Origin of the sequence: Sphingomonas yunnanensis, assembly GCF_019898765.1 — a bacterium.
Taxonomy (GTDB): Bacteria; Pseudomonadota; Alphaproteobacteria; order Sphingomonadales; family Sphingomonadaceae; genus Sphingomonas; species Sphingomonas yunnanensis.
In genome coordinates this window covers 457,514-515,184 of the sequence record NZ_JAIOKB010000003.1, presented here as the reverse complement: position 1 = coordinate 515,184, position 57,671 = coordinate 457,514, and the positions used below count along the sequence as shown (strand labels likewise).

The 57,671-nt window shown below is 67.8% G+C and carries 45 protein-coding genes (2 of these 45 running past the window's edge); 30 read left to right on the top strand and 15 right to left on the bottom strand.

Annotation, left to right across the window (positions count from 1 at the left end):
- Positions 1-105 carry the end of an RMD1 family protein gene (locus K7957_RS11870; protein ID WP_223012186.1) on the top strand. It extends 741 nt beyond the left edge of the window, so the window shows 105 of its 846 coding nt (coding positions 742-846); its start codon lies beyond the left edge, outside the window; it ends in the stop codon at positions 103-105.
- A gap of 98 nt (positions 106-203) precedes the next feature.
- On the opposite strand, the gene K7957_RS11865 is transcribed toward K7957_RS11870, so the two are convergent.
- Positions 204-602: a VOC family protein gene (locus K7957_RS11865; RefSeq protein WP_343228389.1), complete on the bottom strand. Its 399-nt coding sequence runs from the start codon at positions 600-602 to the stop codon at positions 204-206.
- A 987-nt stretch (positions 603-1,589) separates the two neighbouring features.
- Here K7957_RS11865 and K7957_RS11860 point away from each other — a divergent pair.
- The 3 genes from K7957_RS11860 to K7957_RS11855 all read left to right on the top strand — a co-directional run bounded on the left by K7957_RS11860 (position 1,590) and on the right by K7957_RS11855 (position 3,273).
- Positions 1,590-2,114, top strand: a complete 525-nt coding sequence (locus tag K7957_RS11860) for a DUF937 domain-containing protein (protein ID WP_223012185.1) — start codon at positions 1,590-1,592, stop codon at positions 2,112-2,114.
- 339 nt (positions 2,115-2,453) lie between these two features.
- A complete protein-coding gene (locus K7957_RS20790; protein ID WP_425517202.1) occupies positions 2,454-2,825 on the top strand; it encodes an aromatic-ring hydroxylase C-terminal domain-containing protein in 372 nt (123 codons plus the stop codon).
- 100 nt (positions 2,826-2,925) lie between these two features.
- Entirely contained in the window at positions 2,926-3,273 is a 348-nt protein-coding gene (locus K7957_RS11855; protein ID WP_223012184.1) for a lysozyme inhibitor LprI family protein, read from the top strand.
- Between the two features lie 79 nt (positions 3,274-3,352).
- Here K7957_RS11855 and K7957_RS11850 read toward each other — a convergent pair whose 3' ends face one another.
- Positions 3,353-4,159 (bottom strand): N-formylglutamate amidohydrolase, encoded by an 807-nt coding sequence (locus K7957_RS11850; protein WP_223012183.1) that lies wholly within the window; start codon positions 4,157-4,159, stop codon positions 3,353-3,355.
- On the opposite strand from K7957_RS11850, the gene K7957_RS11845 reads away from it, so the two are divergent.
- From K7957_RS11845 to K7957_RS11810, 8 genes are all read left to right on the top strand, one after another.
- Positions 4,153-5,082 (top strand): transglutaminase family protein, encoded by a 930-nt coding sequence (locus K7957_RS11845; protein ID WP_223012182.1) that lies wholly within the window; start codon positions 4,153-4,155, stop codon positions 5,080-5,082. The two genes, K7957_RS11850 and K7957_RS11845, sit on opposite strands and share 7 nt — an antisense overlap.
- A 3-nt stretch (positions 5,083-5,085) precedes the next feature.
- Entirely contained in the window at positions 5,086-5,904 is an 819-nt protein-coding gene (locus K7957_RS11840; RefSeq protein ID WP_223012181.1) for a transglutaminase-like domain-containing protein, read from the top strand.
- A 435-nt stretch (positions 5,905-6,339) separates the two neighbouring features.
- Positions 6,340-6,747 (top strand): hypothetical protein, encoded by a 408-nt coding sequence (locus tag K7957_RS11835; protein ID WP_223012180.1) that lies wholly within the window; start codon positions 6,340-6,342, stop codon positions 6,745-6,747.
- 12 nt (positions 6,748-6,759) lie between these two features.
- A complete protein-coding gene (locus tag K7957_RS11830; protein WP_223012179.1) occupies positions 6,760-7,803 on the top strand; it encodes an extracellular catalytic domain type 1 short-chain-length polyhydroxyalkanoate depolymerase in 1,044 nt (347 codons plus the stop codon).
- Between the two features lie 110 nt (positions 7,804-7,913).
- On the top strand, positions 7,914-8,600 hold the full coding sequence (locus tag K7957_RS11825; RefSeq protein ID WP_223012178.1) for an ABC transporter ATP-binding protein: 687 nt from the start codon (positions 7,914-7,916) through the stop codon (positions 8,598-8,600).
- Positions 8,590-11,118, top strand: a complete 2,529-nt coding sequence (locus K7957_RS11820) for an FtsX-like permease family protein (protein WP_223012177.1) — start codon at positions 8,590-8,592, stop codon at positions 11,116-11,118. The genes K7957_RS11825 and K7957_RS11820 overlap by 11 nt, the downstream gene beginning before the upstream one ends.
- Complete coding sequence (locus tag K7957_RS11815; RefSeq protein ID WP_343228388.1) at positions 11,115-12,179, top strand: lipocalin-like domain-containing protein; 1,065 nt, start codon at positions 11,115-11,117, stop codon at positions 12,177-12,179. Before K7957_RS11820 ends, K7957_RS11815 begins: the two co-directional genes overlap by 4 nt.
- Positions 12,180-12,184: 5 nt before the next feature.
- Positions 12,185-12,805, top strand: a complete 621-nt coding sequence (locus tag K7957_RS11810; protein WP_223012176.1) for a methyltransferase domain-containing protein — start codon at positions 12,185-12,187, stop codon at positions 12,803-12,805.
- A 214-nt stretch (positions 12,806-13,019) separates the two neighbouring features.
- Here the strand turns inward: K7957_RS11810 and K7957_RS11805 are convergent, their stop codons facing one another.
- A complete protein-coding gene (locus K7957_RS11805; protein ID WP_223012175.1) occupies positions 13,020-15,050 on the bottom strand; it encodes a GGDEF domain-containing protein in 2,031 nt (676 codons plus the stop codon).
- A gap of 335 nt (positions 15,051-15,385) precedes the next feature.
- Entirely contained in the window at positions 15,386-17,959 is a 2,574-nt protein-coding gene (locus tag K7957_RS11800) for a sensor domain-containing phosphodiesterase (protein WP_223012174.1), read from the bottom strand.
- A 395-nt stretch (positions 17,960-18,354) separates the two neighbouring features.
- Here K7957_RS11800 and K7957_RS11795 point away from each other — a divergent pair, with 395 nt between their 5' ends.
- The 9 genes from K7957_RS11795 to K7957_RS11755 all read left to right on the top strand — a co-directional run bounded on the left by K7957_RS11795 (position 18,355) and on the right by K7957_RS11755 (position 30,502).
- Positions 18,355-19,731: a peptide MFS transporter gene (locus tag K7957_RS11795; RefSeq protein ID WP_223012173.1), complete on the top strand. Its 1,377-nt coding sequence runs from the start codon at positions 18,355-18,357 to the stop codon at positions 19,729-19,731.
- A 189-nt stretch (positions 19,732-19,920) separates the two neighbouring features.
- Positions 19,921-21,540: a M28 family peptidase gene (locus tag K7957_RS11790; RefSeq protein ID WP_223012172.1), complete on the top strand. Its 1,620-nt coding sequence runs from the start codon at positions 19,921-19,923 to the stop codon at positions 21,538-21,540.
- A gap of 567 nt (positions 21,541-22,107) precedes the next feature.
- Positions 22,108-24,423 carry a TonB-dependent receptor plug domain-containing protein gene (locus K7957_RS11785; protein ID WP_246616983.1) on the top strand — a complete coding sequence of 772 codons (2,316 nt, stop codon included), beginning with the start codon at positions 22,108-22,110 and terminating at the stop codon, positions 24,421-24,423.
- A 506-nt stretch (positions 24,424-24,929) separates the two neighbouring features.
- The gene (locus K7957_RS11780) at positions 24,930-26,075 is read left to right on the top strand and encodes a helix-turn-helix transcriptional regulator (RefSeq protein ID WP_223012170.1); all 1,146 of its coding nucleotides are present in this window, start codon (positions 24,930-24,932) and stop codon (positions 26,073-26,075) included.
- Positions 26,076-26,268: 193 nt separating this feature from the next.
- The gene (locus K7957_RS11775; protein WP_223012169.1) at positions 26,269-27,339 is read left to right on the top strand and encodes a hypothetical protein; all 1,071 of its coding nucleotides are present in this window, start codon (positions 26,269-26,271) and stop codon (positions 27,337-27,339) included.
- A 64-nt stretch (positions 27,340-27,403) separates the two neighbouring features.
- On the top strand, positions 27,404-27,763 hold the full coding sequence (locus K7957_RS11770) for a hypothetical protein (protein ID WP_223012168.1): 360 nt from the start codon (positions 27,404-27,406) through the stop codon (positions 27,761-27,763).
- Entirely contained in the window at positions 27,760-28,488 is a 729-nt protein-coding gene (locus K7957_RS11765) for a C39 family peptidase (protein WP_223012167.1), read from the top strand. Before K7957_RS11770 ends, K7957_RS11765 begins: the two co-directional genes overlap by 4 nt.
- A complete protein-coding gene (locus tag K7957_RS11760) occupies positions 28,485-29,165 on the top strand; it encodes a hypothetical protein (protein WP_223012166.1) in 681 nt (226 codons plus the stop codon). Before K7957_RS11765 ends, K7957_RS11760 begins: the two co-directional genes overlap by 4 nt.
- Positions 29,165-30,502, top strand: coding sequence for a transporter (locus tag K7957_RS11755; protein WP_223012165.1), 1,338 nt, complete (start codon positions 29,165-29,167; stop codon positions 30,500-30,502). Before K7957_RS11760 ends, K7957_RS11755 begins: the two co-directional genes overlap by 1 nt.
- A gap of 465 nt (positions 30,503-30,967) precedes the next feature.
- On the opposite strand, the gene K7957_RS11750 is transcribed toward K7957_RS11755, so the two are convergent.
- The 3 genes from K7957_RS11750 to K7957_RS11740 are packed head-to-tail and all read right to left on the bottom strand — an operon-like array spanning position 30,968 to position 35,350.
- Positions 30,968-32,752, bottom strand: a complete 1,785-nt coding sequence (locus tag K7957_RS11750) for a methyl-accepting chemotaxis protein (protein ID WP_223012164.1) — start codon at positions 32,750-32,752, stop codon at positions 30,968-30,970.
- 28 nt (positions 32,753-32,780) lie between these two features.
- On the bottom strand, positions 32,781-34,829 hold the full coding sequence (locus tag K7957_RS11745) for a TonB-dependent receptor plug domain-containing protein (protein WP_223012163.1): 2,049 nt from the start codon (positions 34,827-34,829) through the stop codon (positions 32,781-32,783).
- Between the two features lie 2 nt (positions 34,830-34,831).
- Positions 34,832-35,350 carry a YfiR/HmsC family protein gene (locus tag K7957_RS11740; RefSeq protein WP_223012162.1) on the bottom strand — a complete coding sequence of 173 codons (519 nt, stop codon included), beginning with the start codon at positions 35,348-35,350 and terminating at the stop codon, positions 34,832-34,834.
- A 377-nt stretch (positions 35,351-35,727) separates the two neighbouring features.
- On the opposite strand from K7957_RS11740, the gene K7957_RS11735 reads away from it, so the two are divergent.
- The 4 genes from K7957_RS11735 (at position 35,728) to K7957_RS11720 (ending at position 39,403) form a co-directional block, all read left to right on the top strand.
- A complete protein-coding gene (locus tag K7957_RS11735; RefSeq protein ID WP_223012161.1) occupies positions 35,728-36,177 on the top strand; it encodes a hypothetical protein in 450 nt (149 codons plus the stop codon).
- 133 nt (positions 36,178-36,310) lie between these two features.
- A complete protein-coding gene (locus tag K7957_RS11730) occupies positions 36,311-36,517 on the top strand; it encodes a TOBE domain-containing protein (RefSeq protein ID WP_223012160.1) in 207 nt (68 codons plus the stop codon).
- Between the two features lies 1 nt (position 36,518).
- A complete protein-coding gene (locus tag K7957_RS11725) occupies positions 36,519-36,890 on the top strand; it encodes a winged helix-turn-helix domain-containing protein (RefSeq protein WP_223012159.1) in 372 nt (123 codons plus the stop codon).
- 110 nt (positions 36,891-37,000) lie between these two features.
- Positions 37,001-39,403: a TonB-dependent receptor gene (locus tag K7957_RS11720; RefSeq protein WP_223012158.1), complete on the top strand. Its 2,403-nt coding sequence runs from the start codon at positions 37,001-37,003 to the stop codon at positions 39,401-39,403.
- A gap of 45 nt (positions 39,404-39,448) precedes the next feature.
- On the opposite strand, the gene K7957_RS11715 is transcribed toward K7957_RS11720, so the two are convergent.
- Together K7957_RS11715 and K7957_RS11710 are read right to left on the bottom strand one after the other, a co-directional pair.
- Positions 39,449-41,227 (bottom strand): arylsulfatase, encoded by a 1,779-nt coding sequence (locus tag K7957_RS11715; protein WP_223012157.1) that lies wholly within the window; start codon positions 41,225-41,227, stop codon positions 39,449-39,451.
- Positions 41,228-41,328: 101 nt separating this feature from the next.
- On the bottom strand, positions 41,329-44,100 hold the full coding sequence (locus K7957_RS11710; RefSeq protein ID WP_223012156.1) for a TonB-dependent receptor: 2,772 nt from the start codon (positions 44,098-44,100) through the stop codon (positions 41,329-41,331).
- A gap of 239 nt (positions 44,101-44,339) precedes the next feature.
- On the opposite strand from K7957_RS11710, the gene K7957_RS11705 reads away from it, so the two are divergent.
- Positions 44,340-45,938: a sulfatase family protein gene (locus tag K7957_RS11705; protein WP_246616982.1), complete on the top strand. Its 1,599-nt coding sequence runs from the start codon at positions 44,340-44,342 to the stop codon at positions 45,936-45,938.
- 17 nt (positions 45,939-45,955) lie between these two features.
- On the top strand, positions 45,956-46,822 hold the full coding sequence (locus K7957_RS11700; RefSeq protein WP_223012154.1) for a formylglycine-generating enzyme family protein: 867 nt from the start codon (positions 45,956-45,958) through the stop codon (positions 46,820-46,822).
- A gap of 229 nt (positions 46,823-47,051) precedes the next feature.
- Here the strand turns inward: K7957_RS11700 and K7957_RS11695 are convergent, their stop codons facing one another.
- From K7957_RS11695 to K7957_RS11675, 5 genes are all read right to left on the bottom strand, one after another.
- Positions 47,052-48,290: a dicarboxylate/amino acid:cation symporter gene (locus tag K7957_RS11695; protein ID WP_343228387.1), complete on the bottom strand. Its 1,239-nt coding sequence runs from the start codon at positions 48,288-48,290 to the stop codon at positions 47,052-47,054.
- A 39-nt stretch (positions 48,291-48,329) separates the two neighbouring features.
- Positions 48,330-48,914 (bottom strand): FMN-binding negative transcriptional regulator, encoded by a 585-nt coding sequence (locus tag K7957_RS11690; RefSeq protein WP_223012153.1) that lies wholly within the window; start codon positions 48,912-48,914, stop codon positions 48,330-48,332.
- Positions 48,911-49,882, bottom strand: a complete 972-nt coding sequence (locus K7957_RS11685) for an alpha/beta hydrolase (protein ID WP_223012152.1) — start codon at positions 49,880-49,882, stop codon at positions 48,911-48,913. The genes K7957_RS11690 and K7957_RS11685 overlap by 4 nt, the downstream gene beginning before the upstream one ends.
- A gap of 127 nt (positions 49,883-50,009) precedes the next feature.
- On the bottom strand, positions 50,010-50,729 hold the full coding sequence (locus K7957_RS11680; protein ID WP_343228386.1) for an AraC family transcriptional regulator: 720 nt from the start codon (positions 50,727-50,729) through the stop codon (positions 50,010-50,012).
- Between the two features lie 128 nt (positions 50,730-50,857).
- Entirely contained in the window at positions 50,858-53,086 is a 2,229-nt protein-coding gene (locus K7957_RS11675) for a TonB-dependent receptor (protein ID WP_223012151.1), read from the bottom strand.
- 185 nt (positions 53,087-53,271) lie between these two features.
- On the opposite strand from K7957_RS11675, the gene K7957_RS11670 reads away from it, so the two are divergent.
- The 3 genes from K7957_RS11670 (at position 53,272) to K7957_RS11660 (ending at position 57,390) form a co-directional block, all read left to right on the top strand.
- Complete coding sequence (locus K7957_RS11670; RefSeq protein WP_223012150.1) at positions 53,272-55,443, top strand: prolyl oligopeptidase family serine peptidase; 2,172 nt, start codon at positions 53,272-53,274, stop codon at positions 55,441-55,443.
- The gene (locus K7957_RS11665) at positions 55,440-56,459 is read left to right on the top strand and encodes a histone deacetylase family protein (protein ID WP_223012149.1); all 1,020 of its coding nucleotides are present in this window, start codon (positions 55,440-55,442) and stop codon (positions 56,457-56,459) included. The genes K7957_RS11670 and K7957_RS11665 overlap by 4 nt, the downstream gene beginning before the upstream one ends.
- 352 nt (positions 56,460-56,811) lie before the next feature.
- The gene (locus tag K7957_RS11660; RefSeq protein WP_223012148.1) at positions 56,812-57,390 is read left to right on the top strand and encodes a PEPxxWA-CTERM sorting domain-containing protein; all 579 of its coding nucleotides are present in this window, start codon (positions 56,812-56,814) and stop codon (positions 57,388-57,390) included.
- A 73-nt stretch (positions 57,391-57,463) separates the two neighbouring features.
- On the opposite strand, the gene pcaF is transcribed toward K7957_RS11660, so the two are convergent.
- Positions 57,464-57,671 carry the 3' portion of a 3-oxoadipyl-CoA thiolase gene (gene pcaF, locus K7957_RS11655; protein WP_223012147.1) on the bottom strand. Its footprint extends 995 nt past the window's final position, so only the last 208 of its 1,203 coding nucleotides appear in the window; its start codon lies off the right edge, out of view; the stop codon is at positions 57,464-57,466.

Here is a 57,671-nt window from a genome sequence, read left to right as displayed (position 1 = left end):
GTCCAGGACAAAAGGTCGCTGCGTCTCGAGCTCTCGGTCGTCGCGCTCATCGCTTTCGAGGTCGCCATCGGGCTGTACGAGATCGCGGCCCGCTGGCCGCACTAGGCGTCCTAAGCCGAACGCCCGTTATCGCGACGCTCGGCGCTCGAACCTTCATGGGATTGGCCCGCGGCGTGAACCTGGCAGCGGCCCCCTTCCTGCGATCATCCAGGAAAATGGATGCCACAGAGCTTATTGCCGTCGGGATCGCGGAAGTAGGCTAGCTCGACCGTGCCCATCGATGCCGTGTGGCGCGGACCGGGAGGCGCTTCGATCGACGTTCCGCCGGAAGCGACTGCGACGTCGTGTAGCCGCTTGACCTGCTCGGGCGAGTCGCACTGGAAGGCGACTGTGCCTCCGTTCGCGATCGTCGCCGGCTCATCGTTGATCGGCTGGGTGACGATGAAGACCGTCCCGCCCTCGCCGCGGTAGATGAGACGGGTGTGCCCGCTATCAGCGATATTCAACGCGGCTTCCCCGACCCCCAGCGTGGCCAGGACGGTGTCATAGAAGCGCTTCGATCGAACGATGTCGTTAGAACCGACCATGGTGTGGAATAGCACGCATCTTCTCCTCAGCGGGCACGAGGCTACTGGCCCCGCGTCCTAGGGCACCTAGGCTCGCGGCAGCGACCCGTCCCTCGGTCGCTGTCATAGCGAGTAGGCCGGCGAGAGCCATTGATATCGGTCTGCGCTGTGCACCGACGATCGGCGGCATCAGCACGATCTTCGTCCAATCGCCGGCGCAGGCGACGTCGATGTATAGCAGGCCCGGCGGCTATGACGCGGGAAGCCACGGCTTGTCTCCGCGGGCGTGTGTTGCACGGGGCCCCATCGGCTTCTCGGACGCGTGGCCCTCGGTAGCATGCTATCGAACGCTCTTATTCCTGACGAGAAGAAGACCCGGGTCCGATCGAACCGGCCGACCGCTTCGCTCTCTCTGACAGGAAGATACCGGTATGACACAGCAGACCGACCAAGACGGCGCCGACAGCGGGGGCACGTACATCCCGGCGATAACGGCGAAGATCGGGATATCGTCGGCAAGAGGCAGGCCGACCTCGCCGCAGAGAATCTCGATAGAGAAGCACCCGCGGAGGATGGCAGCTCCGACCTTCCCGCTGCGGAGACCTAGTACCTCGGCGACTTCGCCTAGATCTCGGCGCTGTCATTGAGAGGCGGCTCGTCGTGCATGCGCTGCATGGGTGGCGCATGCCGCCCATCGCGTCGGCTGCGGTGAAGTATCTAGCTGCGAGCACACCCGCGAATTGTGCACAGCCCTGCCGCTCGAACTGCCGGCAATCTAGCTTACGAAGCCGCCGCAGGCTGCGATTGACCAACTGGCGACTGCGACCAGCACGAGATAGACCATACCGGCGAGCCTGTTGACTCGGCTGGAGGGGAAGGAGGATCGCAGTCTCATCGGCTCTCCGTGTCGCCCAACACAGGTGAAGCATGAGCAAGAAGGCGGTGCGTTCGATCCGTCGAGCCGCCCATGCAGGAGCCAAACCAGTCGACGGCCGTTGAGGTCCCGGCGATAAGGAACCTGCGATGAACCTCAACGATCTGCTGCCGAACGGCGGCATCGAAGCGATCGCCGGCCAGCTCGGGATCCCGCCCGAGCAAGCCCGGCGTGGCGCCGAAGCGCTGCTGCCGTCGGTGCTGGGTGGGATGGGAGACAGTGCGGCCGAGTTGGACACGCACGTCGATGCGCTCGGCGGTGCGGGCCTCGCACACAACGTCCTGGGCGGCGAACCCACGGAGGTCTCTCGAGGCAACCAGCTCCTCGAGAGTATCTTCGGGTCGAAGGATGTCAGTCGGCAGGTGGCGGGGCATGCGGCGCAGAGCAGCGGGCTGGATGCGGCGCTCCTCAAGCAGATGCTGCCGATCCTCGCGATGCTGGTCGCCGGTCACATGGCGGGCCGCTCCGGCGGGCAACAGGGTGGCCTTGGCAGCATTCTGGGGACGGTTCTTGGCGGGCTTGGCGGTGCTGCAGCCGGTGGCGGCGCGTCCAGCGGCGGCGGACTGGGCGGTCTCGGCGGTATGCTGACTTCGATCCTCGGCGGTCGACGATAGGATTGACCGTGCGCGCTATGCCGTTCGTGCTGCGATCCTCCCTAGAGCGACGGCCTTGACGGAAGCGTCGCGATGGGTCGCACGGCCGCTGCGCCCAGCTTTGGATCGATTGAGCGTTGGCCGCCGAGTTTGAAAACCGTCGTGGACATCTGCTCGCATCACCAAGCATGATGAGCCTCGTTCGGGGTGCCTCCTTCCGCAGGTCCTGACGGCGCGCTCTACGTCACCGGCCCGCGTATCCAGGATAGGAGCTGGTTCAAGCCTGACGACGACCCCCGCCTTCCGACGCGATTATGGCGGATCGAAGGGTCAACATGCGGCGGCCACCTGTCGGCCGAGATGATCTCAGCGGTGGGGCGGTTCTCTGCCGCGCGAACCCTCCCGGGCGGCGGCAGGTTGAACGAGGCGCTTCGCGGCGGTTACGCTCTCGTCATCCACCTGGATCGCGCCGCGCCGATTGATGGGGTGGCCGACGCCTCTGACGGGCTCCCCTGTTGTGCGGCTGACCCGATGCGCGATCCTGATGTCACCACCCTTCTCGTCCGCCCGGATGGCGTCATCGCCTGGGCAGGTCCCGAGAGTGACGGCGACGGCTTGGCACGGAGTATCGCGGGCTTCGCCGGTCTCCAGCTTAGGCGTTCGAGCGGTATCTACCCGGCAGGGACGGTGGTGAAGGTCGGGGTCGAAGGCGCCCGACCCGATCGACGTTGAACCTATACCCTGCCGCGGAAGGGTCCGAGAACGGGCCGGAAACGCTACGGCTCGTCTCGCATTTAGGTCGGACCGCTCACCGCTTATGGAGTAGAAGGGAATGTTGTTGTTCGCTGTGATGCTGGCTGGATCCACGCCGCTCGACCGCTGCCTCAACAGCGGTGAGGCCGCTGCGGGGGTGACATCCGCGATGTCGGCCTGCTTCGTCGCCGACTATAAGCGCGCCGACGCGCAGCTCAACCTGGCCTATCGCGCGACGATGAGGAGGCTATCGCGCTCGCGCCAGGCCGCGCTTCGCACGTCGCAGCGTGCCTGGATCGCGGAACGCGATCGCGCCTGCCCCATCGACGATGCACCGGGCGCGGGAACGGTAGAGACGCTCAATCATCCCGGCTGCCTCACGGAGGAGAGCGAGCGGCGAACCGCTTGGCTTCGAGGATACCGCTGACGTGAGCCGCAGGTCGGCGAGCACGCGCGGCAGCGCGCCCGGCACGGCCACTTGACGGACTGAAGCGTGCAGCGCTTCCTTAGCGTTCGGCTGTCGACGTGATGTCATAAGCTGCCTGCAACGAGTTCAGTACGATCTCCACCCAGCTTTGCAGCGCCTGTTTATGCCGCAGCAGATCCTGCCGAAACTCGAGTTCGACGTACGGTCGGTGAGCGGCGTAAGCGTGCCGCGGAACAGTATAGTCGACCAGATCCATGCGGTACGGCTCGTTGTCGCCGACGACCAGCGTTGGCTCCCGGCGCAAGGCGGCTAGGAAGGCCATCGCGAAGGAGGGGTCTCCTCCGTCATGCAATACGCCTACGTGCCACGGCCGTGGAGAACCACCTGTCAGAGCTGGAGTAAAGCTGTGAAGTGACACGAGCACGCTGGGCTGCCCGCATGCGTCCCGCCGGAGAAGCTCTAGATTGATCGAGCGGTGATAAGGTTCGTGGATGGTCTCGGTGCGTGACGCTCTCTCTTCCGCGGTCAATGCGGCGTTGCCTGCAACCACCGTCCCGTCGCTGACCGGCGGCATCGCGTCGGGGGCGCTCGGGTCGCGGTTACAATCGACTATCAGGCGCGAGTAGGTCTGCCTGATGAAGACGGCGTCGCATGCCTCTGCCAGCGCATCGCCAAGTTCACGCACACCGATGTCCCACGCGATATGGCGATGCAATTCGCTTTGCGGCAGCCCCAGGTTGCCCAGCCGGCGCGGCATCGAATTTCCCGCGTGATCGCCGATAAGGAGGAACGGGGAACGACCGGTTGGGTTGACAATCGTTACCGGTGAGGGATCATCGTCCACCAGCAACGAGGGCACGACGCCGCTATGACCGTTCGATGCCATTCCTGAACCTCTCTCACGTAACCACCTACACCTACAAGCAGCCGGTGTCGTTCGGCGAGCACCGGATCATGGTGCGGCCCCGCGAAAGCTTCGACCAGCATCTGCTGGATGCGACGCTGACGATCGATCCGGAGCCGAGCGAGGTGCGATGGCTTCAGGACGTGTTCGGTAACGCGGTCGCGATCGCGACCTTCCATCGCCGGGCAAGCCGATTGGTCTTCGACAGCAAGGTGCGGCTCCAACATGAGCCCGGCGACGTCCAGCACGTTCACATCGAGGAATATGCGCGCACCTACCCCTTCACCTACGCCTCCGAAGAGATGCCCGACCTGCTGCGTTCCATCGAGCGTCAGCACCTCGATCCGCAACGCGAGGTCGACACCTGGGTGCGCCGCTTTCTGAGCCGCGATGGCGCGACCGATACGCTGGCGATGCTGACCGCGATGACGACGGCGATACGACGCGAGTTCACCTATGTTTCTCGCGCCGAGAAAGGCACGCAGACACCGATTGAGACGCTGCGCCGTCGCAAGGGAACGTGCCGCGACTATGCGGTCCTGATGATCGAGGCGGCACGCGCGTTGGGCTTCGCCGCCCGGTTCGTGTCGGGGTACGTCTACAGCCCGGGCGGTGGCCGCGAGACGCGCCTCGGAGGCGGAAACACACACGCCTGGGTGCGGGTCTACCTTCCCGGGTCGGGCTGGGTCGAGTTCGATCCGACGAACGGGATCATCGGGAGCGCAGGACTGATCCGCGTCGCGATAGCACGCGACATCTACCAGGCGGTACCGATCTCGGGCACCTTCGATGGCTTCCCGGGCAGCTTCGACGACATGACCGTGAGCGTCGACGTGACGGTCGACCCCTTGCCGCCCCTCCTTCTGCGCCAGAGCTCGGAGCTCTCGAGAGAACAGGATGCTTGACCCATGCTGATCCAAGCCGGTTACCGTATCTCCTTCGAAGCCGAGATCGCCACACCGATGATGGCGATGCTCAGCGTACACCCGTCGCGCTACAAGGACCTTCGCACGCCCCATCGCATCAGGTCAGATCCGGATGTTCCGATGTATGACTATGTCGATGCGTTCGGGAATGTCTGCACCCGCGTGACGATCCCCGCGGGTGGCCTGACGCTTAGCTGCGATTTCGCCGTCGAGGATGGCGGTCTGCCGGACCTGCAATCTCCCGCCGCGGTACAGCACCGTATCGAGGACCTGCCCGACGACGTCCTCGTCTACCTTCTTGGCAGCCGCTATTGTGAGACCGATCGCCTGTCAGAGACGGCATGGTCGCTCTTCGGTCACACCACGCCCGGATGGGACCGGGTTCAGGCGATCGTCGACTTCACACACGATCACGTCGAATTCGGCTATCATCATGCACGATCGACCAAGACCGCATGGGACGCGCACCAGGAGCAGCAGGGTGTGTGCCGCGACTTCGCGCATCTGGCGATCACCCTTTGCCGCTGCATGAACATCCCCGCGCGCTACTGCACCGGCTACTTAGGTGACATCGGCGTGCCTGCGGTGGATGCACCGATGGACTTCTCCGCCTGGTTCGACGTCTATCTCAATGGTTCATGGCATACGTTCGACGCTCGCCACAATCACCCACGCGTCGGTCGGATCCTGATGGCGCGCGGGCGTGATGCGACTGACACGGCACTGACCACCGTTTTCGGCAGAGCTGAGCTCAGCCGCTTCGAGGTACATACTGAGGAGAACCGCACGAGCGCCTCCTGAAATGACGCTCGTCGGTGCCTTAAAAAACTAGATAGCCGGTATCGAGCAAGGCGTTGATCAAGGGCCAGCGGGCGGCGAGCGGGGACGAAGAACCGTCAGCTGCGGCGGAAAACGACGAAGACGCTACAGTGGCGCGACGGCGGCAATCAGCGAGACGCTCGGTGACAGACGCTCGATCCGCGCCGGGCGCAATCCTCCGAGATGTGCGCTCAACATGACTAGACCGCGCTCGACGAGCGTGCCGTCGACCTGCACGTAACAGGCGTGATGGCCGCAACAATCGTAGTTGGCGGCGTACGCCTGACGTGACACGGCTGCGACCCGCCGCCCCTATCCCGCTCGGCGGGTGCCAGTCGGCATTCGCCGCGGCTCTGGACCTTGCCATCCCGCCCACACGCCTCAATCTGCCATCCAAGTGGATGGTGGAACGAGACGATGCCCCAGCAAGTGAGCAAGGCGCCGGAGAGCGAGAAGATCACGATCAATCTCGGCTATGTCGATCTCGGCAGCGTCGACCTCCTCGTCCGCGAAGGCTTCTACAGCAATCGAACCGACTTCATCCGCACCGCGATCCGCCAACAGCTGGAGCGGCACGGCGAGGCGGCGCGCGAATCGACGAAGCGCCGACAGCTTCAGCTAGGGCTATGCCACTTCTCGCGCCACGATCTCGAGGCAGCACGCGCGGCCGGCGAGATGCTGGACATCCGGGTGCTCGGCCTCGCCACCATCGCGCCGGACGTCACCCCGGAACTCGCGCGCGCGGCGATCGGCTCGCTCACCGTGCTGGGCGCGCTTCACGCCGATCCCGCGGTCAAGGCCGCTATAGCCGATCGCATCGGCTGAGGAGTAGAACTCATGACCTTCCGCGCTACGATGGCGGAGGCGCTCCGCCGCACTCAGCTCGGCGATCTCAGAAGCGCGACCGCGCTGATCCGCGCCACACTGGATGGCGGCACGAGCTCAGGGCCGACCGTCTCCGCGGCCACGATCGCGATCGGACCCGAGTATGCGGAGGCTGGGCTTGGACGCGGAGAGGCAGCGGCGGAGGATTGTCGCTTCGAGGCGCGACGCCACGTCGCGCCGACGGGCCAACTCGACTACATGCTCTACCGGCCCAGAGTCACCCTGCCTGGCATGCCGCTGGTGGTGATGCTGCACGGTTGCACGCAATCCCCGGAGGACTTCGCGCTCGGCACGGGCATGAACCGGTTGGCAGACGAACGCGGCATTCTCGTCGCCTATCCACGCCAAGCGCAAGTGTCCAATCAAGCGCGGTGCTGGAACTGGTTTCGCCCGGGAGATCAGGAGCGCGGACGCGGCGAGCCCGCGCTGATCGCGGGCGTAACGCGTGACGTGATCGAGGTAGAGGGTGTCGACACCACGCGCGTGTACGTCGCGGGTCTGTCCGCTGGCGGTGCGACGGCAGCCATCATGGCCGACGCCTATCCCGACCTGTTCGCGGCCGTGGGGGTTCACTCGGGCCTCGCCTGCGGCGCCGCGCGGAATTTATCGGGGGCCTTGTCGGCGATGAAGCGAGGGTCGGCCTACGCCGGCAAGCGCCGGCTGGATGACCGCTTCGTACCGCTCGTCACCTTCCACGGCGACCGCGACGGTACGGTGCATGAGGCGAATGCGCGCGGGCTGGTCGCGGCGGCAACGGCGGCGGTCGGCGCTCCGGTAGGCGTCGAGGTCGAGACGGGCGCAGTAGGCGGTCGACGCTATGCCCGGGCGCTAAGCCGCGACAAGCATGGCAAAGTACTGATCGAGCAATGGACCGTCAGCGGCGCGGGACACGCCTGGTCCGGGGGCGACCCGGCGGGATCGCACACCGATGCCGCCGGCCCGAACGCCTCGCGCGAGATGCTCCGGTTCTTCCTGGAGCAGCGACTCGCAGACTGATGCCACTCGACTCCCCGGAACGTCGTACGGGTAAGCGATCGCACGATGGTGTAGACGCCATAGGAGCCGCAGCCATTGCCACTGTCCCTCACCTGCACCACGTGTAGCCGGTGAGCGCGACATCCATCCTCCTCGATGTTCATGGGCTCGCCAAGACGGTACCGGGGCCGCGACGATTGTTTCATTCGCTCGACCTCCAGGTGGCCGCCGGCGAGCTCGTCGCGATCATCGGCGAGTCCGGGGTCGGCAAGTCGACGCTCCTCAACATTCTCGCCGGGCTGGACGACGCCGACGCGGGATCCGTCTCGATCGGCGGTACGGTGCTGGGGAGCCTCGACGAGACGGCACGAACCCGGCTGCGGCGAGAGCGTGTCGGATTCGTGTTCCAGGCCTTTCACATCCTTCCCTATCTCACGCTGCTCCAGAATGTCGCGCTGCCGCTCGCGCTGACGTCCCCTGACGGCGCGGCGGCGAAGGCGTGCGCCGCCGAGATGCTCTCCGCGGTAGGCTTGGCCGACCGCGGAGAGGGCTACGCCCGCGACCTGTCGGGTGGCGAACTCCAGCGTGTCGCGATCGCTCGAGCGCTGGTTCACCGACCCGCCCTGATCCTGGCGGACGAGCCGACCGGCAACCTCGATCCCGATACGGCCACCCGCGTGCTCGCCCTGTTCGCGGGCGCGGTGCGGGAACATGGCGCAGCCGGCGTGATGGTCACGCACTCGGACGCGAGCGCCGCGGTCGCCGATCGGGTGCTGACGCTTCGCGCGGACGGGTTGGTGGAGCGGCGTGTCCGCTGAGCCTGGCCTCCTGTCGGCACGACTGGCGCTCGGCTGGCTGATCGGTGGGGAGTGGCGCTTCCAACCCGCCCGCTTTCTCACGACCGCGATCGCGATCGCCGTTGGCGTCGCACTCGGCTTCGCCGTCCATCTCGTCAACGGCTCGGCGCTGGCGTCGTTCGACGGGGCCGTGCGCGGCGTGAGCGGCGCCGCCGAACTGTCCGTCCGCGCGACGAGCCCGCTCGGCGTCGACGAGCGGCTCTACCCGCGCGTGGCCGGCGCCGCCGGCGTGCTCGACGCCAGCCCCATGGTGCGGCTGGACGCCAGGATCGGCGGGGCCAAGCTGACGCTGCTGGGCCTGGACGTGCTGCGCGCGGGCTCGGTGACGCCGTCGCTCGTCGGCATCACCCCGCGAGGCCCGGACACGGGCAACGACACCGTCTTCGATGAGGCCTCGCTGTTCCTGTCGCGCACCGCGCTGGCGCAGGCCCATGCGGCCGTCGGCGATCGCGTGACGGTGACGGCGAACGGTCGCGCGGTGATCTTCCATGTCGCCGGTACGCTGCCCGGTGCGGACGCGGCGGCCGCGCTCGGCGTGGTCGACATCGCCGCGGCGCAGTGGCGTTTCGGGCGGCTCGGCAGGATCGACCGGATCGATCTGCGCCTGTCGGACCGACAGGCAGCGGAGGCCTCGCTCGCGCGTCTGCTCCCTGCCGATGCGGTGCTGTCCTCGGAGGCGGCACGCGGCGCACAGGGCTCGGCGCTATCGCGGGCCTATCGCGTGAACCTCGACATGCTGGCACTCGTCGCGCTGCTGACGGGCGGGTTCCTCGTCTACTCGGCGCAGTCGCTGGCCGTCGCGAGGCGCCAGCGCACCTTCGCCCTGCTTCGCACGCTCGGCCTGTCTCGCAGCGGCGTCATCTCCGCGGTCATGGTCGAAGGCGTGACGATCGGCATCGTCGGTGCGCTTGCGGGACTTGCTGGCGGCTATGGGCTCGCCTGGGCGGCGCTGCACTGGTTCGGCGGTGATCTTGGCGCAGGCTACTTCGGGATGGCGACGACGCGCGTCGTCTTTCAGCCGGTCGCCGCGGCGAGTTTCTTCGCGCTGGGGTTGTCAGCCGCCGTGCTCGGCAGTGCGATTCCGGCGCGCGCCGCGGCGCGCGCCGCTCCCGCCGCCGCACTGAAGAACGTCGGCGACGTTCTCGACCCGCGTCGGCCCGCTCTGTGGTGGCCAGCGGCCGTGCTCCTCGCGGCGGGCGCGGCCGCGGCCCTGCTGCCTGCGGTGAGCGGCCTCCCCTTGTTCGGCTTCCTCGGCATGGCGCTGATGCTCGCCGGCGGCGTCGCCGGCGTGCCGTGGTTCGCGCGGACCATGCTCCGGCCACTCGCGAAGCGCACGGTGGGGAGCGTGCCGTCGCAGCTCGCCGTGCGACATCTGTACGGGGCGCCCGCTGAGGCCGCGACCGCGCTGTGCGGGATCGTCGCCTCGACGGCGCTGATGATCGCCATGGCCACGATGGTGAGCAGCTTCCGGGGGGCGGTAGACACGTGGCTCGGTCAAGTTCTCGGCGCCGACCTCTATCTGCGCACCGATGCCGGCGCGAGCTTCGACCCCGCCACTCGCGCCCGTCTCGCCGGGACAGCCGGCGTCGGACATCTGGCCTTCAGCCGCCAGCTACCGCTCACGATCGCGGCGGATCGTCCACCCGTCAGCCTGATCGCGCGGCCTGAGCGCGACGGGCGTGATCCGCTCCTTGTCCTGATCGAGCGCGCTCCCACGATGCCGACCAAGGCGCTGCCGGTCTGGGTGTCCGAGCCGGCGCAGCGGCTCTACGGCTGGGAACCGGGTGAGACGATCACCTTGCCGCTCGCCGGCGGTACTCGATTCATGGTCGCTGGCGTGTGGCGCGATTACGGACGTCAGGCCGGTGCCGTACTGGTCGACGAGGCGGATTACCAACGATTGACCGGCGACGACGGTCGCGACGAGATCTCGGTCATGCTCCTTCCGGGCAATGAGGCAGGTGCCGTTGGCAAGGCCATGGCGGTGCAACTGCCGGCCGACCTTCGTCGGCACGTCGAGATCACGCAGCCTGCGACGCTGCGACATATGGCGCTGACGCTGTTCGATCGCAGCTTCGCGGTCACGTACCTGCTGGAGGCGGTGGCGATCCTGGTCGGTCTCGCGGGCGTGGCCGCGACCATGTCGGCACAGACGATCGCGCGCGAGCGCGAGTTCGGCATGCTTCGCCATCTAGGGCTGACGCGCGGGCAGCTCAGTGCCATGCTCGCGACCGAGGGCGCTCTGGTCGGCATGACTGGGGCAGTCGCCGGCATCGGTCTGGGTCTGATCCTCGCACAGGTGCTGATCCACGTGATCAATCCGCAATCCTTCAATTGGACCATGACGACGCAGGTGCCGGTGGGCACGCTGCTCGGCGTAGCGGCGGCGCTGACCGGCGCCGCGGCGGCGACGGCGGTGCTCGCCGGTCGGCGTGCGACCGCGAAGGATGCCGTGCAGTCGGTGCGGGAGGATTGGTGAGGCGGACGCTGCTCCCAGGCGGGCTGGCGGCGATCGCGGTCGCGGCGCCAGCGGTCACTCCCTACCCGGTGGTTCGGCCCGGAATGGCACTCGCCTTCCCCGCTGATCACGGGGCGCATCCGGCGTTTCGTACCGAGTGGTGGTACGTTACCGGCTGGCTGCGCACCGAGGCGGGGGAAGATCTCGGCTTCCAGGTCACCTTCTTCCGCACCCGACCGTCGCTTGATGGACGCAACCCGAGCCGCTTCGCAGCGACGCAGGTGCTGTTCGCGCACGCCGCGCTGTCCGATCCATCGACCCGCCGCCTGCGCCACGGGGAGCGCGCCGCGCGCGAGGGTTTCGGCCTGGCAGCGGCGCGTACCGGGGACGCCGACATCCGCATACGCGACTGGCGCCTGCGCCGTGCGCCGGACGGACACTGGGCCACCCGCGTCGCCGCGTCAGATTTCACCCTGGCGCTCGACTTCCAGCCGACGCAACCGCCGCTGCCGCAAGGCGCGGGAGGGTATAGCCGCAAGGGCCCGCGCCCTGAGCAGGCGAGCTATTATTACTCGGTGCCGCACCTGCGCGTCTCCGGGCAGGTACGACGCGACGGCCGCGACGTCGCGGTCACGGGTGAGGCGTGGCTCGACCGGGAGTGGTCGTCGGATTATCTCGCGCCCGAGGCGCAGGGTTGGGACTGGACCGGGCTCAACTTCGACGATGGCTCTGCCCTCATGGCATTTCGCATCCGTCGCAAGGGCGGCGGTACGCTCTGGGCCGGCGGTTCGCTGCGACACCCGAGTGGCACCATCAGCACGCTGGGATCTCGCGACGTCGCGTTCAGACCCTTGGCGACGTGGCGCAGCAGCGCCACCGGCGCGGTCTACCCGGTGTCGCAGGAGGTGAGCGTCCGGGTAGACGGCCGCATCATGCGATGGCGTCTGACGCCGATGTTCGCCGCGCAGGAACTCGATGCTCGACGAAGCGGTCTACCGGTCTACTGGGAAGGAGCGGTGCGGACGACCGGCGGCCGCGGCTACCTCGAACTCACCGGTTACGATCAGGCGCTGAGGATGTGAGCACGATGGCCGATAACGCCGATCTCCCCGCCGAAGCCTTCGCCCGGCAGGACGAGGGTGACGACCTCGCCTTCTACGCCCTGCCCCGGCTGGTCACGCACATCGACGAGGGCGCAGTCGCCGCACTGACGGCTCGCTATCGCGAACTGCTGCCCGAGCAGGGCCGCGTCCTCGACCTCATGTCGAGCTGGGTCAGCCACCTGCCCGACGATCGCACCTACGCTGAGGTCGTGGGCCACGGCATGAACGAGCGCGAGCTCGCCGCCAATCCGAGGCTCGATCGACGGTTCGTCCAGGATCTCAACCGCGATCCCTTCCTGCCGTTCGCCCCCGCCGCGTTCGATGCCGCGCTCTGCTGCGTCGGCGTCCAATATCTGCAGCGGCCGGTCGACGTCTTCGCCGAAGTGCGCCGCACGCTGGGCGAGGGAGCGCCGTTCATCGTCAGCTTCTCCAACCGCTGCTTCCCGACGAAGGCCGTGGCGATCTGGCGCGCACTCGATCCAGCCGGACACGCCCCGCTGATCGCATCGTACCTGGCACGGGCCGGCTTCCGGAGAAGCTCGACCGAGATACTCGCTGACGGACGACGGGGCGACCCGTTGACCCTTGTCATCGGATACGCCTGACCTCGCGTGAGCGACCGTCATCGTCGGTCAGGATATTGACAGCGGGCGCTCGAGTGATCGACCTCGCGCCGTCGGTCGCCGACCAAACCGATCCCCTCGGCGATCGACCCGCGGTTCAACGAGAGTGACAGGCTGCATCCGAGTGATTCGGGCTACAAGGCCATGGCGGACGCGATTGATCTTCGATCTCTGACGCGAGAGTGAGAGGCCGGGCTCAATCCTCGTAGGAAAGTTGCACCAACCTAGCCTCGCCAGGGGTCAGGACGAGGGAAGAGGTCGCTGCTGGCCCGTGCGACTCCGCGATACTCGCGCCGGCTGGTGCGAGACCGATCGTCGCCGGTGGGCTGTCCGACGACGTGTGTTCGGTCACGCCCTCGACCTCGATCCTGTCTCGTCCCAATTCTTTGGCGCGATACAGGGCCCGATCCGCCCTCGCGATGACCGTATGAAGCGGCTCTCCGTCGGTCGAGGACGTGACGCCCGCGCTGAAGCGCACCTGCACCCCCGCCACCTTGGCCTCGACCTGCTCGAGCAGCCTGCTGCGGATTTCCTCGAGAACCCCCAGCGCGTGGGCCGCAGGCCGATGCCGGAAGACCAGGACGAACTCCTCTCCTCCCCACCGCGCGACCACGTCTTCCTTGCCGGCGCTGGAGGCGAGCAGCGCCGCGAAATGCTTGAGCACCTCGTCGCCGACATTGTGACCGTATGCGTCGTTGATGGCCTTGAAATGGTCGATATCGAGCAGCGCCACGGTCGACGCAGCGCTGAAACCCTCGCGATGGAACAAGTTTCGCTCGCGACCGATGAGGCACCGGCGGTTCAGCAAGCCGGTGAGCGGATCCGTATCTGCGACACGCGACAGTTTCCGCCTGTGACTGACGCCCATGATAAGCATCGTCCCCAGCATGAGGAGGCCCAGTGCTGCCGACCAGGCGAGTTGTCGGTAGCGCTGAGCCTGCTCGCTCTCGCGTTCACGCGCGAAGCGAAGACTGCGGGCCAACTCCTCCGTGCGTGCTGCCGACCTGTCCGCCTCGAAGCTGGCACGCAGCACAGCGGTCTGCCTCGTCCGCTCATAGGCGGACCTCCGCTCGTCCAGGCGCACGGACCGTTCCAGATCCCGATAGGCGCTCTCCGTCCTGCCCATGGCTCGGTTCACGTCTGCCCGAAGCCGATAGGCCTGCGGCGCCGAGGCGAAGGACGATAGCCGGTCTGCATCCTCGAGCAGTTGGTCGAGCAGCTCGAGCGCGCGCGCGTGACGGCCCGAAATCCACTCCATCTTAGCCCTGAGAAGCTGCGCCTGCGCGCTGGCCGGCTCCTGCCACGCATCGAAGACAAGCTGGGCCTGCCGGCACAGCGGTTTCGCGGCGAGCAGACGGTGCAGCTCGATCAACGCGGCGCAGGTCTGGAGATCGAGATAGGCCGAGCCGACCGGATCGCTCACTCTAGGAGACCGCATCCTAGACAGGTCGAAGTCGGCGAGCGCCGCCGCGTACGCACCTCGCGATAGATTGAACAACCCCCTGAAATACAGGTCGTTCGCCAGCGCGACCTTGCGGTCGTGCGTCGTGTCCCAGGCGATTACCTCCTCGATGAGCGCGATCGCCTGGAGATGGTCGCCCGCCGCGTTCAAGACTCTGGCCAGCTTCTCGGTGGCGATGACGTGCGGCAGCTCGCGGCCCGGCCGCTTCGTGAGCCGGTAAGCCGATGCGAGTAGAGACACCGCCCGCTCCGGCGCGCCCGATAGACGCCGAGCTTCCCCCCGGGCGATCTGGAGGCAGGCGATCGACACGATGTCGGGAGCCGTACGATCTAAGACGGAGGCGAGGGACGAGGCGATGCGTTCGACCTCCTCGACCGTCAGCCCGTTCATCGCGGCGCGGGCCAGCAGCTCGACACGAAGCGGCAGGTCGACGGTTGCGCCGGCTTCGGTCACCTGCAGGACGGTGCTCCTTGCGTTCGCGGGCTGGGAGAGCGTGTCGTACGCCTCCGCCCGCGCGGCCATGCGCCAGCCCCAGGCGAGGTCGCCGTCCGTTCTCAGCGGATCGCCTTTGGTCGAGAGAAGGAGAGCGGGTGGATCGCGCCCCGCTTCATCCGCCAGCGTCTGGAGACCAGGCGTCGGCGCGCGCATGCACCCGGCCCGCGCCTCTCCCAGGCCAAGGACGCAGGTCAAAAGGAGAAGCACGGCGCCCGCCGACCTCCGCCAGAACGAGCCGTGATCCTCAAGAAGACGAGAATTCGCCAGCATTCGCCGATCCTTGAGCGTAGCCGCCTGACCTACCCAGAACGATCTAAGCTTTGGTAAACCCGCGATATCATACCCATCACGGCTGCCGACTGGCCAGATCGAGCCAACCGCCCTGCTCCGCTGGACCCGGGAAGCGATCGCGCGCGAGACCCTGCCCTGCTCCCAGCTTCGGACATTCGTCAATCTCGGTGCTACGAGTGAGAAGCTGATCGGGAACGATGTCGAAAGGTGGGACTAACTTCCGGACTGCCAGCGCCCCTGCGTCCAGCACCTTCAAGGCTCCCTGCGACGGCCGCATCATAGGCGCGACAGCCGCGATCCTCGCGGGATCATCGTCATGATGCCAGGATGGTGGGGGATGACGGCAACCCTGCCAACTTCCGGTTGGCATACAAGAACTCGTGCACCATGCCACCGGCGAGGGGACGTCCAAGCAGATAGCCCTGCACGTGAGTGCAGCCGAGCGACACGAGCATCTGCATCTGCTCCTCGGTCTCGACCCCCTCGGCGACGACGCCCATGCCGAGCGTCTGACCGACCTGCGTCACCGCCCGGATGATCGCCTGAGCCGCCAGGGCGGTCGGCGCCGTCTCAACGAAGGAGCGGTCGATCTTGACCTTGTCGAACCGGAAACGTTGGAAATAGCTGAGTGACGAATAGCCGACGCCGAAGTCATCCATCAGGATCTGGATGCCGATGGCGCGCATTTCCTCCAGCTGATGGAAGGTGCGTTCCACGTCCCGGATCAGCAGTCCCTCGGTCACTTCCAGCTGCAGCCGCCCCGCCCGCAGACCGGTCGCCGCCAGCACGCTCCGTACGGTCTCGCACAGGCGGCCGGTCTGGAATTGCAGCGGCGACAGGTTGACCGCGACCGACACGTCGTCCGGCCAGGACCGCGCGGCGTCGCACGCGCGGCGCAGCACGTTGGTCCCGAGCGCCTCGACCAGGCCGCACTCCTCCGCCAGCACGATGAACTCTGAGGGCGGGATCGGCCCTTTGATGGGATGGTGCCAGCGCGCCAGCGCCTCGAAGCTGGTGACCAGACGCGTCTCAGTCGAGAGGACAGGCTGGAAGGCGACGTCGATCAAGTCCTGCTCGAGCGCGAGCCGCAGCGCCTGCTCCAGGCGGCGGTGCTCGCGCAGTGCGGCATCCAGCGCGGCGTCGTAGAAGCAAGTCGAGCCGCGACCGTTCTCCTTCGCGCGATACAGCGCCAAGTCCGCAGCCTGTCGCACCTCGATCGGCGTGCCGCCGTCGGTCGGAAAGGCCGCGCCGCCGATGCTACACCCGATGTAAGCGAGCGCGCGATTGGTGGTGATCGGCACTTCCAGCGCGGCGACGATCACGGGTGCCAGAGCGCGCGCGCGGACACCCGCGTCGTGGCCGACCAAGATCAACGCGAACTCGTCGCCGCCGACGCGGGCGACGACGTCTCCGGCGCTGACGACGCGGCCCAGCCTGACACCGACCTCGCCTAGCACCTCGTCACCGGCCAGGTGGCCGAATTGATCGTTGACCGACTTGAAGCGGTCGAGGTCGATGCTGAGCACCGTGAAGGGAGTTGTCGCGTCTACGAGTGTGTCGATCCGCGCGACGAAGCCGGCGCGGTTCCGTAGGCCGGTCAGCGAGTCATATTCCGCCAGGCGTCTGACCTCGGCCTGCGCGCGCCGCGCCTCGGTCATGTCCTCGGTTATGCCGAGCAGCAGGCGTTTGCCGCCAGGAGGCGCGTCGATCACGAGCCGCTTGGTGCGCAGGGTGAAGCGGCGCCCATCAGCGCGCACGTAATTGCCCTCAAAGACGTGGACGCCGGGACGCGCCTCGGCGGCACGGTCGCGTGCCTCATAAGCCTCACCTCGACCGGGGAAGAGCTCGCTGTCGGTACGCCCGACGAAATCCTCCTGCGGCCGCCCCGCAAGCTCGGCACCAGCCTTGTTCATCAGCAGATAACGCTGATCCTCCGCGTTCTTGACGAACAGCATGGCGGGTAGGTTCTCGATCACCGTGTCGAGGAACAAGCGCGCCTGCTCGCGCTCGTGCTCGAGCAGCTTGCGCGATGAGATGTCGCGTACGATCGCGGCGAAGGCGACCGTCGCCCCGTCGTGCCAGCGCCCCAGCGACAGCTCGATCGGGAACGTCTCGCCGTCCGCGCGCAGCCCGGTCAGCTCGACCGGCTTGCCCTGGAGCGTCATCGCACCGCCCGCCGCGGCGCGCGCGAAGCCACGCGCGTGCGCGCCGCGCAAGCCTTCGGGCATGATTATATGGAGCGGCGCGCCGACGGCGACTTCCGCCGGGTGCCCGAACATGCGCTCCGCAGCGGCGTTCCAGTAGGTGATTCGTCCGGCCGCGTCGGCGCAGAGGATCGCGTCGGAGGTGACGTCGGCCACTTTGGCCGCCATGCGACCGATCTGGCGATAGCGCGTGCTCTCCATCCGTTCGACGATCATGGCGGCGAGGCTCAAGAGCGAGTCCTGCTCCGCCGCGGTCAGTCCGTCTCGCGGCGCAGTGTCGAAGACGCACAGTCGCCCGACACATGCCCCGGTGGGAGCTACGATCAGTGGCGCCCCGGCGTAGAAGCGGACGGCACCGTCGCCTGCGATCAACGGGTTGGCAGCGCAGCGCGGGTCGAGATGCGTGTCAGGGATCACCAGCAGGTCGCCGCGCGTGATCTCGAGACTGCAGAAGGCGTGCTCGCGCGGCAACTCCGGAACGCCGACGCAGACGCGCGACTTGAACCAGGCACGATCGGTGTCCACCAGCGTGACCGCGGCACTCGCCGTCCCGCAGGCGAAGGCAGCGAGCCGGGTGACGGCGTCGAAGCTGCCCTCGGCGGGCGTATCGAGAAGATTGAGGCTCAGGAGGCTGGTCAGCCTCGTCGCTTCAACGCTGTCGGCGATCTCCCGCGGGTCAATCATATGCTTGTTATGCAACGAGGAAGCTAAACGTTTCGTCACCGGTGCCCTGCTTCTCGCGCGACGAGCTCGTGGCAAGACCCGCATGCCCCGCGTCGATGGTGAAAGGAGCGGACTCGCGTCGCAAGGACCCGAAAGCGGTCAGATCGGGTGCCCGCCCACTGAAGCTCTCGACATAGCCGTTGTTGAAGTGTTGTGGACGGTGATTGGATCGAGACGAACTTGTGTTTCGTTCGCATCTGCCGGGCAGTCGACGCTCAGTTCAAACCTGCCACCGCTTATTGACTACCTTTCGACCATAGCGCGCGAGGGCATGTGTAAGCCTGCCAAGCGTATCCAGAGCGATGAGGGCTTGCAGAGACGAGATCGCGCTGCGACAGATCTGTCCGGAGGCGGGCATGATCGATCGCAGGCTTACGAGGTCAACAGACCCGCGCGCCCGCTGGCGCGAGCTGCTCGACCATCCCCGCGGATTGTGGGTGCTGACTGGAACTGAGTTATGGGAACGTATATCGTTCCACGGCATGCAAGCGCTTCTCACGCTCTACATGGTCGAGCAGTTGTTGCTGCCTGATCACATCGTGCACGTGATTGGCTTCGCAACGTTTCGGGGGATCGTCGAGGGCATCACCGGTCCGCTCTCCGTGACCGCGCTCGCGGCTCAGACATTCGGTCTATACGTTGGCCTCATCTACTTCACTCCGGTTGTCGGTGGCTGGCTGGGTGATCGTGTGACTGGCCGGCGCGGCGCCGTGATGGCTGGCGCCCTGCTGATGACGGCCGGGCATTTCGCTCTCGCATTCGATGCGTCGTTCCTGCTCGCCCTGCTTCTGCTCATTGTCGGCGCGGGGCTGCTACGGGGTAACCTCTCTGCACAGATCAAAGCCCTCTACGCCGACGGCGATCGGCGCGAAGCGGACGCGTTCCAGCTCTATTACGTCGGGATCAATCTTGGAGCATTCATCGCGCCGATCGTTACCGGCGCGTTGGCGGTCGTCTACGGCTGGCATGCGGGTTTTGCCTTCGCTGGCTTCGGTATGCTCGCTGGATTGCTCGTCTATGTCGCGGGACAGCGGCACCTGCCCGCAGATAGCAGTCGCGTCAGAGCGGCGAAGCGCGACCGGCTCAAGCCCGCCGAACGGACGCGCCTCTCGGCACTGCTCGCGATCTGGCCACTGATGACCTGCTTCTGGATCGCGCAGAGCCAAGTTTGGAACGTCTACAATCTGTGGGTGCGCGATCATCTCGACCGACGAGTCGGCGGTGTCGTGGTTCCCGTACCCTGGCTGCAGGCGCTGGACGGGCTAGCGCCGGTGCTGGTCATGCCACTTTTCCTATCGTTGTGGCGACGCCAAGCGGCCGCAGGACGGGAGCCTGACAGTCTTGCCAAGCTTGCCATCGGCTGCCTCGTCTTCGGTGGAGGCACCGCCTGGTTGTCGCTGGCCCCGCTCGTGAGCGACGCGGCAGGCCGCGTGCCCCTGCTCTGGGCAGTCGCCTTTCACCTCTTAACCAATATCGGCTGGCTGTACGTCACGCCGATCGGGCTCGCACTCTACGCGGCGGAGGCGCCGTCAGGGCTGCGTGGCACCATGATCGGCATCAACACACTCTCTACCTTCGCCGGTAGCGTCATCAGCGGCCGATTGGGCTCGCTATACGAGCGCTGGGCGCCCGCCGAATTCTGGTTGCTCCATGCCGCCGTCGTCGCGGGCGCGGGCGTCGTGTTGCTCGTCATCGGACCGACAGTGCGTCGACGACTTCTGCTCGTACGATAACGGCGTTCTGTATCGGCGATCCGCTTGGATGTATCTCACGGACAGCCGTGCAGACGCTCCGGTCACTCGCCTACCTTCGGCCGCCCGTTCAGATCAGCTACAACGGACCTGCCACCCTGTCTGGGTCGCTCTGCAGGGCGTCCACTTCGCCAGCTTGCGCTCGACCCCGGGAGGCGCCAGGCTTGCCCGATGAAACGTTGGCTCTCGCTTCCGCTGCTATTCTCCCTCGCCGCCGCTACCGAGCCGTCCGCGCCGATGGTCTCGCCCGAGCGGATCAAGGCGGATGTGCGAACGCTGAGCGGCGACGACTTCCACGGTCGCGGACCGGCGCAAGCTGGCGAGCCAGTCACCCTGGCTTTCCTGACCGAACGATTCGCGTCGTTGGGGCTGAAGGCTGGCGGGGATGACGGCTATAAGCAACGAGTGCCGCTGCTGCGCTGGACGCGCGACGAGGCGAAGTTTCAGATCGCGCTGGGCAACAACATCACGACGCTGAACCCCGGTGTCGAGATCGCGGCATCGTCCCGGATCCTCGGCCGCTCGACGGTGACGGCAGCGCCCGTCGTCTTCGTCGGCTATGGCATCGTCGAGCCCAAGCTCGGCTATGATCCGTATCGGGGGCTGGACGTTCGCGGCAAGGTGGTCGTGGCCTTGGCCGGCGATCCCGATGTCGAGGCGCGACGCGACCTAGGCTTCGGCGGACGAGCGTCCAGTCCAGCAGCGCGCACCAAGCTGACGGAGGCGCAGAAGCGCGGCGCGGTCGCGTTTTTCCAGATCCATGAGACGTTCCCGTCGAGCTACCCCTGGCTGCAACTGGCGAAGGGCGATGCCGTGCCGGGTTATGCGCCCGACACGGGCACGGTGCCGCCGGCGTTCGGTCTCCGGGGAATGCTGCGAAACGACATCGGCGTCGCCATGCTGCGCGAGGGCGGCCTCGACTACGCCGCGGCGAAGCGCGCAGCGCAGTCGGCCGAGTTCCACGGCATCGAGCTGAAGCGCGTCACCTTCTCCGGCATGACGCGCACCAGCCTGGCGCATGTCGTCAGTCACAATGTGGTCGGGATCCTTCCCGGTACCGACCCGGCTGCCGGTAGCGTCCTGTATGGCGCCCACTGGGACGCTTACGGCGAGAACGACTTCGATCCGCCCGCTGACCGCATCCGCAACGGCGCGGTCGACAACGGTACCGGCACGGCGACGCTGCTCGAGATCGCCCGCGTCTACAGCTTAGCCACGCGGCCGCGTCGCTCCGTGGTATTCGCCCTTTGGACCGCCGAAGAGAAAGGCCTGCTGGGTGCGAGCTGGTATGCCGATCACCCCGTCCTGCCGCTCGGCACCACCGCGGCGCAATTCAATCTCGACCCGCACGTCGTGCTGGGCCGGACCCGCGATCTGGAGCTGATCGGGGTCGGCCGGACGCCGCTCGAGGCGGACCTCACGCGCGTGGCCGCAGCGCAGGGACTGCGGATCGTGCCGGAGGAAAATACCGAGGCGGGCTGGTACTACCGGTCGGATCATTACGCGCTGGCGCAGAAGGGGGTGCCGGGCGTGTACTTCCGCGCCGGGCGCGATCTGGTCAACGGCGGCCTAGCGGCTGGCGAGCGCGAGCGAGCGCGCTACAACGCGCAATGCTACCATCAGACGTGCGACGAGTTTAACCCCAGATGGGACATGACCGGTGCGGCACAGGAAGGAAGCGTCGCCTATGCGCTCGGGCGCGAGATCGCTGAACGCACCGACTGGCCGGCCTGGAATGCATCGGAGCCCTTCGGCCTCGAGCGGGCGAAGACCGAGAGCCAGCGGCGCTGAGGACGTCCTGCAAAAGGAGCGCTCGTCCGCCCGAGCTAAGCCCTCGCTCGGTTAGAACCGGTCGCTTCGGGCTGCACGTACCACGTCCCGTACGGAGGTGACCCATGCTCGCCGCCGTGAAGCCGAGCCAGTCACCGCACTTCCCGCCCTCGCCCGACGTGCCATGTCCCCCGTCATCATCGCACAGGCGTCACGCCCCTCCGCCATTTTCGTGCTCAGCCGGTTGCTGATACCGCCGCAGCACGTCCTCGACTACTTTCTAAGTGGGAAATCGCCGCCGCGTCGCCGGACGGTCGCCTCAAGCCCGCATCGTTGATCACGCGGGCCAGCGGAGGCGGTACCAACCTCGGTCATCGTGATCTCCGCCGGCGATCCTAACGCGACGTATCGCGCCAACAAGATAAATCATCAAGCCAGCGACTTCCCCATCACGCCCCGCTTCTCCTATCAGATAAGTAGGAGATCGTTGGAGGTCGTGTGTCATCTGATCGGTCCATCGCAGCCGTGAGTGCCGCCCTCGTCCTCGCGCTGCCGTCGATACCGGCGAACGCACAAGGCGGCCCGGCGTTGGACGCCAAGGCCGAGCAGGGGGCGAGCCAGGTCGTCGTCACCGGCACGCGCGACCCGAGCATCTCGGCCAGGCAGAGCGCCAGCCCGGTCGTGGTCGTCTCCGCCGAGGAGCTTCGCGCGACCGGCCAGCCCGACCTGCGCGACGCGCTGCAGCAGCTCGCACCGTCGCTCTCGCGCCAGGTGATGGGGCTGGACCAGAGCTCGCTGATCAACGCCATCAGCCTGCGCGGTCTCACGGCGGACCAGACCCTCGTGCTGGTCAACGGCAAGCGCCGGCACCCGACGTCGGCGGTCAACCTCAACCCTGGCCCGCAGCAGGGCACGGCACCCGTCGACATCGATCTGATCCCCGTCACCGCGATCGAACGAGTCGAGATCCTCCAGGACGGTGCCGCCGCGCTCTATGGCTCGGACGCCATCGCCGGCGTCATCAACATCATCCTCAAGGGCGCGGGTTCCGACCTCTCCGCCCAGGCGCTCAACGGCCAGACCTATGAGGGAGACGGCTTCACCACGAGCGACTCGATCAGCGAGGGGTTCAACCTCGGCGCGGACGGACACCTCCGCCTCAGTGCCGAGGTGGTTCACCGCGATCGCACGGATCGAAGCGGACCCGATACGCGCACCGGCCTCAGCAACAATCCCGCGATCGGCTCACCCCGTACCACTCGGATCACCACGAGCCTCGATGCGGCGTATCGGGTCTCGAGCAGCGTCGAAGCCTATGCATTCGCCACCTACGCCTACCGCGACGCAGCGCGACTTGCCTATCGACGGCTCCCGACCGTTCTCCCCGCGGTGCATCCGAACGGTTTCCAGCCAGTCGAGACCGTTTCCGAGCACGACTTCGCGGTCACGGGCGGCCTGCGCGGTGACGGGCTGCTCGGCTGGCATTGGGATCTCAGCACCACCTACGGCGGTGACCGCATCGCACTCGGGCTCGACGAGACAGCCAACACCGGGCTCTACGCCGCGACAGGCGAGACGCCGACGTCGGTCGATATCGGCAGCTACCGCCATCGGCAGTGGACGAATACGCTCGATCTTCGCCAGCCGGTGGCGCTCCCCTTCCTGGCAGCCCCGCTCACCCTGGCGCTCGGCACCGAGTATCGACGCGAGACCTACGGGATCGATCCCGGCGAGCCCGGCTCCTACCTGTACGGCGGCACCGAGGGCTATCAGGGACTCTCGCCCGACAACCGTACAAGCGCTAGCCGCGATGTCGAGGCGGCGTACATCGATCTCGCGACACGTCTGCTGCCCGCGTGGCAGGTCGATCTCGCCGGGCGCTACGAGCATTATTCGGACGCGGGCGACACTCTGACGGGCAAGTTCTCCACACGCTACGACGTATCGGATCGCTTCGCGCTTCGCGGCACGGTCAGCAACGGCTTTCGAGCGCCCACACTCGCCCAGTCGAACTTCACCAGCATCGTCGTGTCGCCCACTTACGCCAACGCACAGGTCGCGGTGGCGTCTCCGGCCGCGCGCGCACTCGGGGCGTCGCCGCTACGCCCCGAGCGCTCGATCAACTACAGCGGCGGCGTCGTCGCGCGACCGGTCGAGAACTTCGATATCACGGTCGACGCCTATCAGATCCGGATACGCGACCGCATCATCGCGGGCGGCGTCTACAACGGTCAGGAGGCGCTGGACGCCTTGCGCCTCCAAGGGGTCGCCCTGCCCGCCACGGTCTCGCCCGAGAGCGCCACGGTGCAATACTATGCCAACGGGGTTCGGACGCGCACCCGCGGCCTTGATATCACGGCCCGCTACCGCACCGTCCTCGGTGCCGGCTCGAGCGTGCTCTGGGACGCGGCCGCCAACATCAACAAAACCAAGGTCACCCGGACCGGACTCGACCGCAATGGCAACCCGCTGCTCAATGCACAGGGGATCGGCTATCTGACGACGGCCTACCCGGCGTCGAAAATCATCGTCGGCGGCATGTTCAGCGCAGACCGATGGAGCCTTGCGCTCCATGAGATACGATATGGGCGAACGAGGTCACAGCTCACCTACTACACCGGTCCCGACGCCTTCTCGAACGACACGTTCCGCGACTTGGTCAATCGCGCCCGCTGGGTCACGAACCTGGAGGTCGGCTATGACCTGAGCTCCCGCCTGCGCGCGTCCATCGGGGCCAACAACCTGTTCAACAGCTATCCATCGCGCATCCCGCTCGAGAACTCTTATATCGGTGCGGCAAGGTACGACACGTCCAGTCAGCAGCTCGGTCAGGACGGCGGCTTCTACTATCTTCGGTTGAACCTGCGCGCGGCCGGATCCACGAACGTCAGTAAAGCCGATTAGCTTGATGTAAGGAAAGTTGATGGCGTGATGACAGTGTGGCGCCCTAATAACGCGTCGCACCCCACACGGTTGGCGGGTTAAGTAGCGGAGCTGGCCGTCTGATAGCGAGATTGCGGCAAGGTCCTCTCCTCGCCGCCCAAAATCTTAGGTGTGCAAGCTATAAGGAGCGCACCCAACCGCGCCTCAATTGGCACGTCTTCACGGTGCCTCGGACATTTCCACGCATCAAGGCTTGTACCGAAAATGAACATACGACCGAATAGTTATCGGATCATTCCGCCGGGCGGAGCAGGCTGTATCGCCGTACGGTGAGAGCTAAGTCACGGACGCGCGTCCCAAATCGGGAAGACAGCGAGGGGCACGAGCGCTTGTCCGTCCGACCGTCCGGCTCATGCTGGCGTGAGAACGATTTACCGACGGTGACGAACGAACGGAGCAACGATCAGGAACCACCGCATTGAACATGGGGCGGACCGGGACAACCGGCCGGAGCACAGGAGAGAGTGATGGTCAGCGTGCTGCATCCCTCGGCGATCCCGCCGATGATAGAGCAAGGCTATGACCAAACCGCTGCCGCCATTGCCCCGCCCCGCCCCGACGGGCCGGCACCGATCGCGGATGAGCACCCCGAACCTCTCGTCGATCTCGCGGGTGAGGTCACTGCGCTCATCGACGCCGACGGACTCCTGATCGCCTCCGCGACTCGTGATGGTCGGGCGATCGTGCTTGCCAGCACCGGCGCGTGCGCCGCGAGTGAGCGCGGCGCCGCGCTACTCGCGCTGCTTGAGCGCGGGGATCTCGGACCGTCGGCGCGGCAAGCCGCCACATGGGTCAGGCTCGGCGCGGCTTCGCCCGGCGCTGATGTGCTGCTCGCGGGAGTGACGACACCCGATATCGCGATCGATATCCTGGCGCTGTACGAAAGCAGCGACGCGGCGATCCGGGCGCGCGGCCGCGAGCAGGTCACGCGGCTACTGCCGCTGTTGCGATCAGCGCTCGCGCTCTGGGCCGAGCGCACGCGCGCGCAGGCGAGGGCGCGCGGGCTTGCCGAGGCGTTCAACCATGCCGACGTAGGCGTGCTGCTGGTGAACGCTCGGGGTCAATTGATGCTCGCGAACGCGGTCGCCGAGGCGCTGATGGCGCGCCAGGACGGATTGCGGCGCAGCGGCACGCTGCTGAGCGGCAGCCGGCTGCCGGACACGCTCCGGCTGCAGACCGCGATCGATCATGTCGTCGGCGGTGGCGGCACGGCGCGCGGGCGCGGCACAGCGCCCGTGATAGCGCTGAGCCGCGCCGAGCGGCGACCGCTGCTGGTGGCGATCGTCGCTACCGACCAACCGCCCGCCGGCGCCGAGGACTGCGCCGCGATCCTCTACGTCTTCGATCCGACGCAGGAACTGCGCCGGCTGATCGAGCCCGTTTGCAAGCTCTACGGCCTGTCGCCCGTCGAGACCCGCCTCACCTGCTTACTCTCTGATGCGCTGAGCCTGTCCGATGCTGCCGCTGCGATGCACGTGCGCGAGCAGACCGCGCGCTCCTACCTCAAGCAGATCTTCCTCAAGACCAACACCAACCGCCAGGCCGAGTTGGTGTGGCTGATGCTGCAGAGCGCGGTGCGTGTGGCGCCGACCTGCCGCACGTCGTTCGTGTGACCCCCTGAACGAGGGGAGCGGCTTCCCCCGAACGAGGGCAAGCGATTCCCTTATGTCGGGGCAGAGAAGCGCCAGAGGAGGCCGCATACCCGTGGAGTACCGAGGATACGGTGCCGCACCGCTCCTCCGACGACGGCGACGTCGCAGGAACAACAGGGGGCGTGGCGATCACGTGATAGCGAGGAACGCCGACATGAAAGCATTATTCTACCGCTCCTGCTCCGTCGCCGCGCTGCTGATCGCAGCCCCCGCGGTGGCGCAGACCGCCGATCCCAGCAACAGCGCGAGCGCGGGGCAGAACGCCGCCGCTGGCGGCTCCACCGCCACGACCGACAGCTCGAACAACTCGACCAACGACTGGTCGAACAGCTCGACGAACGACTGGTCGAACAACTCGACCGCCGACAATTCGGACAGCTCGACGACGGACAACTCGAACAGCTCTACCAACGATTATTCGAACAACGCGGTGACCACGTCGGACAGCTCGAACAATTCGACCAACACCGCGGACAGCAACAACTCCTCGACCTCGGATAGCTCGAACAACTCGACGACGACCACCGACGCGTCAAACAACTCGACCACGGACAATTCGGTGACCACCAGCGACAGCGGCAACGCCACCGCTTCCGCCGGCCGCGTCGCCGCCAACAACAGCGCGTCCGCGACCGACAACACCGACAACTCCTCGAGCGACTCGTCGAACAGCTCGACCAATACGACCGACAGCTACAACGACAACTCCACCACCACGACGACGACGACCACCACCGACGCGTCGGACAACTCGGCGACGGACAATTCGGACAGCTCGACGACGGACAATTCGAATAGTTCCACCACCGACAATTCCAACAGCTCCACGACCGACAACTCGAACAGCTCCACCAACAACAGCAACAACGACAGTTCGGACAACTCGACCGACAACTCGGTCACCAACAGCAACAACGACAGCTCGGATCACTCGATCTCGCTGGTCGGCACCTCCGCGACCGCCTCGGCCTCCAACGCGAACGTATTCGGTGACAATGCCATCGTCGCCAGCTCGACTCTGTCGAGCTACGTCACCGGCGTGTCGGTCAGCTTCGGCGGCGGCGGCGAGGGTGGCACCCCCGGCGCGGCCAACCAGCTGAGCAACAGCGGCGGCGCGTTCCAGAACTATGCCGGCATGCAGGCGCTCAACCAGAACACCGGCGTCGGTGCCTCGCAGAACGCGAGCGTGTCGGTCGCGGTGTCGACCGGCGACGTCACCTTCTGATGCCCTCGGGTCGGCGGCGGTGCCCACCGCCGCCGGTCCATCTTCGACCACGAGGAGCGTGCCCATGCCCCGCCTCTTCCCGCTCTATCCCTGGGCGCCGCCGCTGCTTCTGGTCGGCGCGCTCGCCGCCGCGCCCGCCGCGGCACAGACCGCGGCGACGCCCTTCGCCACCGCGGCGCTCGACGAGGGCGCGCTGGCGCAGATCGCCGGCCGCGAGGACACGCGCCAGTCGGCGCTGGCCGAGCAGAACGCCGGTGTTTCGCACAACAGCGTCGGCGACAACGTCCGAACCGGGGACGCGACGATCGATGGTCAGGCCTTTCAGAACATGTCCGGCCTCTCGGTGCTGAGCGTCAACACCGGCAACAATGTCGCGATCAACGCCGCGATGAACGTCACGATCGCGCTCTCGCCCACGCCATGATCCGGTTCGCGTCCGTCTGCCGGCCGATCACGGCTTCGCTGCTGGCGCTCGGCGCGACCACCTGCGCGAGCGACGTCGCGCCCGGCTCACGCTTCGTCGGTGGCGCCGGTGCGGGGCCGGTCGGCGACTATCGCGTGCCGGTCCGGTCGATGGCGGAGCGGCGCTTCGACGGCATCGTGCGCCAGCGCTACGACTTCAGCTGCGGCTCGGCCGCGCTCGCGACGTTGCTGCGCTACCACTATGACCTCGACGTGCGCGAGGATCTCGCCTTCCGCGGCATGTGGCTGCGCGGCGACCAGCAGCAGATTCGCCGTCTCGGCTTCTCGCTGCTCGACATGAAGCGCTGGCTCGCCAGCCGCGGGCTCCGCGCCGACGGCTACAAGGTGACGCTCGACAAGGTGCGCCAGACCGGCGTGCCGGGGATCGCGCTGATCGCCATCCGCGACTATCGCCACTTCGTCGTGGTCAAGGGCGTGAGCGCGCGCGAGGTGCTGCTCGGCGACCCCTCGAGCGGCATGACCGTGATGCCGCGCGCCGCCTTCGAACAGGCGTGGAACCGCATCTATTTCGTGCTCGCCGACGAGCAGCCGCTCGCCAGGACGCGCTTCAACCGCGAGGCGCAGTGGCTCGCCTACGCGCGCGCGCCGATCGGCGGCCGCTTCTCCGATCCGGTCAGCCAGCAGGCGCTGTCGATCACCGCGCCGTCCTATGGGGACATATCGTGAGCGGCGCGGCGCTGATGCTGCTCGGGCTCGGCCAGGCGATGTTCGGCGCGCTCGCGCCCGTGCCCGACGCGACGCTGGCGGAGGAACGCGGCGGCTTCATGCTGCCGGGCGGGATCGACGTCGCGCTGACGGTCCAGACGCAGACCGCGGTCGACGGAGCGGTCGTGCTGCGCACCGTCTTTCAGGCGAGCCAAGGCACACCGACGCTGACCGTCTACGCGCCGCGCGCGGGCGAGACCGTCGCCGCCGTGCCCACCGTGGGCGCCGGCGACGCCGGCGCGCGGGCACCAAGCGTGAGCTACGACACGCGCAGCGGCTTTCAGGTGACGCCCGGCACCAGCGCGCCGATGGTCGGCCTCGCCGCGACAGGCGCGACGACCTTGCCCGCGGGGCTCGAAGCGGTCGTCGGCGGCATGACCGATCATGGCGTGATCACGCAGGGGCAGCAGGGGCGCACGCGGACGGTGGAACTGAGCGGCAGCGATCTCACGGTGACCCACCTCGCCGGCAACGTCTTCGGCAGCGCGATCGCCAACGCGGGCAGCGACCGCGTGATCGACACGCAGACCAGCGTCGCGATCGACCTCGGCGCGGCGGGCGCCGAACTGCTCGCCGGTTCGGCGCTGCTGCGCGTCGGCGAGATCGCGGGCGCGGCCACCGCGATGCGGGCGCAGTGATGCGGCGAGTCGCGCTCGCGCTGCTCGCCTCGACGATCATCGCTCAGCCCGCCGAGGCGCAGCCGGCGCGTCCGCGCGCGCCGCTGCAGCGCCAGCTCGACCAGGCGCTCCGGCTGATCGAGGCGCAGCGCGGGCGGCTCGACGCGCAGGCGGCAGAGCTCGCCGAGCTGCGCCGCCGCGTCGACGCTCAGTCAGAGGCGGTCGCGCGCGCCGAGTCGGCGCCGCTGCCGCCGCTCGCCGCCGCGCCGCCGCGCGCGCCAGCGGTGACCGCGGCGCAGGGGGCGGCACCGGGCGCGCCGGGCGACCCCGCGGGCGTGCTCCAGCCGCCGCTCGAGCGCGTCGGCCAGGCGCCGGAGGACGCCGAGCAGCCGATCCAGCTCGCGGTGCTCGACAGCCAGTCGAGCGTCGTCACTCGCAAGGGCCAGCTCACCGGCGAGTTCCAGCTCGATTACGCCCGCGCCGACCGCAGCCGAACGGTGTTCCGCGGGGTCGAGCTGGTTGAGGCGGTGCTGGTCGGCGTGTTCGACATCAACGAGAGCCGACAGGACGTGCTCACCGCCTCGGCGGCGCTGCGCTACGGCCTCACCGACCGGTTCGAGCTGGGCGTGCGCGCGCCCTTCATCCATCGTGCCGATGCCTCGATCATCGCGCCGATCGCGGGAAGCACCAACAACGATCAGGCCGCGACGATCGACAGCTCCGTCAAGGGTACCGGCATCGGCGACATCGAGCTGACCGCGCGCTACCAGCTGCTCAGCGGCGGCAACGGCCGACCCTATATCATCGGCAATCTCCAGGGCGTGCTCCCGACCGGCACCGATCCTTTCGCGATCCGCCGCGACGACCTTGGCCGGCCGACGCGCGCGGCGACCGGCGCGGGCTTCTGGGGCATCGCGCCGAGCGTCACCGCGATCCTGCCGAGCGACCCGGTCGTGCTGTTCGGCACGCTCGGCTACACCTTCAACCTGCCGCGCGACGTCGACACGCGCATCCCGCCGGTGATCATCACTTATGTCGATCCGGGCGACGCGATCTCGGGGTCGGCGGGGATCGGCATCTCGCTCAACCAGCGCACCACGGTCAATTTCGGCTACGCGCACACCTGGGCGTTCGGGACGCGCACGCGCACCATGCTGATCGAGCCGACCGCGGCCTGGCCGGGCGAGCGCGAGACGATCTCGCGCGACCTCCAGATCGGTCGATTCCTGTTCGGCGTGACCTACCGCGTCACCGATCGTGCCAGCCTCAACTGGTCGGTCGAGGTTGGCGCCACCGAGGACGCCACGGACTTGCGCACCGTCTTGCGCGTGCCGGTGGTGCTACTTACCGGCGGATGAGGCACACGCGTCGCCTGAGTGGTGCCGCAGCTGCCCGGTCGATGTGAGCGGCCAGCTCCCGGACGACAACGCTGACCCCGAGCAGCACTCGCCCACGAAAGAGAACTCGCCTCGAGAGCTTTAGCCACGACGAGGCGCAGGCCAATGTCAGTACTCACCCGATCGACCGGGCGAGCGCCGCAGCTGCGATCACCGTCCCGGCGGGCGGGAATGCGCGTTCCGCTCGCCGCGTCTCCCGGACCGTCGCGCATCGATGCCGCGCGAGTTTTTGAAAGCTGAGGCGTGGAACGCCGCCATCGGCTCCGCAAGCGCCGCCTCTATCGTCGTGGCTCGCTCGGTTGGATCGAGCGCCAGCTTGCATTTACCGTCGAGCGCGCCCGCCCTCATCGCGCCGAGGTCGGCTGCGGCTCGGCGCCATTCCACCCCCGACGATCGTGCTCCTAACCGCCTGTCGCAGCTTCCTGCTTACCCCGCCAGCAGCGTCTGGGTGAAGCGCTGCGCGTCACCGGCGAGCAGCGATAGGGTGCGGTCGAGCGTGCGCGAGGCGTCACGGAAATGCTCCACCGAGGCGAGGTTGCGCTGCACCGAGGTGCCGATCCGCTCGCTCGCCGCCGCCAGCGATTGGCTACGCTCGCGCACCTCGCCGATCCGCGCGTTGAGTTGGTCGATCGAGCGCGCCTGGCCGCGCGACATCAGCGCCACCCGCCCCGCGCCCTCGTCCATCCCCGCGATCAGCGCGCCGAGACTGTCGGTGTTCGACACCATCGTCCCGATCGTGGCCTGCACCGCCTCGATCGTGCGACGCACGTCGCTGGTGGAGGCACCGGTGCGGCTCGACAGTGACTTGATCTCCGCCGCCACCACCGCGAAGCCGGCGCCCGCGCCGCCGGCGCGCGCCGCCTCGATCGTGGCGTTGAGCGCGAGCAGGTTGGTCTGCTGCGCGATCGCATCGATCACGTCGACGATCTGCTCGATCGTCGCCGCCTGCTGCTGCGACTGCGCCACCGCCGCCTGCGCCCCCTGCGCGTGGCGGTTGATCGAGCGGGCGGCACGGCTGGTGCCTTCCACCTCCTGGTCGATGTTCTCGAACGCGCCCGCGAGCGAGCGGGTCGCCTCGCCCGCCTCGCGCATCTCCTCGCTGAACTGGTGCGCGATCGTGTCGAGCTCGGCCGCGAGCGCGCGGTTGCCGGTCGCGGAGTCGGTGAGATCGCGCGCGCTGCGATCGAGGTGCGCCATCGCCGCCTGCGCGCCGCGGATCGCCCCCGCCATCTGCTCCTCGAAGGTCTGCGCCAGCGCGCGCAGCGTCTCTCGGCGGTGCGCCTCGGCCTCGCGCGTGGCGCGCGCCACCTCCTCGTCACGACGGCGTTCCTGGCGATGCGCTTCCTCGTGCAGTCGCGCGGTCTCGCGTGCCAGCTGCTCGGCCTCGCCGCGCTGCTGGTCGAAACGCCGCAGCGCCGTCACCATCTGTCCCAGCTCGTCGCGCCGGCAGAGTGCGGCGAGGTCGGGCGTGTCGCCGGCCAGCACCGCCTCGGTCGCCGCAGCGATGCTGGTGATCGAGCGCACCGTCGAGCGGCTGATCAGATAGGCCATCGCCACGCCCAGCACCGCCGCGAGTGACGACACGAGCACGATCGCCAGCAGCGTCGCCCGCGTGGCGAAGACGGCGCCGGCCGCGCCCGTGTCGGCGCGGGCCACCCCGGCGCGAGTCATCGCGCGCAGCCGCTGCTCGACCCGGTGCGCGTTCTCGCGGAAGGGCGCCACCATCGCCGCGCTGCTGGCGAAATCGATCTCGAGCATCGAGGTGATCACGCCGACGGTGGCGCGATATTCGCCGAGGTCGGCGAGCATGCCGTCCAGCGCGGTGCGCTCGCCGGGATGGCGCGCGCGGTAGCCCACCAGCTCGTCACGGACGCCGTCGAGATCGTGCTCGACCGCGGCGGCGCGCGCAGGCACGTCGGTGGTGGGGGCGGCCGCCTTGGCGATCAGCAACCGGTACAGCTCGGAATCCGCCATCTCGAAGCGCAGCGCGACGGCGTTGAGCTGGCTCAGGTCGCGCATGTCGACCTGGACGATGCGATGGACGCTGCGATCCGCCACCAGCAGCGCGGTGGCGCTCAGCGCCGCGATCAGCGCGAACAGCACGAGCATCAGCAGTGGCGTGGCGGCGACCTTGGCGGTGATCGGCCGGTCCGCTAGCCGCGCGCGTCGTTCGACGCGGTCGGCCAGCGCGGAGAGCGCGCTTCGCATCATGGGCGCGCGAGCGATGCTGCGCGCCGACTCACAGCGTCACGCGCACGCCGCCGCGCACGCGCCGGTCGGCCGGGATCGGCGAGCCGGTAGCGCCGGCGGCGAGCGACAGGTTCTCACCCGCGACGAACAGCTCGAGCGCGGGGGTGAGCCGGAAACCGCCGCGCGCGTCGAGCGCCACCGCGTCGTCGACACGGTAGAACAGCAGCTGCTGGGTCGTCGAGAAGGCGAACTGGCGCGTCGCCGCGGTGTAGCGCGCGAGTCCGCTCGCGTACCAACGCCCACCGTCATAGCCGAGCGCCACATTGGCCTTGTGCCGCGGCGTCGTCGCGCGCGGCGCCAGCGCGTAGGGCACGGGCAGCGCGGTGCCGGTGAGGTCGCCGTCGGTCTGCGTCCAGGTGTAATTGACACGCCAGTCGAGCGCGGCGACGCGCCCGCTCGCCTGCCACTCGGTGCCGTAGGTCGCATAGTCGCCCACCGCGGCGAAGCGCGCCGCCAGCACCGGGCTGGGCGTGAGGAACAGCTCCAGGTTCGGCCCCAGCCCATCGCCCGGCGAGGCGATCGCGTCGTCGGTGCGCGTGTAGAAAGCGGTCGCTTCCAGCCGCGTCGCGCCGAGCGCATGGGTATAGCCGAGCTCGCCGCTCCACACCGCCACCGGGCGGAGGCGCGGCGAGCCGGTGACCACGATCGGCACCGGCGTCGGCGCCGCCAGCGGCAGGCGAAAGCCGAAGCTCACCAGCGACGGCAGCTGATAGCCGCGCCCGCCGTTGAGCCGCAGTCGGCCGTTCGCGCCGGTCTGCACCACCAGCGCGGCGTTGAAGCTGAGCCGCGTGAAAGCGCGGTCGAACGCGGCCGGGTCGTCGAGCGCGGGCTGGACGATCGCGCCCGACTGGCCGAGCCACAACCGGTCGACCCGCGCCGCCGCGCTGACGCCGACGCGCTCGATCGGATGAAGGTCGAGCATCGCGTCGAACGAGCCCACGTCATAGGCGATCGTCTCGGCGAACTGCGCGGGACCGCGCATCCGGCTGTTGCGATACTCGCCGCCGATCCGCAGCGTGTCGTCGGTGTCGAGCCGGTAGAGCGCCGCCGCCTTCACCGCCACCAGCCGGTTGTCGATCGGCGCGCTGACACGGTTGACCCCGTCGCTGCCCTCGATGCCATAATCGGCGTTGAGCCAGTTGACGTAGCCGTTCAGCGAGGCGCCACCCCAGGCGGTGTCGTGCGTCAGCCCGGCGCGGACGTTGCTGCTGCGATAGCGCTGGTTCGAGAGCAGCTGGCTCGGCAGATATTCGATCTGTTCGTTGCTGGCGTGGCTACCACCGAGCGTCGCTTCGCTGGCGCCGAACCGCGCGCTAAGCTCGCCCGCGACCTGATCGGCGCTGACGTCGACGATCGGCGTCGGCGCGAGCAGCCCGTCACGGAGCCGGCGCTCGTCCTCGCGCAGTCGCCCGGCGCTCAGCCGCGCCCGCACCGTGCCGCCCAGCGGCAGCGACGCGGTGCCCGCCAGGCGCGACACGCCGTGGTCGCCGGCCGCCGCCGTGACGTGCGCTGAGGCAGCATCGCCCCCGCGCTTGGTGATGATATTGACCACGCCGCTCGCCGCATTGAAGCCGAACAGCGCCGCGGCGGGGCCGCGCACCAGCTCGATCTGCTGGATCTCTTCCAGCTGGACGCCGAGCAGGTTCCAGTCGGTCAGGCCGTAATGGTCGAGATAGACCTGGCGGCCGTCGACCAGCACTAGCAACCGCGCGTTGTAGGTCTGCACGCCGCCGCGCACCGCGACGTCGCTCTGCCCCGCGGTCCAGCGGTTGACGTCGACCCCAGCATAGCCCTTGAGCAGCCCAGGCACGTCGCGCGCGGGCGAGCGCGCGATCTGCTCGGCGGTGATGATCGTGACCGAGGCGGCGACCTCCGAGGCGCGCTGCGGCTTGCCGATCACGCTAGTGGTGACGGGTTCGCCGACCATCGCCTCGAGCGCGGAATAATCCACCGCCTGCGCGCTGGCCGGCACGGCGGCCGCGAGCGGGGCAAGCACCGCGCCGAGCGCGAGAGTGCGGCACAGCAAGAGCGCGGCCACGCTCAGATTTCCTTGACGAGCATGAGGAAGGCCGAGCCGAAGCGGGCGTTCGCGGCGCGCGCCGCGGCGCGGTTGACGGTGATCTGGACGCGCGCGCCGCTGCCGATCCCGACGACGCAGCGCGCCGCCTGGACGCAGGCGTCATCCGAGGTGATCGTGACCACCGAGCCGCGCGCCGCGGCCGCGGCGATCGCGCCCTGGTCGTCGCGCGTGCCCGCGGTGACGAAGGCGACGCGATAGCCGCTCAGCGAGTCGAGCGCCGTCACCGGCACCCTTTTGGTCCGCAACGTTGCCTTACCCGCGGCGGCGCCACCGCCGAGCGAGCGCTCGATCGCGGCGGCATCGGCCATCGAGGCGGCGTTGCCGGGAGCGACCACGATCGCGGCGGGCATGACGCCGCTCAGCGGCGGTTGCAGGAATGACACAACCCGTACCGCGATCGGTACGTTCAACTCCGCCCGCAACGGCAGCGGGGCCACAACGCTGCCCGCCACCACTGCTGCCCCGATCAACTCTCTCACGTGACCTAACCCCAAAGCCTGAGGCGGACCTAGCCGGGCCGGGTCACCATATGATTAACGATGCGGTGACATTGCGCCTGTGGCGACTTCGTCGACCTGCCGACGCGTGCGTCCACGCACGTCCAAGTCTGAAGACGAAAGTTGATTTTCATGACGCCTGAAGTCGGCGACGTCACCTCGTGATGAACACTGAACTTCGAGCTGCCGATATCGCTACGACCCAGGCTGATCCTGAGTAGTGCGTCCTCGGCGGTGCCGGCATGGTCACTCGCATACCCTCCCTCCCCAGCTCGCCCGTGGTGAAGCTGGCGTAAGCTGCACGGCCTAGCTCGCGCCGGAGCGTCGCCGCTCTCGCGCTGCGACCGGAGAGAACAATCATGGCCACCACCGTCACCCGAATGCGCGACCGCGCGCTGGCAGAGCGCCGCGAGCTTGCGGAAGTCGTTATCGGTGGGATCGTGGTGGAGGCGCGCGCACGCCAGGACCGCCGGCGTCCACCGGCCAGGAAAGAGGATGTCCCCAGTCGGACGACGTACCCGGCGCCCGCGGCCATCACGCCGATGCCGACGGTTCGCGTCCCACCATCGACCGTCGCCCAGATGGAAGATCCTGCGTCCATGCGGTCGGCCGCAGTGCTCGCAGCGGCCCTGCGCCCGCTCGAAACGGACGAAGCGGGAGATGTGCGGCCGATCGACAGGATAAAGGAAGGCATGCTCAGGACGGATCGGCATCGTTCTCCTCCCCTTTCCTACCGACGCCTGCCGCAGATGCGCGGGCGTCAGGCACTTGAGCCGGCATGGAGCGGTAGACCGTCCCACGCGAGATGATCGGATTTTGGGAGGATTGCGGCCGGACGGCTTTAGGGTACCTCTGCGTCCTTTCGACAAGGGTGGCGGACGTCCTACGGCTCAGGCACGGTGATTTGGCCAGCCATAGCCGGCGTAGACATGAGGAGCTAAGATGAAGCTGAGTGCCCGCAATCAGATCTCCGGTAAGATCACCTCGATCACGCCTGGTGCCGTCAACGGCTCGATCAAGGTCGACATAGGAGGCGGCAACATCGTCACTGCGAGCATCACCGAGGAGGCGGTCCAGGAGCTTGGCCTTACCGAGGGGGACATTGTTACAGTCATCGTCAAGGCTAGCGACGTGATGATCGGCAAGTGAGATGAAGATCGGCCCGCTATGGCTGAAGCTGCAGATAGCCTGCGGCGATGCGCTCGCTCTAGGACCCGGGAAGGCCGATCTTCTCGAGGCCATCGGTGCGCATGGGTCGATCACGGCCGCGGCACAAGCGCTTGGAATGAGCTATCGCCGCGCATGGATGCTCGTCGACGAGATGAACCGCTGCTTCGAGCCGGCTCTCGTCGAGACGCTGAAAGGCGGCGGACGCGAGCGGGGCGCGCGGATCACTCCTACGGGGCAGAACGTGCTCGAAGCGTATCGCGAGATGGAGAGAGAGGCAGCGCGCATCGCCGATCATGCGGCCTATGAACGGTTGCGCTCTCACCTGCGCGACCAGCCCCGCCCACAGGAGTGACGCCAAGACGATACGTCACCTGGCACCTTGACTATATACGGCAGAATACCGTCTCGATATACGGCGGAACATAATGGCGCGGCGATGACCGCGAACTGGGGTGTTCCACGATGTCGACGCGTCTCGCAGTGTTCCTGTGTGCGGTAGCCATGCCTGCGCTGAGCGAAGCCGCGCTCGCTCAGAACGTACCCTTCGCGACTGGCGCGGCGCCCAAAGGCACGACAGCTGTAGGCGACACTGACGGCCTGCCCGACGTCACCGTGACCGCGAGGCGTCGCGCAGAGAATGCCCAGCACGTGCCCACTTCGCTGTCGGTCGTCGGCGGGAATCTCATCGACCGAAGCTACACGGTGAACACGCAGGGGCTGACGACGCTGATCCCCAGCCTCAACTACTCGTCGGCCAACCCGCGCAACACCGCCTTCACGATCCGCGGGCTTGGCTCCAGCGTCGTCGCTGTGAGCCAGGCCAATGACGGGTTGGAGCCCGGCGTCGGCTTCTATGTCGACCAGGTCTATCACGCGCGGCCCGCGACGGCGGCATTCGACTTCGCCGACATCGAGCAGGTCGAGGAGCTGCGCGGCCCGCAGGGGACGCTGTTCGGCAAGAATACCACCGCCGGCGCGCTCAACATCACATCGCGCGCGCCCAGCTTCACGCGGGAAGGCTTCGCCGAGCTGTCCTACGGCGAGTACAACTTCGTTCAGGCCAAGGGCTGGGTCTCCGGCCCGATCACCGACAGCATCGCCTACCGCGTCTCAGGCGTGTCGACACGCCGTGATGGCGTCATCAGCAACGTGCGCACGGGGCGCGATACCAACACACTCGGCACGCAGGCGGTGCGGGGCCAGCTGCTGTTCAAGCCCGACGACGTGATCCAGATGCGTCTGATCGCGGACTTCACCAACTTCCAGGCCTATTGCTGCGGACAGGTATACCTGCGCGCGGGCACCAGCCTGCGCGCAGCCGGTCGACAGTTCGGCGGCCCGAGCGGCTTAGCTGCGCAGTTCGGCTACGCACCCGCCAGCACCAACCCCTATGACCGCAAGACCGACATCGACGGCCCGCTCGGCGTGGACACCAACGAGGGCGGCGTCAGTGCGATCACCGACTGGAACCTGGGCTTCGCCACGCTGACCTCGGTCACCGCATGGCGCTTCTGGAACTGGGACGCGGAGAACGACCGCGACTATACCGGCCTTCCGGTGCAGCTCTCGCAGCACATCCCCTCGCGCCAGGACCAATATAGCCAGGAGTTGCGCCTCGCCTCGAACGGCGATGGTCGGCTGTCCTATGTCGCCGGCCTCTACGGCTTCCGCCAGCGGCTCACCGGTCGTCCCATCAGCATCTACGGCCCCGCGGCCGCGCGCTACCTGATCGGCACGACCACCGGCGCCAACAACACGCCCGTGCCGTCCAACCTGCTCGACGGCTACGGCCAGGACGGGCGGACAGACTTCCGCAGCCTCAGCTATGCCGCGTTCGGCGAGGTCAACTACCGGATCGTCCCCGCGGTCACCGCGACACTCGGGCTACGCTACACGCAGGAGGACAAGGACGGCTACTACACCACCACCGTCTCCGGCGGCCCCGCGACCACCAGCACCGCGCTGATCAACGCGAGACTCGGCGTATTGCGGCCGCAGAGTTACGAGGCGCACGACAGCGACGGCAGCCTGTCGGGCCGCGGCAATCTCGCCTGGCAGGTGACCGGGCAGACCATGGCCTATGCGAGCTACGCGCGCGGCTTCAAGTCGGGCGGGATCAACATGTCGGGCCTGCCGCTCGACAATGCCAACCAGCCGGTGCTCGCCACCGCGGTGGTGCGGCCCGAGCGCAACGAGACCTATGAGGTCGGGGTCAAGAACACGCTGTTCGACCGGCGGCTGATCCTCAACCTCGACGCCTTCTACACCAAGGTGCACGACTTCCAGGCGACCGTGGTCGAGAACTCGCTGACGCAGACGGCGCAGCTGCGCGGCTACCTCTCGAACATTCCCGAGGTGACGGTGAAGGGTGTCGAGGCCGAGGTCACCGCGCTGATCCTGCCCGGCCTGAGCGCGCGCACCAGCGTGGCCTATTCCGACGGCGAGTACAGCGACTATCCCGCGGGGCCCTGCCCGCTCGAGGTGCAGACCGCGGCGACGACCCAGTGCAGCCTGACCGGCCGCCGCCTCGCCTCGCTGCCGCGCTTCGCCCTCACCGCCGGACTCGACTATGTCCGCCCGCTCGGCGACGGGGCGCTGACGCTCCACGTCGATACCGCGTCGCGAAGCGGCTATAACGGCGATCCGAGCCTGTCTCGCTTCACCTACGTCCGCGGCTACAATCTCACCAACGCCAACGTCGGTTACCGTTTCGCCAGCGGGCTGGAGCTGATCGTCTGGGCGCGCAACCTGCTCGACGCCGACTATATCCAGAACCTGACGATCCAGGCAGGCAACTCCGGACTGATCCTCGGCAGCCCGAGCGATCCGCGGACGATCGGGGGAACAGTCCGCGCTCGCATCTAGTTCGGACCGGGCGCTAGCGGAGATGGCCAGCTAGTTGCCCACGGCTCAGTCAGACTGAAAAGATCGCGCGGTCTCGATGCGAGCGCGAACCCCGACCTCTCTCGCCCAACCATCCCAGAGCCCTTCCAAGCGCCTGACGACAGCAGCGTTTTGAGCAGCTACGTCCGTGGTTTCGGTGCGATCGTTACCGAGATCGTAGAGCTCCCAAGCGCGATAAACGGGCGAGCTTGGACCAGGCGCTCGAGCGACCAACTTCCATTGACCATCGATCACGGCGCGCGATCCCTCGTGCTCGAAAAAGAGCGGTCGCTGACGGGCGACCGCGCGCCCCTTCAGAGCACCGTCCAGAGACACGCCGTCGACGGGTGCTCGGCTGGCTCTCGGCGTGACATGAGCCAGCGCCAACAAGGTCGGTGTGACATCGACGACGTGCGCCGCGTCGGCGACGGTCATGCCCTCGCGGGATCCCATGTGACCAGGCCAACTCATCATGAAGGGCGTGTGAGTCCCGCCCTGATAGGCCTCGGCCTTCCACCAGCGAAATGGCGTGTTGGCTGCGCTAGCCCAGTAGCTCCCGATCGTCGCCATCGTCGTCTCGCCGCCGATGGCTGCTACCTCCGGGTACTCGCCATACTGGACACGTCGGCCGTCCCGGGTCTCGCTCCAGCGATCGTAATCGGCATAGGTCATGATCTCAGGGGAGGCGCCATTGTCGTTCAGGAACATGATGACCGTCTTCTCGTACTGCCCGCTGTCTTTGAGTGCCTTGATCAAGCGGCCGATCCCCTGATCCATCACGTCGATCATGGCCGCATGTGTGGCCATCTTCCGGACCTGAACCGCGCGTTCCGCAGCGGTCAGGTTGCTCCAGGCGATGCCGGCATTGTTCTCGTATCCCTTGTCCAGCGCCGGCACTTGATTTGTCGCAGGGTCAATCAGGCCTAGGCTTATCTGTCGCGCGTACCGATCTGCTCTCAGCCGCTCCCAGCCGTCGGCATAGCGCGGCAGATATTTCTGGATCACCTTCTCGGGTGCCATCAGGGGCCAGTGAGCCGCAGTGTACGCCACGTACATCATGAAGGGCTGAGTGCCACCGCCGAGCCGCCGAACCTCGCTGACGGCGTGATCGCTGATCGCGTCGGTCAGGTAGAAGCCCTTCGGCACCGTCTGGACGGGCGTGAAGTCGTCCACCAGGCTGAAAGGATCGTAATAGTCGTCGATTCCCCAAATTGTACCCCAGTGATGCTCGAACCCGCGCGCGGCGGGGTAGGTAGTGCGGTCGCCGAAGTCGCGATCACGGTACGCCTGATGGTTGAGCCACTTCAATTGCTCGGTGCGCTCCTTGAGCGGCACGGCCGCGGTCAGGTGCCACTTGCCGATCATCGTCGTCGCGTAACCTGCGTCCCGAAGCTCCTCCGCGACCGTCGGCACGTCCTTGGCCAGACTGTTGCCGTTCTCGCCCATATTGACCCGGTGGGGATAACGCCCCGTCAGCAGGCTGGCGCGCGACGGGCAGCACCGCGACATGTTGTAGAAGTTGCTGAACTTGAGCGAGTGGCGGGCAAGCTCGTCGAGGTTGGGCGTGTCGATCTCGCCGCCGAAGGCGCCGATGTCGCTGTACCCGATGTCGTCTCCCATGATCACGATCATGTTCGGTCGTTCGGCGGAACGAACGAGCGGCACCGCCGCTTTGACGACCGAAGGTGTGCTCGGCGACGCAGGCTGCGCGATCGCCGTAGCGCATGCGAAGGACGCAGCTACAGCAACGCCGCTTCTTAGCATTTGCAGCAGCCGCGACCGTGCGTGGGAAGCGTGGGCGGTCATGGTCTCTCCCCTTCCGTCTTCTTCTATGCGGGTGAAGTTCCCGCGTCCGCCTCAATGATGGACCTTTACGTGGGCCTGTGCTCCACACCGTGCGGCAGATCTCAGAATACGCCCCGAACGCCGACGACGAAGCGCCGATCGGCAATGCGCTCCTGCGTCAGGGGGCCATCGATGAAGATGGCGTTCTCCTTGTTGGGCGAGGCCGTCAGATTGACGCCCGAGAAGGTGACAGCGAACTTGGGGTTGATGTCGATGCTGACGGAGGCGTTAACCTGACTCCGCTTGTCCTGGTACAGAGGGAGATTGTTGGTCACGTCGGTCGCCTCGGTGCGCAGGAATGGATCGCGATAGGTGTAGCGGACACGCGCGTTGATCCCGTATTTCTCGAAGAACAAGGTGACGTTGTAGTTGTTCTTCGACAACTCCCTAAGGCCGAAAGGAATGGTGACCGACTGGCCACCCACAAGAGCGGCGGGTACGGTGAAGGGCACCGAGCGCTTGCCATCCTGATAGGTATAGTTGGCGATCACGCCGAAGCCGCTCAGCGCGCCGGGGAGGTAGGTGAAGCTGTGCTGGAAGTCGACTTCGATGCCCTTCAGCGTGGCGTCGCCCTGGTTCTGTGGCTGGTTTACTCCGGTGCAGATGCCGACGGCGCCGGTCAGGTCCACCGCGACCGGATTGAAGATGCCGCCGATACAGTTGGCCTGGTTGAAGAAGCCGACCGCTTCGTCGCGGAGCACCGGGGGTTGCGCGATGGTGACGACCAGATCGTGGTATTTCTTGTAGAAGCCGCCGACCGAGAAGATGCTGTTGCGGTCGAAGTACCATTCCACTGCGGCATCGAACTGATCGACCGTCTGTGGCTTAAGATCGGGATTGCCAACGCTGACGTAGTTGGCGACGACAGGGAAGACGGCACTCGGCGCGAGCTGAGAGAAGTCGGGTCGCCGCAGCGAACGGCCGTAGGATGCGCGCAGCAGCACGGACTCGACCGGCTGCAGGCTCAGGATCGCATCCGGCAGCAGGTACGAATATTCCTGGGTCGCCACTCTCGGCGTTGACGTGCCGCCGGTGACGAGCAGGCCGGAGGCGGTCTGCTTGGTGTGCACGTATCGAGCGCCCAGCTCGGCACGCACGTTCATGCCGAAGGTGTCGCCCTCGAGGTTGAGTTTGCCATATCCGGCGTACGTCCGCTCTTTCACCGAGAAGCGGGCGCTGAGGTCTTCCGGCGGTGTGGCGGCCAGCCCGACGGCGGCGCGGGCGGCGGCCGGATCATCGGTCAACGCGCCAGCGACCACGAAGCCACCGAGGTAGCGGTCGCCGGTGAAATCGAAGAAGTCTGTCGGCGCCTGCCGATAGAGGCCGGGCTGCGAAGCTGCGCTGACGCCGGGGAAGGTCGCCGAGACCTGCGTCGTCTTGTCACGTCGTGAATCCGTCTGATTGAGGCGCGCACCGAGGTCGATCGACTTCAACGGGCCGAGATCCGCCGCCCAGTGCAGATCCATTCGCTGCGCATTCTCGACGTTGTGGAAGCGGGTATAATTGTCGCGCGCGATGAAGGTCGAGTAATAGGCTGGGTTCGCGAGGTTCGCCGCGAGCGGGCTCGATGCGTCGGGGGCCAGGTACAGATCGTCGCGCGTGAGATCGAAGAGAAGCGGCGGGCTGATCCGACCTGCCGCGGTGTTGAAGCCCGCACCAGGATTGGAATATTGCGCCACAAGCTGGAAGTTGGCGTCAAGCGTGTCCGACCCTGCCCGGCTTGCCTCGAACTTGAGAGTGAACGGCCCGTGCTCCCACTCGCCGCCTCCCGCGACAAGGTACGACTCGGTGTCGCGCGTGGGGCTCTCGCCCGTGGAGCGGAATTGTACGCCGCTGAGCGTACCCTGGGTCATCTGGCGGTAGCTGACGCCACCCGACTGACGCGTCTCGAAGCGCGCGTTGGTCAGCGGAAGCTCGGTCAGCGGCGGCTGGAGGAACACGCCCGGCTGATCCCCGTCGTTCTGCTGATTGACATAGGTACCGTCGACGAAGAGCTTGAGCGCGCTCGTCGCCTGCCACTCGGTCGAACCGCTCACGGTCTTGTTCTCGCGGTGACGTCGCAGGAAATACTGTCCTACGAAGTTGGGAGCGAGGTACGGGTCGGCGATCCCGTCGCCGGTCACATCAACACCGGTGCGCGGCGCGTAGCGGACGTTCAGTGTGTCCTCGCGCACGTCCTGCGTCTGGTAACTCCCCGACAGCACGACACCGATCGCGCCGATGCCGGTGTCGAAGGTCCGTCCGAAAACCCCGGAGACGGTCGGATTGTAGCGGTCCGCCTGGTCGGCATATTCCATCTGCGCCCGGATGGCGGCCAGCGGCTGCTTCAGCCCCAAGCCGCGATAGGTCCGCAGATCGACGATCCCGCCGACCGAGCCTTCGACCTGGTCGGCCGTCGGCACCTTCGTGACGCGCACCGAAGCGATGATCTCTGCCGGAACGTCGTCGAAGCTGATGCCGCCGCGCGCATCCCCCGAGGGCGTCGTGACGCGGCCGTTGATCAGCACGAGGTTCTGCGACGACCCTCGGATCGACACCGAGCTGCCCACGCCGGCGGACCGATCGATCTGGATGCCCGTCACGTTCTCCAGGACCTCGGCGAGGTTCTGGTCAGGCAGTTTGCCGACGTCTTCGGCGTTGATGACATTGACGACGTTGATCGCGTCGCGCTTCTCGCTGATGGCGCTTCGGATTGATTGCCGGATGCCGGTCACGACGATGTCGCCGCCGTCTTGCGCCAGCGCGCTCGACCCTGCGTCGACCGCCTGGTCCGGGGTACCCGACACCGTCGTCTGTGCGCCAGCGGCGCCTGCCCACAGCGTCGCGAGCGCCACGCCTGATAGCACCCGCGCTCGCGCGATAGTCTTGAGCCGGTTTCTCACGTCTTCCCCCTTCGCCCTGCCAGCTCGCGATCTTGATGACGAACTTCCCCTTGTCGTCTTGCGCGGCCGTGCCGCTTGGAAAGGAGCAAATCCGCTGGCAGGGTCAACATAGACAACTCGATCAACGCCAAAGCTGAAGTTTAGCGGCTCGGATCGACCGCGCCGCTATGGCGTCGATGAGGAGTGAAGAGATGGCATTCTCGACGACGCGGCGCGCGCTGCTTGCAGGCACTGCCGCAATGGGCCTGCTTGGACGAGCTTCCGCTCGGGTGACGGGTCACAATCGTTTGCCAAACATCGTTGTCATCTACGCCGACGATCTCGGCTATGGTGACGTCGGCTGCTACGGCGCGACCGCTGTCCGAACGCCGAACATCGATCGGCTCGCGGCGGAAGGCCTTCGTTTCACCAACGGTCATGCGCCAGCGGCTACATGCACGCCATCGCGCTATGCGTTGCTGACGGGGCGCTACGCGTGGCGGCAGGATGGCGCCCATATTTTGCCGGGCGACGCACCGGCTCTCATTCGACCGGGCACGACGACACTCCCCTCGGTGCTACGCGGCGCCGGATACCGTACCGGGGTCGTCGGCAAGTGGCACCTCGGGCTCGGTGATGGACACATCGACTGGAACCAGGACATCGCGCCAGGGCCGCTCGAGATCGGCTTCGAATATTCCTACATCATCCCGGCGACGATCGACCGGGTGCCGTGTGTGTACGTCGAAGGCAGGCGCGTGGTGGGTCTCGATCCAGCCGATCCGATCCAGGTAGACTACCGCCAGAAAGTCGGGTCGGATCCCACCGGTCGCGAGAACCCTGATCTGCTGAGATTAAAGCCGAACGACGGCCATGACGGCACGATCGTCGATGGCGTGAGCCGCATCGGCTTCATGAGCGGCGGCACGACAGCCCGTTGGAAGGACGAGGAGATGGCGGACCATCTGGCCGGGAAAGCCAGCGCCTTCATCAGAGCCAGCGTGCGTGCCGATCCGTCCAGGCCCTTCTTCCTCTATTTCGCCCCGAACGAGGTGCATGTTCCGCGACTCCCGGCGCCGCGCTTCCGCGGTGCGACGACGATGGGCACGCGCGGCGACGTGATCGTTGAACTCGACTGGTGCGTCGGAGAGGTGTTGCGAGCGCTGGCCGACGCAGGCGTGGAGCGCGATACGCTGGTGGTGTTCAGCAGCGACAACGGACCCGTGCTGAACGACGGATACGACGACGAGGCCGTGGCCAAGGTCGGGACGCATCGACCAGCGGGACCTTTTCGCAGCGGCAAGTACAGTATCTACGACGGCGGCCTGCGCGTGCCGATGATCGTCCGCTGGCCGGCCGGCGTGAAGGCCGGCCAAACGTCCTCAGCGCTGATCGATCATGTCGACTTGACTGCCAGCCTCGCGGCGTTGGTCGGGCAGCCTTTAGCATCGGACGCGGCCGTCGACAGCTTCAACATGCTCGCTCCGCTACTTGGGCGCAGTCGCGAAGGCCGTCGCTTCGTCATCGAGGAGGCGAGCACCGTCGTTTCAGAGAAGGCGACGCTGGTCAAAGATGCTGGCGGGAGCATCCTCGCACTGGTGGAGGGCCCTTGGAAGCTGATCCGCGCGAGTGGCGGGGCGGCTAACTTCCACGGCAACGACATCGGTGCCGCCGCGGCTCCGCAGCTGTTCAATCTGCTTCACGATCCCGACGAGAAAGAAGATCTATCCTCTCGGCAGCCAGAGCTGGTGCAGGCGATGGATCGCCGGCTGGCAGCCATGGTGGCAGCCGGCCGGACGCGACCGCGATGAGGAGCCGGCACGCTGGCATGAAGCGCGTTCCTGCGGGGAAGTTCGCAATGGGATCGAATGACTTCTACCTGGACGAACGTCCGGTTCGTCAGGTCGAGGTGGACAGCTTCTGGATCGACGAGACGCCGGTCACGAACGCGCAGTTCGCTCGCTTCGTGAAGGCGACCGGACACGTCACGTTCGCCGAGATCCCGCCTGATCCGACCGACTATCCAGGCATGGACCCCGCTCTCGCTGCGCCGGGCTCGATCGTGTTCGTGCCGCCAACTCATCCGGTTGAGCTTGAGGGCGATCCGGTCTGGTGGCAGTTCGTCCTCGGTGCCGATTGGCGGCATCCGCTCGGCCCCGGCAGCTCGATCGAACAGCTTGCGAGACACCCCGTCGTCCACATCGCGCATTCCGATGCCACGGCCTATGCAGCCTGGGCGGGTAAGTCACTGCCGACTGAAGCCGAATGGGAATATGCGGCACGAGGCGGTCTCGAGGGCGCTCCATATGCCTGGGGTGACGACTTCATGCCAGAGGGCCGCCGGATGGCACAAACCTGGGTCGGTATCTTTCCCTGGCACAATGCGGCGCCGCCGCATCGAACGCGGACAGCGCAGGTGCGGAGCTATCCCGCAAACGGGTATGGGCTTTACGATCTGATTGGCAATGTCTGGGAATGGACAGCCGACCGCTACACGGATGCCGATGAGAGCGCGAAAGCGCCTCGCTGTTGTGGAGGTTCGGCCGTTGATCCGGTCACGGACCGGTACGTGGCCAAAGGGGGGTCACACCTATGCGCTCCGGAGTATTGCCAGCGTTACCGCCCCGCCGCGCGCTGGCCTCAACCGAAGGACACTACGGCCTCCCACATGGGTTTTCGGTGCGTGATGCGGTAGCTGAATTGGTAAAGGTGCTGACCTCTTGCCTGTGAGGAAGCGGAGGCTTGAAAGCGGTCGTTCAAAGGCTTCTGCCCGCCTCTGAATTCTACCCACTGGATCCTATCGGTGCCTAGGCCCACTGAAGGTGCCACGAAGCGATCGCGCTTCCTTGGTTTAAGCGTTTGCGGCGTCTGCCCTGTCTTGGCGGACGCCCCAGAAGCGGTCGCACCTGGCGCCCTTTAGGCGATCAAGTCGGGGGTGACGATCCCGGGCCAAGGTCGCGCACGCCGACGATGCGCAGCACCGCCAGGTCGGCGGTGACGTTCCCTAGAGTGCGGAAGATGTCGGGCACCGTCTCGATCGCCAGCAACAGCGGCAGCAGCGTCACAGGCACGCCCATGGCGAGGCAGACCGGCGCGATCACCGCGAAGAACGACACCTGCGCCGGGAGCCCGACCGCGGCCACGCTCACCGTCGCGGCGACCACCGCGCCCAGCCCCAGCGTCGCCGCGCCGAGCGCGACGCCGTGCACCGCCGCGAGATAGGTCGCCACCGCGACGTTCGCCGCCGCGGTGGTGGCGCGGAACAGCGACACCGCGAGCGGCAGCACCACGCCCGCGGCCTCGTCGCGCATGCCCAGCGCGGGCGCCGCCGCCACCATCGCGGGCAGCGAGGCGAGCGATGATTGCGTGCTCACCGCGATCACCTGGGCCGGCAGCGCGGCGCGCGCGAAACCAAGCGGGCTGATCCGCCCGAGCACCGCCGCCGCGGCATAGGCGAGCGCGATCGAGGCGAGCGCGACGCCGACGATCACAGCGACATAATGTGCCAACACCCCCGCCGCGCCTCCGCCGAGCACAAGCCCGACCCCGATCGCGAGCGCGAACACGCCGAGCGGCGCCACCCACAACACCCAGCCGACGATACGCAGCATCGCCTGCGCCACGCCCGTGAAGACCTGCGCGAGCGCCGCGCGCGGTCCGGGCTCGATCCCGTTGGCGGCGAGGCCGAACAGCAGCGCGAAAACGACCAAAGGCACCATCGCGCTCTCGGCCGCGGCGCGCACTGGGTTGGTCGGCACGATGCTGCCGAGCCAGTCGGCCGCGGCGGGCACCGCCGGCCCCGACCCGCTCACGGCTGCGGGCAGCGCCGCCGCGGCCGCGGGCAGCGGCACGAGCTGGAGCAGCAGCGCGGTGGCCGCGGCGCCGACCAGCGCCGCCGCGAGCAGCAGCAGCGCGAACCAGCCCAACGCGCGCGCCGCGAGCCGTCCACCCGCGGCCTGCTCGGCGGCGCGCATCACCCCGGTGACAAGCAGCGAGAAGACCAGCGGCACCACCGTCATCGTCAGCGAGTCGAGCCACAATCGGCCGACCGGCTTGGCCACACCGGCGACCGCGGGTGCCGCCGCGCTGCCCGCCAGCAGCGCCCCCGCGACCAGCCCCAGCACCAGCCCGGCGAGGATCCGCGCGGAGGGGCCGCTCAGCACGCGACCGCCGCGCTGGCGCTCAGGCGGGCAGGGGCGCGGTCAACTCGCATCGTCGGGGCGGTTCCTCAGCATGGCGGCGACCAGAGCCGCGTCGGTGTGCCCGGCGACGATCTCGGCGAAGGTCGCCGCGCGCTCGTCCTGGCCGAGCTTGAACTGCGGCTCGCACGAGGCGATCCGCGCGCGGAAGGCGACGACGTGGCGCGCGAGCTCGTCGAAGCGCGCGCCCATCTGCTCGGGCCGCCACCCGCCCGCAGGTTCGAGCTGTGCGGCGAGGCGGCGCAGCGCGTCGTCGGTCTCCTCGGGCACGAAGGTGATCGTCGCGACGATCCGCAGCGCGGCATAGTTCCAGGTCGCGCCCCAGGTCGGGTTCGAGACCAGCCGCGGCGAGACATAGCCTTCGGGGCCGCGGAAGAGGATCAGCGCGCGCGGGTCGCGCTCGAAGGCGGCGACCTGCGGGTTGCGACGGGGATAATGGCCGACCAGCGCCACCAGCCTGCCGTCCGCGTCGCACTCGGCGACGAGCGGGAGCAACGTGGCGTCATGGTCGTCCGACACTACCCAGGCGAGCGGGTAATCGCGGATCAGCTCGCCGATCTCGTCGGGTGAGTGCGGTACGAAGCTCACGCTCTCGCGTGCCGCAGCACCGCCGCGAGCCAACGCGCGGCGTCGTCGAACGCCGCGTCGGCCAGCGACGAGACGGACACCGCCTCGAGGAAGCTGTGCGTCGCGCCGAGGTAGACGCAGGCCTCGACCGCGACCCCGGCGGCATGGAGCCGCTCCGCCATGGCGCGGTTGGCGTCGGCGAGGATGTCGCACTCGGCGATCGTCACGAACGCGGGCGGCAGGCCGGTCAGGTCGGCGCGCGCGGGGACCACCAGCGGGTCCTTGAGCGTCGCGGGCTCGCCGGCATAGGCGCGCCAGAATTGGTCCATCTCCGCGATCGTCAGCATATAGGCCGGGCCGTCGTAGCGCGCGTAGCTCGCCGTCGGCGCGGGATCGAAGGCGCCGTAGTTGAGCAGCAGCGCGGCGGGCAGCGGCTCGCCCAGGTCGCGCAGCCGCAGGCTCATCGCCACCGCGAGATTGGCGCCGGCCGAGTCACCGCCCACCGCGATCCGGTCCGCCGCGATGCCGTGCGTGGTGGCCCCGTCGCGCAGCTCCCGATACGCCGCGACCACCTCGTCGAGCGCGACCGGGAAGCGCGCCTCGGGCGCCAGGCTGTAGTCGATCCCGACGACCACGACATCGGCGCGCGCGGCATATTCGCGCATCAGACGGTCATGCGTGTCGATGCTGAACATCGTCCAGCCGCCGCCGTGCACGTACAGCAGCGCCGGCCGCGGCGTCCGGCTCGTGCCCGGGTAATGGAAGCGCGCGCGGCAGCCGGCGAGCGTGCCGTCGCGCGTCTCCGCCATCCCCGGCCCGCCGGCGCGCCACGGCGCGCGCACCACCTCCGCGGCGGCCCGGCGCTCGAGCAGCGGCAGCGCGGCGAAGTCGGAGAACTGCCCATAGCCGTGGTTGAGCGCGACGACGAAGCGGCGGATATCGGGATCGACGTCGTCGTGCGCGGCGAGCGCCTCGGTGGTGAGAGTCATGCGTCCTGCTCCTCGCGCGGGCGCTGGCGGCCCGTCGCGCTGTCCCGTTCTCGCCCGTCGCTCTCGCACGGCTCGGGGCCCCCCGCCCCTACCCGCGCGGGCCGATCATGCGCGCGCGCGGGCCGCGTCACGGCAGCGCGTAGAGGCTGGGCGGTACGCCATAGGCGCGGCGGAACATCGCGGTGAAGGCGCTCGGGCTGTCATAGCCGACGTCGAACGCGATCGTCGTGACCGAGCGCCCCGCCGCCATCAGCGACAGCGCCTCCATCAGCCGCACCTGCTGCCGCCACACCGCCAGCCCCATCCCGGTCTCGCGCTTGAACGCGCGCGTGAAGGTGCGCCGCCCCATGCCAGCGACGCGCGCCCAGTCATCGACGTCGCGGTCGTCCGCCGGCTGGGCGAGGATCGCGCGGCAGACCCGCAGCAGGCGCGCGTCCGCCGGCATCACCGCGCCATAGGGAGCCAGCGGCATCGCGGCGATCTCGTCGAGCAGCACCGCGACGATGCGCCCGTTATGGCCCTCCGCGTCATAGTCGGCGCCGAAGGACACGACCTTGAGGATCAGCGCCTTGAGGAAGTCGCTCACCTCGATCACGCGGCACGGCGGCGGATCGGGGTAGAGCGTTGGGTCGACGTAGAGCGTGCGCAGCGACACGGGGCCGCGGCACGACACCTCGTGACGCTGCCCCGCCGGCAGCCACAGAGCGCGCTGCGGCGGCACGACGAAGCTGGTCGACGGCGTCTCCACCGACATCACGCCCGAGCAGGCGTACAGCACCTGGATCCAGTCGTGCGCGTGCATCGGGTCGACGAAGCCCGCGCCATATTCGTCGGTGAGCCCGCGCACCGGTGGTGCTGCACGGGCATCCGGCCCGGTCACGATGCTGGCTGGTCCATCGTCGTAAAGCTGCCACGCGCACCGCTGCGCGACAAGCCCGCGGGACGGCCCCGCGACGACGGCCGCCGCCCCGCCCCTCACCGCAGCGCGAAGCGCAGGTTGGCGCCCACCGTGCGCGGCCGCGTCACGCTGCCGGCGAAGGAGAAGGGCGCGTTGAGGATGCCGTAGGTGTCGAAGAGATTCTTGGCGAACACCCCGGCGTCGATGCCGTCGCCGAGCCGGATCGCCGCGTTGAGATCGACCAGGCTGTAGTCGCCCTTCTGCAGCGTCGCGCCGAACGCAACCGGTGCCGCCGACAGATAGCGGTGCGCGATGCCGATGCGCGGCCGCAGCGGCGAGCCGCGCAGCTCCCAGTCGAGCTGGTTGGCGATGATCCAATCGGAGGCGCCGGGCAGCTGCGTGCCCGCGGCGTATCCGCCTCCTGCCGCGTTGCTGTCGGGCAGCAGGCCGGAGAGCCGCGCGTCATTGTAGGTGACGTTGGCGCTGTAGGTCAGATTGGATGTCGGGCGGAAGACCAGCGACAGCTCGACACCGTCGATCTTCGCTCCGCCGCCGTTGACGGTATAGGCGTCGAAGGTGACGGGCGTGAACAGCCGCGATTGGATGTCGTTCCACTTTATGTGGAACGCGGCGATGTCGAACGACATCGCGCCTGGCACCAGCTCGAACTTGGCGCCGACCTCGTAATTCTGCGTGCTGTCGCTGCCGAACGTCAGCGGCGTGCCCGACGCCGCGCTGTAGACGTTGACGCCGCCGATGCGGAAACCCTCGGAGTAGAGGCCGTAGAGCGTGAAGCGGTCGCTCGGCTTGTAGGCGAGCGACACCTTGGGGACGAAGCCCGACTGTTTCTGCGAGCCGGGCTGATAGTCGAACGGCGCGATCAGCGCGGCGTTGGGCAGGAACTGCAACCGCGGCCGTGATTCATACTGGAAGACGCGGCCGCCGAGCGTCAGCGTCACCTGGTCGAAGAAGGTGTAGGCCAGCTCGCCGAAGGCGGCGATCTCGCGCACGCGGTTGGTGCTGACGGTGCGCCGCAGCAGGTCGCCCGGCGCGATCACGCTGCTGGGCTGGCCGTCGAAGTCGCCGGGGTTGGCGTCGATATAGTCGGCGATGCCGTCGAGCCGCGCGCCGTCGGTCGAGTCGGACCGCAGCCTGGTGTAATTGGCGCCGATCAGCCAGGTGAACGGCCCGGTGCCGCTCGAGGCCAGCCGCATCTCGCCGTAGTACGTGGTGGACTTGCCGATCGAGCTGGAGAGCTGCGGCGTGCCGGTCCGCGCGTCGATGCCGAGGAAGATCGAATCGTCGAACGCCAGATCGGCCTTCTTCTGCGTGTAGCTGCCGATCGCGGTGAAGTTGGCAAAGCCGAGCTCCTGGTCGAGCCGCAGGCTGTACAGCTGGATCTCGGTGTCCTGATATTCGTCGACGTTGGTGTTCCGCTCGAACGTCTTGGGGTTGTCGCCGAACAGCACGTAGGTCTGATCGTCGAGGTCATATTCCTGGTACATCGCCAGCGCGGCGAGCTTGGTCGTCGCGCCCGGCTGCCACACCACCGAGCCGCGCAGGCCGCGCACGCGCAGGTCGTTGCTGCCCTTCTCGCCGGTGCCGATGTTGTCGAGATAGCCCGCGTCGTAGCGCTGCAACGCCACCAGCCGCACCGCCAGCTTGTCGTCGACCAGCGGCACGTTCACCATCGCCTTGGCGGCGTAGCTCGCCTCGCCCGCGCGCCGCGTGCTCGAGACGATGCCCTCCGCCCCGGCGTCGAGCCGGGCGGGATCGGCCTCGTTGACGACGTAATTGACCGCGCCGCCCAGCGACGAGGAGCCGAACAGCGTGCCCTGCGGACCGCGCAGCACCTCCACCTGCTTGACGTCGAACGCGTCCACGTCGGGGATGACGAGCGGGAAGCCCGGCTCCACCAGCGGGATCTGGTTGATGTAATAGCCCGTCGTCGCCTGGTTGGCCTCGTGATAGGTGGTCGAGGCTACGCCGCGGATCACCACCTCGGAGACCCCGGGCTGATAGTCGTTGAAGACCACGCCCGGCACGCGCGTGATATAGTCCGATAGGCTCTGCGCGTTGAGCCGCTGCAGGTTTTCCTGCGTCACCGCGGAGACCGATCCGGCGACGTCGCTCGCGGCCTCGTCGCGCTTGGTGGCGGTGACCACGATCTCGCGCTCGCTGCTCCCGTCCGCGGTCGCGTCGGTCGCGGTGGATGCGGTCTGCGCCGCCGCGGTGGTGCTCGCAAGCGTCACCGCTGCCGCTGCCAGGATGCTCGCCCCCGCGAGTTGTGAAACGATCGTGCGCATCGCCGCCCCCATTCTTTTCAACAATGCCGTCGGAGATCGTAGTTGACGCTGTTTCTTGCGGCGTGGCCGCGCGGACAGGGCCGATCGCCGTCGCGATCGGGCCATTCCTTCACGCGCGATTGCGGCACGCGCCGGCCTGGCCCTAGCGTCGGCGCCGACGCAGCGCGCGAGGATCCTTGACCGTCATGCCCTCTTCTCCGACCGATCGCGCGCGGCGGCGCTTCCTCGTCGGCGCCGGTGCGACGGCACTGCTCGCCGCGAGCGAGGGTCCGGCGCGCGCTGCGGGCGCCGCTCTGCCGATGCCGCCCGTGACGCTGCGCGTGCCGCTGCTGCGCCACCAGCTCGGGCGGACGCGCGAGGATCCTTACGCCTGGCTCAAATACGTCCCGCCCCACGGGCAGCGCGACATCGCGACGATGCCGCCCGCGATCCGCGACCATCTGCTCGCCGAGAACGCCTATGCCGGCGCGATGCTCGACCGCGTCGCGGCCACGGAGCGCCGCTTCGTCGCCGCGCTCGACGCGCGCGCGCCGCTGGGCGGCGGCGAACCCGACGTCACGCGCGGCGGCTGGACCTATAGCGTCGACGCGAGCGCGGGCGCGCACCCGCGCTACACCCGCCGCCGCGCCGGCACCGGAGCGATCGAGCTGTTGCTCGACGAGAATGAGCGCGCGCGCGGCGAGGCCTATTATCGCACCACCGGGCAGCAGGTCAGCCCGGACGGGCGCCTCTACGCCTGGGCCGAGGACGTCGGCGGCAACGACCGGCATCGGCTGTGCGTGCGCGATCTCGCCAGCGGCGCGGTGCGCGTCGTCGTCGACACCGACGCCTATGGCTATGGCGGACTGGTGTTCTCGCCGTCGTCGCGATGGCTGTTCTGGATCTGGCGCGATGCACGCAACCGGCCGACGCGGGTGTATCGCACGCCGGCGACCGGCGGCGAGCGCGTGTTGGTCTATGAGGAGCACGACCCCGCGATCTTCATGGCGATCGCGCGCACCGCGGCGGACGGTTTCGTCGCGATCACGCTCTCGGGCCCGGACACGAGCGAGGTGCGGCTCGTCGCCGCCGACGCCGAGGAGCGCGCCCCCGCGCTGGTCCGCCCGCGCGCGCCCGGGCGCCGCTACGCGATCGACGAGTGGGACGGCGCATTGGTCGCCTTGATCGAGGACGAGCAGACGATCGACGGCCGCGTCGCCCGGCTCGACCGTCGCAGCTTCGCCGAGACCGGCACGCTGGTGCCGCATCGCGCCGGCACGCAGATCCTGCAGCTGGTGCCGTTCCGTCGCGCGCTGGCCTGGGTCGAGCGCCGCGACACGTTGCCTCGGCTGATGCTGCTCGCTCCCGGCGGCGCCGCGCGCGAGGTCGCCTTCGCCGGCGACGCTTATGCGCTGACCGTGCCGGCCGAGCAGGATTATGCCGCGCCGACCTGCCGCGCCTCGATCGAGACCCCCGCCGCACCGCCGCGCTGGGTCGCGGTCGACCTCGCGAGCGCGCGCGTGACGACGGTCGCGACGCAGCGGCTCGCCGGCTACGACCCCGCGCGCTTCACCGTGCGCCGGCTCTACGCCACCGCCCCCGACGGCGAGCGCGTCCCGATCACGCTGCTGACGCGCCGCGGCGCGCGCGCGGACGGGCGCGCCCCGCTGCTGCTCTACGGCTACGGCGCCTATGGCGTGTCGAGCGAGGCGCTGTTCGACGTCGCGCCGACCGTCCTGGTCGAGCAGGGCTGGAACTACGCGATCGCGCACGTGCGCGGCGGCGCGGAGAAGGGCCGGCGCTGGTTCCTCGACGGGCGGCGCCACCACAAGCGCAACAGCTTCACCGACTTCATCGCCTGCGCGCAGCATCTCGCCGCGACCGGCCATGCCGCGCGCGACCGCATCGTGTCCTACGGCCTGTCCGCGGGCGGGCTGCTGGTGGGCGGCGCGATGAACCTGGCGCCGACGCTCTGGGCCGGGGTGATCGCGACCGTGCCCTTCGTCGACATGCTCAACACGATGAGCGACGCCGACCACCCCTTGGTGCCGCTGTTCCGCCCCGACTGGGGCGACCCGCTGTCGAGCGTGGCCGACTATGATTATATGCTGAGCATCTCGCCCTACGAGAACGTGCGGCCGGCAGCCTACCCGCCGCTGTTCACCACCGCCGGGCTCAAGGACGATCGCGTCGGTTATTGGGAGCCCGCCAAGCTGGTCGCGGCGGTCCGGGCCGCCTCGACCGCGCGCGCGCCCGCGCTGCTGCTCACCGACCTCGCCGCCGGCCATCAGGGCAGCGCCGGGCGCGATTCGATCAACCACAAGATGGCGCGGCTCTACGCCTTCGCGCAGGGCTGCGTCGACGGGAGCTTCGCGTGACGATCGTGTTCGACCGGCGCCAGCTGGCGCACGCCCCCGCGCGCGAGCTGCACAACGGCGACTGGGTCGACTACAACGAATGCCCCGCGCGCGCGGAGTCGATCGTGGCGGCGCTCGGCGCCACGACCCCGGCGCGCGACCTCGGCATGGCGCCGCTCGCGGCGGTGCACGACCCCGACTATCTCGCCTTCCTCCGCGTCGCGCATGACGACTGGACCGCCGCAGGGCGGCAGGGCGACGCGATCGGCTATACCTGGCCGGTGGTCGGGCGGCGCGCGCTCGACCTCACGCGGATCGACGCGCGGCTCGGGCGCTACAGCTACGACGCGGGCACGCCGATCGCGGCGGGCACGTGGGAGGCGGCCTATTGGTCGGCGCAGACCGCGCTGACCGCGCTTGACGAGGTTGCCGCGGGGGCGACGCGGCGAGCGTTCGCGCTGTGCCGTCCGCCCGGTCACCACGCCGGGCGCGACTATCTCGGCGGCTATTGCTACCTCAACAACGCCGCGATCGTGGCGGCGGAGGCGCGGCGCCGCGGGCTCGGTCCGGTCGCGATCCTCGACGTCGACTATCACCATGGCAACGGCACGCAGGACATCTTCTACGCCGATGGCGGGATGCTGTTCGTCTCGATCCACGCCGATCCGGCGACCGACTATCCCTTCTACTGGGGCCATGCCGACGAGACCGGCACGGGCGCGGGACGCGGCGCGACGCTCAACCTGCCGCTGCCGCGCGGCACGGGCTGGGCGAGCTACGAACCCGCGCTGGAACGCGCGCTGGACGCGATCACGCGCTATGGCACGCGACTGCTCGTGCTGTCGCTGGGCGCGGATCTCTACGCCGGCGACCCGATCTCGCACTTCACCTTCGCGCGCCACGACTTCGCCGCGCTGGCCGCTCGGCTCGCGGCGACCGGGCTGACGATCGTGACGGTGATGGAGGGCGGCTATGCCACCGACGCACTGGGGGACAATGTCGCGGCGTTCGTCACCGGGCTGCACAGCAACGAGTAAGCACGACCGATCGACTTGGACCCGGGAGCGATCGTTTCCTTTAGCCTGCCGATCTTCCAACGTCGGTCGTTCGTTGCTCCCGGCGTTCGCGGCGCGCCGACTGTCGCCTCGCCGAGCTTCGTGGCGACGATCATGAGTGAGCATGTCGCTCTTCTCTCGAGCAACATCCTTCGCTCGCTCCACGACGCCACCGGCGCCGCTGGCGTCGTGGAGCGGAGGCCAGCGCCCACGGCTTATCCAGGGTAACTCTAAAGGCTGAACGCCCAATATCGGCAAGTTTCGGCTTAACGTCTGGTGAACAGATCATTACTTCTGTGGGATGTGCCGACGCACGACGATCGAGGGGTTACGGATGAGAAAGCTTTTTGCGACTTCGCTGGCAGGCGGCTTGTCGCTCGCGGCCACCACAAGTAGCGCTGAGGTTTTCAATTACACCATCAACCTAAGCGGTTTAGCTCAGATCGATCCCGGTCAGCGCCTCTTCGAGACGCCAATCTCAATCTACCTGACGGGCGAGTCTTCTGATCTGAGGCCCAATCCTTATGTTCTCCCGATCCGCACTGCCGCGATAGGCCTGTCTACCGGCTTATATGAAGTTACGAACAAGGTCGAGTTTCGCACCGGAGCTGACGGCTTCTATCTCGCCTTCGATCAGACGTATGATAACGGCGTAAATGCGACAAGCCCGGCGCTGATTGGCTACAACTATATCTCGCCACTTTCTGAAACCCCGCTGACCCTTGCCTGGTCAGGCGTTGCCGGGTTTCAAAAGAACGGCAAGGTCGTTCAATTCGTCGTGCCGGAAAATCGCGGTCTCACCTTCTCTGTCGAGCGCGCCGTTCCTGAACCTTCCACTTGGATGATGATGATCCTCGGCTTCGGCGTCATTGGCTATGCGTTGCGCCGCAAGACCGTGCTTCGCTACGCCTGACCATAGATCGGCCGCAGGCGCGATCCTGCGGCCCAGGCGCGTCCATGTTCAGCGCGACCGGCTTTCGCGAGGGTCAGACCCGCTCGAGCATCAGCGCGATGCCCTGGCCGACGCCGATGCACATGAACGCCATGGCGTAGCGGCCGCCGATGCGGTGCAGCTCCTCCGCCGCGGTCAGCGCCAGCCGCGCGCCGGACATGCCGAGCGGATGGCCCAGCGCGATCGCACCACCGTTGCGGTTGACGCGTGGGTCGTCGGGCGCGATGCCGAGGTCGCGCAGC

Bases quoted from the DNA above. Each gene is read 5' to 3' on its own strand.
- K7957_RS11860 (WP_223012185.1), top strand. From the start codon at position 1,590: ATGAACCTCAACGATCTGCTGCCGAACGGCGGCATCGAAGCGATCGCC.
- K7957_RS20790 (WP_425517202.1), top strand. From the start codon at position 2,454: ATGATCTCAGCGGTGGGGCGGTTCTCTGCCGCGCGAACCCTCCCGGGC.
- K7957_RS11855 (WP_223012184.1), top strand. From the start codon at position 2,926: ATGTTGTTGTTCGCTGTGATGCTGGCTGGATCCACGCCGCTCGACCGC.
- K7957_RS11845 (WP_223012182.1), top strand. From the start codon at position 4,153: ATGCCATTCCTGAACCTCTCTCACGTAACCACCTACACCTACAAGCAG.
- K7957_RS11850 (WP_223012183.1), bottom strand. From the start codon at position 4,159: ATGGCATCGAACGGTCATAGCGGCGTCGTGCCCTCGTTGCTGGTGGAC.
- K7957_RS11840 (WP_223012181.1), top strand. From the start codon at position 5,086: ATGCTGATCCAAGCCGGTTACCGTATCTCCTTCGAAGCCGAGATCGCC.
- K7957_RS11835 (WP_223012180.1), top strand. From the start codon at position 6,340: ATGCCCCAGCAAGTGAGCAAGGCGCCGGAGAGCGAGAAGATCACGATC.
- K7957_RS11830 (WP_223012179.1), top strand. From the start codon at position 6,760: ATGACCTTCCGCGCTACGATGGCGGAGGCGCTCCGCCGCACTCAGCTC.
- K7957_RS11810 (WP_223012176.1), top strand. From the start codon at position 12,185: ATGGCCGATAACGCCGATCTCCCCGCCGAAGCCTTCGCCCGGCAGGAC.
- K7957_RS11805 (WP_223012175.1), bottom strand. From the start codon at position 15,050: ATGCTGGCGAATTCTCGTCTTCTTGAGGATCACGGCTCGTTCTGGCGG.
- K7957_RS11800 (WP_223012174.1), bottom strand. From the start codon at position 17,959: ATGATTGACCCGCGGGAGATCGCCGACAGCGTTGAAGCGACGAGGCTG.
- K7957_RS11795 (WP_223012173.1), top strand. From the start codon at position 18,355: ATGATCGATCGCAGGCTTACGAGGTCAACAGACCCGCGCGCCCGCTGG.
- K7957_RS11790 (WP_223012172.1), top strand. From the start codon at position 19,921: ATGAAACGTTGGCTCTCGCTTCCGCTGCTATTCTCCCTCGCCGCCGCT.
- K7957_RS11780 (WP_223012170.1), top strand. From the start codon at position 24,930: ATGGTCAGCGTGCTGCATCCCTCGGCGATCCCGCCGATGATAGAGCAA.
- K7957_RS11775 (WP_223012169.1), top strand. From the start codon at position 26,269: ATGAAAGCATTATTCTACCGCTCCTGCTCCGTCGCCGCGCTGCTGATC.
- K7957_RS11770 (WP_223012168.1), top strand. From the start codon at position 27,404: ATGCCCCGCCTCTTCCCGCTCTATCCCTGGGCGCCGCCGCTGCTTCTG.
- K7957_RS11765 (WP_223012167.1), top strand. From the start codon at position 27,760: ATGATCCGGTTCGCGTCCGTCTGCCGGCCGATCACGGCTTCGCTGCTG.
- K7957_RS11755 (WP_223012165.1), top strand. From the start codon at position 29,165: ATGCGGCGAGTCGCGCTCGCGCTGCTCGCCTCGACGATCATCGCTCAG.
- K7957_RS11750 (WP_223012164.1), bottom strand. From the start codon at position 32,752: ATGATGCGAAGCGCGCTCTCCGCGCTGGCCGACCGCGTCGAACGACGC.
- K7957_RS11735 (WP_223012161.1), top strand. From the start codon at position 35,728: ATGGCCACCACCGTCACCCGAATGCGCGACCGCGCGCTGGCAGAGCGC.
- K7957_RS11730 (WP_223012160.1), top strand. From the start codon at position 36,311: ATGAAGCTGAGTGCCCGCAATCAGATCTCCGGTAAGATCACCTCGATC.
- K7957_RS11725 (WP_223012159.1), top strand. From the start codon at position 36,519: ATGAAGATCGGCCCGCTATGGCTGAAGCTGCAGATAGCCTGCGGCGAT.
- K7957_RS11720 (WP_223012158.1), top strand. From the start codon at position 37,001: ATGTCGACGCGTCTCGCAGTGTTCCTGTGTGCGGTAGCCATGCCTGCG.
- K7957_RS11715 (WP_223012157.1), bottom strand. From the start codon at position 41,227: ATGACCGCCCACGCTTCCCACGCACGGTCGCGGCTGCTGCAAATGCTA.
- K7957_RS11705 (WP_246616982.1), top strand. From the start codon at position 44,340: ATGGCATTCTCGACGACGCGGCGCGCGCTGCTTGCAGGCACTGCCGCA.
- K7957_RS11700 (WP_223012154.1), top strand. From the start codon at position 45,956: ATGAAGCGCGTTCCTGCGGGGAAGTTCGCAATGGGATCGAATGACTTC.
- K7957_RS11685 (WP_223012152.1), bottom strand. From the start codon at position 49,882: ATGACTCTCACCACCGAGGCGCTCGCCGCGCACGACGACGTCGATCCC.
- K7957_RS11675 (WP_223012151.1), bottom strand. From the start codon at position 53,086: ATGCGCACGATCGTTTCACAACTCGCGGGGGCGAGCATCCTGGCAGCG.
- K7957_RS11670 (WP_223012150.1), top strand. From the start codon at position 53,272: ATGCCCTCTTCTCCGACCGATCGCGCGCGGCGGCGCTTCCTCGTCGGC.
- K7957_RS11660 (WP_223012148.1), top strand. From the start codon at position 56,812: ATGAGAAAGCTTTTTGCGACTTCGCTGGCAGGCGGCTTGTCGCTCGCG.